Origin of the sequence: Moorena sp. SIO3H5 (genome assembly GCF_010692395.1) — a bacterium.
Classification (GTDB): Bacteria; Cyanobacteriota; Cyanobacteriia; order Cyanobacteriales; family Coleofasciculaceae; genus Moorena.
Map to the genome: position 1 here is coordinate 1 of NZ_JAAHHS010000001.1, position 57,671 is coordinate 57,671.

Consider the following 57,671-nt stretch of genomic DNA (forward strand, 5'->3'; position numbering starts at 1 on the left):
ATGTCTCGTTATCATCCTGACTATAATGATGATTATCTCGACAGACTACAACAGCAACTCCAGTCTTTCTCTCCTAATCACTTACTGGCTCGGGAGGGGATGGTTTTGCCTGTTTGTTCAAGGGTATAGGTTATTAGATATGACTATAGTGCTGGAATTTTAGCGAAATCCACGAGAATTATATTGCTAACTATAAGGTTTTTGCATTAACAGCTGTTGGGAACACATGATCACATTGCTCCCAATACAAAGTAGGTAGTTTTGATATTCCCCAGAGTGTGTTCGTTCGTGTAGCGGCTCTTCGGTTAGTATCGGTTTATCCCACGGCGAAAGGCGATGAAGCGAACGCGCCCCGCGTGGCCAAAGGCCTCAGCTTCCGCGCTTATGCGATTAGCCCGAAGGGCGTTGGCTAGCGATGAAGCAAAGCTTCCGCGCTTATGCGATTAGCCCGAAGGGCTACGCCAAAGGCGATCGCACTCTGGGGAATCCTGTTGGTTATTACTCCCTTTCGGAGTACTGATACTGAACCCAATAGTTCACCCTGGTGGTTGTCGGTTACTGGAAATCCCTCTAATTAAGTTTTCGATTAGATTAGCCCAATCCTTTAATATATAGCGCTACATTTAAATAGTCGTCCTTTCAGGAAAATATATTTCGCAATACTTTAAAAAATACTTTTAAAGATGTCTATTTGATCAGCTTGATCAGCTGGCTTGGGGCAAGTGATTGGATAAAACGCTGCTGGTCTGAGGCAATCCCTATGCCCAAAAAAAAAGAGAGCCAGGTTTTTGACTCTCTCGATCATCAGGGTGCATCTACTAATTAAAATTTATCACAAATGGTGAGGGGTGTGACCCCTCATAGCAAAAAATAAGCCAAATGGCTGATACCAATGGGCTAAATACCTGTGCAATATTGCCTGTCCGATATAGATTATTTTGGCTTTTTGGCGTATTTTCGGCTCAATTCCACCGTATCAGGCCAAAACTGGTGTTCTAAGGGTCATCCTATAGGACAGAAATCTAGATTCGTAATAATTCAAGGGGATTTAGAGCAAATTGACAGAACCGATTGGCCGTAGGCCACGCCAAAGGCGATTAGCCCGAAGGGCTACGCGTTCGCTCCGGAAGCGTTGTGGCCAAAGGCGTCAGCTTCCGCGCTTATGCGATTAGCCCGAAGGGCGTTGGCTAGCGAACGCGCGGGTGGCAGAGATGATCTCAAGCTTGTGCCAGTAGGAAGATAACCAAAAACTGAGGTCGATAGTGATCGCTCAGTAGGAGCGCACAACCGTGGATCTGTATAGTCGATCTGTATAGTCGTAAGTAGCAGGATACTCTGTTGACTGAAGTGATGCTCTAGAAAAGACTTTAAATCCTAGGTACTTGAGTTGTGGAATCGTTCATTCCCGAAGCGTGGCCCACGGCCAAGGTTTTGATGAAATTTCCTGAAACTCTAGATTTCCTTAAGTAGTGGGTATTAGACTTAACTTAAGTTACACCCTTGTCTGATGAAATTTGCTACTATTGCCCAAGCTAAGAGAATAATAATCTTTATACTAACGTTTTGCTTAAGCGGGTGTTTTCCTCAACTTGACCAAATATTCAGAAATCCATCTTGTAGGAAAGCTGAGGAAGTTGTCAAAACAGCCCAAAATAAATTCAATAGTATAGTTGTTAAGGTCACCCAAAAAAGTCCCGATCAAGAAACCATTGAAAAGCTATACTCACAATTGAAAACTCTTGAAGAATCAGAAGAACAAGCTTATAAAATCTGTCACAGAACCTAGCTATTTTTTAAATTTATATAGCTTGCTTTAAAGGGAACAGGAAACAGGTAACAGCGGATCTGGGAACAGAAAAAGGATAGCAGCAATGCATCGCTTTTTTGATCAATCATCTGTTTACATCTCAAATAAAAATGATCTATTTATTCTTTTCCGAAAACTAATCCTGATCAAGACCATAAGATTGCAACATTTTTTCTCGCCGTTTACGAGCAATTGCTTGTAGATCAATGTTTCGATCGGTCTCATCAACAATTTCACCGGTTAGCACTTCCAGTACATCTTCCAGGGTAACTACACCAGAAACACCCCCATATTCATCCAGTACAACCATCAGATGTTCACGGGTTTGCTGAAAGGTTTTCAGTAGCTTATCAGCCCGAACAGTTTCAGGGACAAAGCGGACTTGACGAATCAGAGAAGCAAGGGGTTGGTTATGTTTGTCTTCAATGATTGCTGTGAGTAACTCATCTTTGAGAGCAATTCCAATAACTTTATCAATAGATTCTTCAACCACAGGCATCCGGGTGTGAGGCGAAGCAATAATGCTTGGTTTAGCATCAGCCAAAGTGGTATTACCATGTAAATAGGTGGTTAGGATTCGCGGTGTCATTAAATCAGATGCAGTCAAATCATTTAACTGAAATACTCGTTGGATCATTTCTGCTTCATCATCTTCAATCACCCCTTCTTGATACCCAACCTTGGCTAAAAACCGGATTTCGGCCTCATTGGTGGTAGGAAGTTTTTGACCTTTAGTAAACGGAGCAGTAATTTTTTCCATCAACCACACCAGAGGCGTAAACACAACGGTTAAGAACCGAACTGGTAGAGCCACGAGTAGGGCGATGTTTTGGGCGTAGATCTGACCAAGGGTTTTCGGGACAATTTCCCCAAATACAATAATTAGAAAGGTAAATAGACCTGAAAAAACCCCCAACCAAGCTTCTCCTAAGACCCTAGCCGCAAGGGAACCAATTACGATGCTGCCAACAATGTTGAAGGTGTTGTTGAGAATAACAATGGTAGCTATGGGTCGGTTCATATTTTTGCGAATCGCCAGTAGTGCTAACGGTGTAGGCTTGTTTGACTGCGCTAACTGTCGGACTTTAACAGTAGGCACTGAAAACAAAGCCGTTTCTGCCATAGCACATATGGCTGAACCGAACAGAACGATAAGTACTGCGATAATGACTTGAAACATGGTAAATGTGACTAGGCGTAAAACCTTAGGCTGGTGCGCTACGCGCAATTGTTACCCGCCTAATCCCTGATTAACTCACCATTATTGATTTAACCGCTAATTAGAAACTTCTGCCAGTTCAATTACACGATCGTCCACATCCTTGACCAAAAAGTTAAGGGGCTTGAGGGTGCGCACTTTGTATTTCAGGCGTCTCATCTGCACCAGCATCAAAACTTGATCTAAGCACTCATGGTCAAAGCACACGTGACGTTGTTGGTTTTTATTGCCCAAGCTAGCTCCAGAAATTACGTGGAGCTGGGTATTCTTCTTTAACTGGTACCATAGACCATCAGCACCACTGAACTGGGTAGCTTGGGTGGTACCCAGATTGGTTGACATATATAGGGGATCAATGCTGGTACTCCCCATGGTCTGCTCGTAATTATAGTAGTAATGTAAGGGGACTTCTGCTGCGGATAACTCTAGCAAGCCTTCATAAAACTGTCGCGCTATTGCCAAATCAGACACCATGATGGTGTGAACTTTTGGAGCGCTGGTCAAAAACATCCACATGGCAAAGGCATAGGCGGCTAGGAGCATTACCATGATCCCTTGAGTGGAAAACAGGCTATCTAAAGGCAAAGAGGGTAAAAATGCGCCAACAGGCAGGGGCGAAGTTAGCCAGGAAATAATATCAATTGATAGAATCATAAACTTAAACAGAGTTAGCAACTGAATAAATTAGTTTAAAGCTCTTTATGAACTTTTTGTCCAATCGTAGGTAATATTATTACCATCAGACATTGAGGTGCGACCCTAGGGCGCGAGCAATCCCTCGCGCCCTAGGAGGCGCGCACCTTGGCGATGGCCTTTGGGCCACGCTACGCGAACGCTTTTTCTCGATTTTAGCTTCAACTGAAGGAGCATCGGAGCACCAAAGGTTGTAGACTTGGTATCGTCATCCATCTCCTTCATCTTGAGGTCTAGTGCAGACCTAGGATATTAGGTCTCGACATTGATCTACTCCAATGCCAGTTAACGATCGGCATTTCCCCTTTCTCAACATGAGGGGGTTGTGGTGAGATCAGGGTGCATCTAGTCTAATTCTCCTAATTACAGCTTTTATTGAAAGATTGTGCAAATTCCCAATTTTCCTGAATCTAAGCATCCACTTATTAAATCACTGTTTCATCATAGTGATCAGGAATTGCTGACTTTGTTTCAGCGTCATCGGTCTGAAGGGAAGTACTTTACAGCAATTTTCTGTCGCTACAGTCCTATTGTCTATACATTAGTGCGCCACTCAGCGCGATCGCCTGTACAGGCGGAATATCTATTTGCTCTGACTTGGCGTCACATCTATCACGAACTTGGTGGCATGGATTTGCGGGAGGATTATGGACTAGAGTCAACCTCCTTCCAAAACCAGATTATAAACCTAACGGCGGTTTGTATTAACCAGGCAGACTTGCCACCAGTTGAGTCTATTCACTATAACCTCAAGGTATCACCACCACCCTTGTGGTGTTATTTGGAAATGGCATTGGAACAGCTACCACCAGCGGTGCGGTTGATGGTAATCATGGCTGGGACCTTTCACTGGAGTGAAACGCGAATTGCGGCTTATCTGCAAGCGGAGGGAGAGATGATTACTCCAGCTCAGGTGAGAACTGAACTCCAAGAAGGCTATGAACTGTTGGAAGCTGCTTTACCCGAGGATATTCGGGTGGTCTATCTGGGGGTCGAAACCAAGAATCGAGAACAGTCTGATCTTTTTGCAGTACCGGTTTTGAGCGAATAAGAGGCGGTTAGTTTGCACCCTTGATCTGGGTACTTTGATTATAGGTTCAACAATAGCAGAAACGTTGATCAAACGGAGTCTTTTGGTATGGCGAATCGTAGCAGGTTGGTGACTAGTCTTTCCGGAATCATAGCGCTAGGCTTTACCCCATTGATAATGTTGGCTAGCCCGATGGCTTGGGGTCAGACTCGGAGCATCGACCAACAACTGGCAATCCCTTTAGACAATCGTAGTGACCGCAAAGCAAGAAATCGGGCAGATTTTTTCCTGGAGCAGTCAGAGCTGGCCAAACAGAGTGGTAACTTGAACGATGCGATCGCGTATTTGTCCCAAGCGGGAGAAATTTATCAGCAAATTGGTGACTTTGAGGGATTGGGTAAGACTTACAATTCCCTAGGTCAGACTTACGCCAAGTTGGGACGCTATCAAGATGCAGAGCGAGCCTTGCGCCGAGGCTTGGGTGCTGCCCGTTCTCAACAAAGTTTTCAGCCACAGATTTATAGTATAAATAATATTGGAATATTATTACTGCAAACGAGAAACCTTAAAGCGGCTCAAGAAGCTTTTACGGAAGCACTGACCATTGCCCGTACTATTAAGGATGATGACGGTGAAGGGTTGAGTCTGAATAATCTAGGCTTAGTGGCAGCTCAAGGGGGAAACTATCCCGAGGCGATTAAGTGGTATGAAGCTGCCCTAGTTTTACGGCGTCGCTCTCGGGATAAGTTAGGTGAGACGAATATTCGGAATAATTTGGGAGATGCGTATCTCGCCGCTAGACAGGAAGAAGATGCTTTGTATTCTTACCGCATTGCCCAGATACTGGCTGAAAAAGTTGACAATGTTTTCAATCAGATTCGTGCGGTGAAGGGTATAGCGTTAACCCATATTGCTACAGGTAAGAATCGGCAAGGGGTGAAAGCACTAAAAGAATATCTGGCTTTGGCACAAAAACAAAACAATCGCCGTGAAGAGCTTGTTGCTCTAAAGTTGTTTGCCCAGTTATACCAAGACACTGGTAATGTGTTAGAAGCTCGGGCTTTTTATAAAAAAGCGATCGCAGTGGCTCATGCTTTAGGAGATATTCAGGAAGAAACATTGTTGATGAGCGATTTAGCTCAAATTATTTATGTTACTCCTTAGTCATTAGTCCTTGGTCTTGAATCCAGTTTTTGAGACTAGTATACGTTGATTGGGCTATCTGTTTTACCTGGTTTTGAAGTTTCCATTTTTGGAAAGCTCTTTCGTAGTCATCGCCCTGTAATTGATAAGTATTCCAGGCTCTGAGTGCTATCCACAAACCCCAGAACAATAAAATATATAAAGACCAAGACAGGTAACCAACGTTAATTAGATTAATCGCCAACAAAAAACTATTAACGATTACAAACTTTCCAAAACTTTTTTTAAATTGGCTACGTCGGTAGCTATTGAATTCATGACGTTTTTGCTGTTCTTGTTGCTGGGCTAGCCATTCTCGTTCTGCTTCCAAGAGAGTGTGGGTTGAAATCCCTAATTCAGAAGCAATTTCCACCAACTGTTCACGGGAAAATTCTTCAACCATTTCCTGACGTGCCAGGGCTAGATTGAGAATTTGCTGGATGTCTTGTTGGTTGTAAGAGTGGGTAATTTTGGTTTCAAAGACGGACATCATTGAGTCAGTTTAACTAGTAGGAAGGGGGTAGTGCTTAAAGAAGATGTTGCTCTAAACACGCTTGAGCGTATAGCGGTGCTTAATTTTATTATGCCTATGGAAACAGAAAGGGGTCAAACCACCTGCATTCCTAAAACCGCACTAAGCGTGGACGGGTTTTACGGCATTTTAGCAATCGGCAAATCTTTTACATTTCGTTACGATAGAACCATGAAAGACGAAACTACTATTGAGTTGCTTGAAGGTAGGTTAATTGTTCATTGCTCTTGGTTGATTGTTGATTGGCAAAAGCGATAAACCCTTTACTGCCAAGGATAACTAGCCATGGTATCATTCTCTATTTTTCATGAAATATATTTCATGAAATGTTAACCATGAACCATAACCTATCTACTACCTTATAAGCCAACTTGGTATAAAAAAACGTCTTAGGAGAGTTCGAGGTAGTCTGCATGAACGGCAGTATTCGTGTTGGGAATTTATTTGGGATTCCCTTTTATGTGAATCCAAGCTGGTTTCTAGTCCTAGCTTTAGTCACCTTTGATTTCGGAGGTGACTTAACAAATTTTTCAGGATTGAGCGGTGTTTTGCCATGGTTTTTAGGATTTGTCACTGCAATTTTGTTATTTGCCTCTGTGTTAGCTCATGAACTAGGACACAGCTTTGTGGCGATCCAGCAGGGAATTGAGGTTAAATCTATCACTCTCTTCCTATTTGGTGGTCTAGCTAGCCTGGAGAAAGAATCAAAAAGTCCACTAGAGGCGTTCTTAGTTGCCATTGCTGGTCCAGCTGTTAGTTTGCTACTATTTGCTCTACTAACTGCCGTTCAGGCTAATGCTAATCTAGCTAGTTCATTGGCATCTATTGTTGGACTCCTCGCCTCCATCAACTTGGCTTTAGCATTGTTCAACTTAATTCCTGGCTTACCACTAGATGGGGGTAACATCCTGAAGGCACTGGTTTGGCAAGTTACGGACAACCCACACAAAGGTGTGTTATTCGCTAGCCGTGTTGGTCAGTTCTTTGGTTGGGGAGGAATTATTTATGGAGTGCTTCCAATCCTACTGTATGGTAGCTTTAATGGCATCTGGTTTGCCTTAATTGGTTTGTTCTTGCTCCAAAATGCTGGCATGTCGGCCCAATCTGCTATGGTTCAAAACCAGCTAGATGGGTTGACAGCAGAAGATGCGGTCATTCCCAACAGCCCAATTGTCTTCGCTGATTTGTCTCTAAGGGAGTTTGCCAACGAGTACATTATCGGTAAAAATCAGTGGCGCAAGTTTCTAGTAACTGATGAAGCGGGCCAACTGCTTGGAGAGGTCTTAGTCGATGATCTCAAAACTGTTCCTACCTCTAATTGGCCGGTGACTCCAGTAAGAGCACTGATGAATTCTGTTAAGACTTTTAAAACTGTTCAATCAGACCATTCCCTGTTAGAGGTTGTCAAAATTATGGAGAAAGAGCAGCTAGATCAGCTACCTGTGGTTAGTGACAACGGTGTACTGATGGGAATTCTGGATACAGCTTCCATTCGGAGTATCCTCGAAGAACGAAAAAAGGCTATTCAGGGTAAGAGGTAAGGAGTAATGGGTAACTGACTCAACAAGATTAGCCAACGAGAGTACCCAACTAGACTGGAGTCACCAAAGGATAGTCAAAAGACTGTGCCATCACTTTCTATCTGAATCGGGGAAGATCCTCCTGGTCTCAATTGAGCAGCAATTCTACGTCCTGCTGTCCAAGTTCCTCCTTGTAAGACTTTTACTAGTGGCAATTCAGTAGCACTCAGGTTTAATTGTTGACGAATAGTTGCTGCTATTTGATCTAGCAAACTAACGGTGAGTGCTCGCCACTCAATAATCACTTCCGAGCTGGGTAAGTGAGACTGTTGTAAAATAGCGCTATGCTTTACCTCTAGTAATCCTAGATCTAAACATAAGCCCCCATTGCGATATTCTGCTAAGCCGGTCAACTGATCAAGTTCAGTAATCTCTAAACCCAGTTCCTGCAATGGCTCTAATAGGGAGTAAGTTAACCACTCAGAGAGCTTGTGAAATGGTACATACTCGGAACCATAGTTATCCCCTTTGAGAGCAGAATGTTGCCACACATCCCCTAAATTTACCCCCGCTATGGATTCTCGTTTTGGCCAAATTTCCCCTAATCCCTCCAGGACGGTGCTGAATAGGTTAGTGGCACTCAGAAGGTTGGCAGGTTGACAGGTTGCAGGTTGTAGGTTGGCAGGTTGTAGGTTAGCTGATTGACAAGTTGCAGGTTGCTCCTGGGGAGGTTGTGAATCTTTAAGTGGCTTGACCAAGCTTTGGTTGTCTTGGCAACTTTCACGGTTCAAGTTGCTATCGTGCAATCCCTTGGTAACCTGCAACTTATCTAGCAATTGGTAATTTACCAAGTCATTTAACAAGTAATTTACTAAGTTGCCAGGACGAGGATTGACTTTGCCAAACATCAGTGGATCATCAACCAGTGCTTTACCTAAGCGCTTTAGTAAGGCTAGCCTACCTTCTATACCTATTAGTGGATTGGTTTGACTGACCTGGAATCCCTGGGCTAAGTGGTGGGCACTCAAGGATTGAAGTCCTTTGGCATCGACTTGCCAAGGTAGGTCTGGGTCGCTGGAGAAAGCTCCCTGACAGAACATGCGGAAACTAGCAACGGCTAATCCTTCGGAACGGCGAAACACTAGTCCGGTTTCTGGTTCATGATACTGCCAATTGCTGCCAGCCCCAGCATCGAGCAGGACGCTAATGATGACTAAGTCGAATTTGGTTTGGGCTTTTTGGAGTGGAGTGAATCCTGCCAATTTCTGGTCTAGTTCCTGAAAACGAGGGACATTTCCTACTTCAAAATGCCGCCAGCGACTATGAAATGGAATCTGAAAATCGGGGTAGTGCTGGTGCATTACCTCGATGACATAGTTAGCTACTTGCTCTAGCTTGGTTAAATTGCAGCGAAAGTACTGCAACTGGTCAACAGTAGCTAAGGTGAAAATGCGATCGCATCTCTCCCGAATTGCCAATGGGGTTCTTAAGTAAGCGATTAACTGCTGTTGTCCATTATCCACAGTTGACATAGGTAACAGTAAATTAGGGAATAGGCAACTCGGGGGTGAGTATTGACTATTGAGGATAAATACTAATCGGCTAAACCACGCCCTTGAATTTGATCTAATGCGATCGCATCTAGTTCAGTTGTATTTTCAGTGTAATAACCAGCAGCTTTTTTGGCAGCGATTTCTACCTGGGCATCAGCGGGAATCAAGTGTTCTGGAATGGGAATGCGCTGAATAATCTCAATACCGGATTGAACGATAGCGTTATATTTCATATCGCTCATGGAGACAAAACGGTCAATTCGTTTAATTCCCAGCCAATGGAGCACATCAGGCATTAGTTCTTGGAAGCGGATATCTTGAACCCCAGCCACACACTCTGTACGGTTGAAGTAGGCATTAGCGCTATCACCTCCTTCCTGACGTTTCCGGGCATTGTACACTAGAAACTTAGTTACTTCACCTAAGGCGCGACCTTCTTTACGGAAATAAACAATGACACCTGCACCTCCAGCTTGGGCTGTCTGGACACAGACTTCTAGACCATGGACTAGATAGGGACGACAGGTGCAGATGTCGGAACCGAAAACATCGGAACCATTACATTCATCATGAACTCGTACAGCCAGCAGTCGATTGGGTTCAGTAATGGCTGCCACATCACCAATTAAATAGACAGTGATGCCACCAATCGGGGGTAAGAATACCTTTAAATCGGGGCGGGTGATCAGTTCGGGGAACATGCCACCGGTTTGCTGGAATAGAGCACGGCGCAGGTAACTTTCCTGAATGTCCAATCGTTGGGCAATTCCGGGTAGATACCAAACCGGGTCAATTGCTACTTTAGTGACTACTAAACTACCATCGTTTTTAAGAATTTTGCCATCAATTGCTAAACGGTTTTTCTCTACAGCATCCTGTAGTTCTGGCATATTGATATGAGCTTTGGTGATGGCAATTGTGGGTCTAATGTCGTATCCCTGCTGATATAAATCGCTATAAACTTCACCTACCATCGCCCCAAAGGGGTCGAGAGAAACAATCAAATTAGGGTCAGTCCAACTGGGATGAGGACCAATGGGGACGATGGGAGCAGTGTTGGTGAGATCCGGGCGGTGATTGGGCTGGAGTGTACCACTGGCTACGGCTAAAGCTCGATACACTGAATAGGAGCCTGAGTGAGTACCAATAACATTGCGATGAGCTGAGTTAACTAAGGTTCCGACAATAGGTCCTCGTTTGAGGGGGTCACTTTCTCCCCAGTTAATTGCTGGAGAATTTAATCTAGAAGAGTTGGGATGGGAGGTTAAAACAATATGCTTGGGTTTGCTGATAGTTGTTAAATCTTCCATTAGAGTTACTCTGTAGAATGCACCAACAAGTGTCTAGGTCTTAGATGCTAAGACTTAGTTAATAGGGATAACCTACCCTAATAACAATTTACAACAGAAGTATAAGATTGATGTTGCTCTTGTGGTAAATAATTGCGGAACCAGTGCCTTGAGCTGTAATATGCAAAAAACCAAATTACGCCACCATGACTCCAAGCTCAATTGCTCACAAGCTAGTTATAGCAAGGAGTTTCGTATTTTGGTATTTCTCATATTTTTAGCGTCCGCGCCCTTACCTTAGCAGCATTCATATTATGTATGAATAAATTTCGCCTTCTCTGTTTTATCTTGTCGCTCTTCTTGGTCATCTTTGCTGTTGCCAGCATTTCTTCTGCCCAGATAACCGATCCCATTCCCGAGCCAATTAAAAAGTCAGAACTCTCTGTCGGATTGGAAGAAGTTGTTCAAATTCCCAATAGTGGAACTGGAAGAAATAAAGCTGCTCGCTTGAACCTGCTTACCTATGCAGGAGATGAGACCCGACGATTATTTGTTAACGATATGCATCGATTCTAAACTAGATTGATACCTATTTCATGACACGCCCTATAAAAAATTGACATTGTTAAAATTTTAGTATAGGATAAATTGCTTATTATTAAATCAGTCTTAGACAAATCCAGTACAAAATATGAGTAACGGCAAGGCACTGCAACCATCCCCCTATTCAAAAAGACAATACAATATTCACCAACCTGGTGACTTTGATGTTGCGGTTAATTATAGTCGTGTGTTGTTGGCAATTGCTGGTGCAGAGGGTGAGCTGGCAGAGGCAGAATTGGATTGGTACATTAATGAGCTGGTTTTGTTCGGATGTACTGAAGAGTATTTGCCAGAAATCAGTAAAGAGTATATTGCCACTGTCAAAAACCTTAATTGGAAAGATGTTAATCTCGAAGAGCTATTGGAGAAGATTAATTTTGATTTTCCCATGAATTCGCCAAAAGTTATTTTATATCAAGCGATCAAGATGTGCCGAGCTGATAGAGAATATCATCAAAAGGAGAAGGAAGCCATTCGGAAAGCTGCTCAAATTTTAGGTGTTTCACTTACAGATGTTATGGCGATTGAATCACTAGTAGAAATGGAAGAAGCAGCAGAAAAATTAAGATATACTGTGTTAGAAACAATAGGATAGTTGAGATAATTTGAACACACTCTTGTCCTGGCAAATTAAAGTGTGTTCAAATCATTCATTTTAATTTAGAAACTTCATCGACAATATTCTAAATTAGTTCAGTTGGGAGACTAACACTTGTCCAAAAAGTACATACATGGCTATTCACATCAAGAGCAACAACGCTTAGTTAAACAAGCTCAATATTGGCGGGACAAAGTGCTATTGCGCGATCTCAATTTGTTTCCGACCGAGAATTTGTTAGAAATCGGCTGTGGTACAGGTGCTGTCTTAGGAATAATTCTAGACAGTTTTCCAGATTTGAGAGTAGCTGGAATCGATCTCGAATCTACTCAAATAGAATGCGCTCAGCACTATTTACATACTCTTGGTTTTGAAAACAACATTGATCTGCGTGTAGGTGATGCCATTCAGCTTCCTTGGCCCGATGCCAGTTTTGATCATGTTTATGCCATCTGGTTCTTAGAACATGTCTCAAATCCTAAAGCAATTCTGGAGGAAGCGTACCGTGTCCTCAAGCCAGGCGGTCGAATTACCGTAACTGAAACTGATTACGAAACTCACCTGATTTGGCCTGACTCCCCTGATTATCAATATTTACTACAATCTTACCGTGAAATGTTCTTATATGCAGATGGTAATCCCTGTATCGGGCGAATTTTGGGACCACTTTTAACTTCAGTGGGTTTTCGGGAGGTCACTAATATACCATGGGCGTTTTATAACTTTGGTAATACTGAAGATCAAGATCTAGAGAAGTTGGTAGAGTATATGCACTCTTGTATACAACCAACTCTGATGGAAATGACACGAAAACTGGGAAAGGATTCTCAAAGGCTAGAAGCCGGTCTAGAATTTTTCCGAAATCTTACGAACCAGCCTGAGTGTGCCGTAGCATTGACAATATATCGGGCATCAGGGAAACGATAGTCAAGTTAAAGACTACAACACTCTTGAATTACTATAAACTACTATAATAAATAGTAGACTGATATTTTTGGGTAAATTTTTTAACAAGATATTTTTGTATGGTTACATTTAATTCGGTTTCTCAGAAAGAATCACCAGTGTCTCTGAGTTTTCCTGAGAATAACTCAACTACTCCAGATCGGAATTACCAAAGCCTAGAAGCAGTCATTGATTTTTACGAGCAAAAAGATATAAGAAATGACTACTTCCAGTGGTTGCATTCAAGGCCTATCGATCTTTCCAGCATTTGGTTGCTTCTCCATAATCTTCAGGGGATTACTGCAGAGTTTGTCCGCTGGCTCGCTAGTGCTGTGTCTAGAATCGACGATAATGTTATTCGTTGCTTACTTGTAAAACAGCTCTATGATGAACTTGGGAACGGAAATCCTGAACAGTGTCATACTTTACTATATAATCGCTTTTATCATGCCTTTCATCCCTGGCAACCAGAGTCAATTGCTACCGGGAAGATGGATGCTCTGAACATTAGCTCACCTGGGATAAAACTAAGACAACGACTAGAAGGCTATTTTAATGCTCCTGATCCGACTATTATCATCGCTGCATTTTTGGTAGAAGAAATTTACGCCAAGAAGTTCATTGAATGTCTCAATGAGCAAATCATGCGGACTCAGGAAATTTCTGAGCATGATTTAACTTGGCTCACCTTACATAGCGTGGTAGAAGCGGATCATGCTGGAGATTCTATCCATCTAGCCCGCCGTCTGGAAGAGATAGAAGTTTCCCGTAGCCTAGTTTATATGGTGACTGAAGAGGTATGGAATATTTTTATGCGGTTCCAGGATGAGATGTATGCACTCAATCTTGAACTATTTTCAGTAGATATCTCCAGAAAATAGACGAGGTTTAGACGCTTCTGTCATCGATCACTACTTGTGTACCACTACCATTAATCTGAATTATAAATTATATACTCCTACTAATTATCTGATTAATCCAGGATAATTGGTATGACTTTCTAGCGCATCCCTTTAATCTTAAGACGGATACGATAAAGACTGTTTCTAGCTGTAATGTAAAGGGTTTGGTAGTCGCTGTCGCCCCAGGCTAAATTAGCGGGCGCTTCTGGTGTTTCAATAATGCCCAGTAGGTTGCCGCTGGGATCAAAAATCCAAACTCCCCCAGGTCCAGTACTGTAAACATTTCCTTGGATGTCTACCTTCATACCATCTGCTGCCCCCTCTTTACTAGGAGGTTTCAGTTCGGCAAAAAGTTTTCCATTCTCTAACATCCCGTCTGGCTTGACATCAAAAACCCGAATATGACCTCTTTGTGAATCATTCACATATAATTTAGTTTCATCTGGGGAAAAGACAATACCATTAGGGCGGACAAAGTCATCAACAAGCAGGGTTAGTTTGCCATCTGGTGCTAGGCGATAAACACCATAAAAGCCTAATTCTTCTTGTTCGGATTTGATGCCATAGGGAGGATCGGTAAAATAGATGCTACCATCTGATTTGACTGCTAGATCGTTGGGACTATTCAGCCGCTTGCCTTGGTAGTGACTAGCTAGAGTTACAATTTTTCCATCTTTCTGTGTGAGGGATAGACGACGATTACTATGTTCGGCAGTAACTAAACGCCCTGAGCGGTCTAAGGTATTACCATTAGCATTGCCAGAAGGTTGACGAAAAATCTCGGTTTTTTGCTCTGGTTGCCATTTATAAATGGTATTAGCTGGAATATCACTAAATAGCAGAAAGCCATCGGGATGCCAAACAGGTCCTTCAGTAAACTTAAAACCTCCTGCTACTTTTTGAATTTGAGTATTGGGAGGAATAATTTCTCCTAGATTATTTTGTTTGGTGTAAAATTTATAAACCATTAGGTGTCGATAAGTTTCACCTGGATTCAAGATAATCGAAGGAAAGTTAGGCTGATTGACTGAGTCAGTAAAATATTGTGTATCATCATCTAGCTTACCGCTGTTTTCAGGCAAGTGTAATTCAGTAAGAGTCGCACCATAGTTGGTTATTTTCGCTACTAAACCATTGGTATTGGTTAAGCTATAGAGATCAACTTTCTGACCATCTTTAGTCTGGCCAAATTTAATTTTGGTTATACTTTTGTTTTCTTTGGTCTGGTAGTTATTTGCTGTGGGGTAAGATTGCTCAGGGCTAACTAGTTGGTAGGAATCTACGTTCACTAAAAGTAAACTCATTCCCATCGCAGTAAAGACTGTAATTATTTTTGTTAACATTAAGCCAGTCAGCATAGTTTCTTTGTTAGTAATTGTAATCTGTTAAAAGTATAATTTATATATTTTTTTTTAGGAAGATAATAGAAGGGCACTGATTCCTCCTGCTGGGATGAGAGGTCGCCATTGGTAAAAAGTTAAATACGAATACCTTGTGGTGAACGCTAATGGGTAATGGATAATCGGGAGCCAATTAACTATCACCAGCTAACTAGATGTAGAATTCCTGAAGCTATTTCAGATTAGCCGATAGTTTAGATATCAATAATCCAGGAAAACTCAGGGATTTGACCTAGGGCTGCTAGTAAATGATTGAGTCTGGACAACTAGAAACACGCTGATTTATTATTGGTTCTTATTACTTCTTATTCCTTTTAGGATTAGGCTGACTGGTTACAACCAGCGACCTTGATTGTACTGACCTTTATTAAAATGAGGAGAGTGCTAGGTTAAGCCTAATCTAATTCCAGTGGAATTATAGCAACTTTAATCCATATTAGGCATTGTTCTTAAAAATTATTTACATACTTTACATATGATACAAGCCTTATCACCAATTACGACTACTGACTTGGGGAAAAACTTGGCGAAACTAGGGATTGATTTAATTCGTAAAGCTGGGTGTGAGTATGGCGATATCCGTATTTGTACTTACCGTAATCAAAAATTAACCGCACAGGATCGCTCCCTTAGCCAACTTTGTGATGATGTTAGTTCTGGCTTTGGGGTAAGAGTTTTACTCAAGGGCGCTTGGGGCTTTGCGGCTAGTCCTTATAAAACTCCAGAGGAAGTGGAACGAATGGTGGCTTTAGCTGTAGAAATTGCTAAAGGTAGCCGCCTTTCTCAGCAAACACAGGTAAGATTAGCGCCAGTAGAAGCCTATCGCGATAGCTATATTACTCCAATCGAAATTGATCCGTTTACTATACCGATTACTGAGAAAGCTGATTTACTATTGCGTATTAATAATCAATTGCTTAGCTATAGCGATCGCGGAATTAAGAAGGCTTACTCTTTCCTACGTTTTACTCGTGAAGACAAGATTTTTGCCTCTACTGTTGATTCCCTAATTGAACAGACTATCTACCGCAGCTATCCAGGTCTGGGTTGTACAGCCGTTGCTAATGGGGATGCTCAAAGCCGTAGCTATGAGCGTCCACCTTTAAATATCGGTTATGAGCATATTCAACCTCCAGACCTTTTGAATCATGTAGAACGGGTAGCAGAAGAAGCGATAGAGAAGGTTCATGCTCCCAAAGGACCTTCTGGTATTCGCAGCACTCTGATTCTGAAGCCTAGTAATCTCTATCTAACAATTCATGAATCGGTGGGACACCCTACGGAACTAGATCGGGTGTACGGCTATGAGTCGAATTTTGCTGGTACTAGCTTTGCGACTACTGATAAATTGGGCAAGCTGCAATATGCTGCTCCTTGGGTGAATTTTAAATGCGATCGCACTCAATCGGGGGGACGTAGTACTTTAGCTTATGACGATGAAGGGGTACCTGCACAAGATTGGTATGTTGTCAAGGATGGCATTTTAGTAGACTACCTCACTGACCGGGAAACCGCTTATCGACTAGGTAATGCCAGTAGTAACGGTTGCGCTTACGCCGATAGTTGGTCAAGTGTACCGATGGTGCGGATTCCTAATTTAGGGTTAGAACCGGGACCAGAGGGAGGTAGTCACTCTGCCACACTCGCAGAAATGATTGCTGAGACTGAGGAAGGCATTTTAATTGATGGTACAGGTAGTTTCTCCATTGACCAGCAGCGACGTAATTTTCAGTTTGGTGGAGATGCTTTCTGGAAGGTGGAGAAAGGTAAAGTAGTGGGCATGCTCAAGGATGTCACCTATCATTCTATGAGTACTGATTTCTGGAATAGTATTGATGCCATTGGAGTGGCTTCGGAACGGGAGCAGTTTGGTACCAATATGTGTGGTAAAGGGGAACCGATACAAATTGCTCAAATGACCCATGCTTGTGTGCCGGTGCGGGTGCGCAATATTCAGATTGGGGGATCCTAAATCGTTAATTGTTAATAGTTTTTTTATGGTTAGTTGGGCACCTCGATTAATTAGTGTTAGGTAAAACAGAGGGGAATTTTACTATCCATTACTCAACTCACTATCTAAGATGGAGGAAAAGTATCGGCATTGCTCAATCAAGCAATGCCCTTCTTATTTATTATTTCAAATATCAAAAAATTACCTTTTCTGGTTAACAATTCCCAGATTAAACAACGCCAAAAAATCACGCCCACTCCGTTGGTTACCCCTTCGTAAACTCCCTCGGACTAGACTGCTCAACTCAAGCGGGCTCGGGTGCTATCGCTAATTAGTTTTAGGAAAACGAAACCGTAATAGCGATAGCACCCGAAAGCCCGCACAGTCACGAGCAGGCTAGTGATGCGTGGTTGAACTTATCGCAGGGACGGCGATCCACCGCCCAGATTGCAAGGCTGTTTACCAACTGATGGAATGGACGTGATTTATTGATACTGACGAGCGTGCTGCATTCGCAACGCCAGTATGTGTTCACAAGGACCTTTGTACAGCTTATTTTGCTGATACCAATTACAGGTACACTCTGCGGCTATTATACGTTCATCGGGATCAATTGTCAAAGCGGGATTATAGGTTTTGCTTTTATCTCTGACATTTCCCTGTAGCTGGAGTGTACCTTGAGTGTGGTTTACTGAGGTTACTTCTACGGCATTGTTACTTAAGAAGCGGGTTGCTGTTTCTTCTCGCTGATTGGCAAACCGTAACCGTTCCATGGGTAAGGGCTCTCGGGAGAGTTCCCGGACTCGATATACTTGCTTGTTTAAGTCGTAAATGGCTCGTCCGGCTTGGGTGTAAGCTCCTAAGGCACCTAGGACAGCAGTAGGACTTAAGTCTAAGCGCTGGGCGAGACTGTGGGGACTTTCGACCCAGTTTTCTCTGAGTGCGTCAAAAATGAGTTGTTGAGTCCACTGGTCTACATCTGCACGGGGTGCCATTAAGTCAAAGTTACCCGCTTGAGACCAATCGTTAGCTGTCCATCCTGATAAGCCGAGGGTAAAGGACATATCCCCTAGGTCAGCTACATAAAAGGATGGCATACCGGTTCCGAGTAGGTGAATGGTAAATTTGTTGGCAATGGGAATAAGACGTTCTAGGATGTGGAGGCGGCGGCGTCCCCAAACTCGGATGACCTGTTCTGATGAACCTTGATAAGGCGATCGCGAACAGACTATTTCGATGTTCCAAGGCTCAAATACTATTCGCACGGGTTCTCCTGGTTTGAGATGGTAACGCATTCCCCGTGGGCCAGTTTTTTCTTTGTGGCGACGCAACACAAAACAGATATTGTGAATATCCATGGGCTGCAAGTCAAAGGTGGTGGCGGGTAAGGCCATGGCTGAACTGACTTGTAGAAATCCTCTTACCCAACTGTCTGGTAGGTCAATTTTGACTTCTTTAAATGCTGCTTCATGGGTGGTTTTGACTTCAAAACCGGAGGGGTCAATTTCAAATTGGGTTGTCTTGTAACTGCGGATTTTTTGAAATTCGTTGTACAGGGCGGCGGAGTAGTCTATGTTTGTTGTACCGCAGGCGAATTCACTGATAGTTTTAAAGACTTCGTAGCTGGCTCCTAGTCGCCCATAACTGGATTCATCTTGGCTGAAACATTCAAAGAAGACTTCATCGGGATGAACGGTAATTACTGGATCGAGGACAAACCAGGCATCACGGTCTTTCTGATAGAGATAATTGTAGTACTGCTGTCTGGCTTTATAAAAGGAGGATAATCGTTGATATCGGTTCTGATTTAATTGAGTTAGTTCTGCTTGTAAGGGTTGAATTTTATTGGCTAGGTCTTGGCGTTGTGCGGCTATGATTTGCCAGTCTTGTTGGTCTTGGTTAGCACGCCATTCTTTATACTCGGTTCTGTCTTTGGGTTTGAAGCGTAAATCGGAAACTACTACGTCATGTAGGGCGCTGATGGCTTCTCGAAAGGCTACATTTTTCCCTAATTCACCAATGAAGTAAGTGGGAGGACGCTTGGTGTCTGGGGAGAAAGACATTTGGGTGCTGCTGCCGCGATCGCTAATGGCTGTACTATTTTTATAGGCGTAGTTAAATTCCATGGTTTTTAGGGGATTGAAGTATTTTTTAAATTGTTAACAAGGGAATCGGGAATCGGGAATTGGGAATTGGGAATCGGGAATCGGGAATCGGGAATCGGGAATCGGGAATTTAGAATTGGGAATTTAGAATTTAGAATCGGACAAATTATGAAATAGATAATAATAATTTTTGGTGTTATCCTCAATCAGGATTTTGTTTAATGAGCTATCAGGATATATAGCAGAAGTAATAAGTAAGAAGTAAGAAGTCAAACTGTTGCTAGAATTAGGTTTGAGACTTTTGTCATGTCCTAACTGCCCTGGCGACTGCTATATTTGAAAATGTTAGAGGGTTTCTCCTACTATCGGTAATCCCGACTCCCGACTACCAACTCCCGACTCCCGACTCCCGACTCCCGACTCCCGACTCCCTAAAATCTACAACTGATAAATCCCTAAACTCCTCTTACTTCAGATACTGGTTTAACGTTAATGGGAAGAGGAATAGTAGGATAATTTTGGTGAATTTTAAGCATAATCTGAATTGAACGGGCTTTATCACCAATAGCCATTGTGATGGATTGTCGTGTTAATATTTCTGCTACTATTTTAGCAGCTGCTTGGCTTTTTTGGGCTTCACCTTCTAGAAATGCGAAGACGCGCTGTTTAGCAATTCGTCCGCGATTAACCCGAGACAAAATACTGATAAAGTAAGGAATTAAGTCTTGCAAACGGTCGGGATTATCTACGGCATACTGTTCTAGATAGTTAGTAGCAAATAGCTGCATGTCTTGACTGGGATGTTCACTAAATTTGAGGAGATAATCTTGACCATAACTCTGCTGAAATGTACGTAGGACTAAATCCCTCCCAAATTGACGAACATCATCCCGAGTACTGTCACAAATACTGACCATGACTTCAGGTGTCCAGTCTTGTTCGGTAATTTGTTGGCTAAAGAGTTTAGTAGCAAATTCTCGGGAATCCTGCCATTTTACTTCTAGTAATCGCACTGCGGCTAACATGTCTTGAGAATTGCTACGGATACGGTTGAGGCTTTGCTCAATCATTGTCCAAGCGGCTTGACGGACAGATAGTATTTCATGATTGGCTAGTTTAACAATGTCAGGAATTTCTAATTCTAATGCCCAAGTGGTATAGTTAGCTTGGAGTACTAATCCTGCTAATTCTTGAGGGGCTGATGATTTGGCTTGGAGAAGTTCCATCGCTTTGTCTTTGGTAATGCTAGTCATCCAGCTGGGTAAGTCTTCTCGTAGCAGTTGGACTAAATCTTGGTGAACACCTTCATGTCTTTCTGGTAGCTGCAATAGGCTAATGATTTCTGTGGCTAGCTGAGTTACAAATTCTGGATATAATTGTCCTAAGCGCTGAATTACTGGACGAATACCTTGACGCAAGTGTGGTTGTTGATTGGTTGCGATCGCTAATACTAAGTCGTAGTCTTGTAGCAACCTTTGATCGGGAAGTTGACCGAAAATCTGAACCCCAATCCCTTGCACTGACTGATGGGAAGCGTTGAGGAGTGATTCAATTAATTTGGGGGGTAAGTCAGCAGCAGGAGTTTCGTGATTGAATAGGATTCTTGCTCCCAATTCCTGGATTTCTGGCATGGGGTGTTGGAGCAGATCTAGTACTACTCCCATACCCAATGTCCTGAGTTGGGGGGTAAAACCTAGAAGCAGGGTTTGAGCAGTGTCTTTGGCGATATCGGTTTGAGTTGGTTCTAGTTGGAGTACTGCTACAATAATTCGCCCGATTAATACTTTGGCTGTTGCTTCACTTACTATTGATTGAGTCAGTAACTGACGGGCAAAGGTACGGGTATCGGAGTGTTGACTGATCACTAAAGGGATGATCAGATGGCTGGCGGTAATCAAATGAGATGGTATTGCTTGTATCCACTGATGGGCTTGAGTACGAGCTGGTGGAAATTGGCAGTTAGCTAAGGCAAGTAATAAGTCTAGGTTAGGATTGTCAGGATTATCGGAATTATATTTTTGTGTTGCTAGTTCAAAGCCGAGTTGAGCGGTTACTTGGTAGGGTTTGTTAACTAGTCTGATTACAGTCTCTGTATCGATTTGATTACAGAATGACTGACATACCTTCAAGGCTTTGGCGGCAAACTGATGAACTTGATGACAGTGGCTTTGTAATAATAACTGTAGCAGTGCCTCTGGATGTTGCTCCCAAAGTTTAGGAAAGGCTTCTTCTCGGACATCTGGCTCTGGATCACCAGGTTTGTAGTTGTCTCGACAACGCCATGCCTGGCTGTTGGGCATTAATAGGTAACGGGGACTATTGGTATAGAGAATATGGTTAAAAGTTAAGTAACCAGCATAGCTGTCCCAGTTGCGAGTGTAGCTGCTGCGAGTCCAGTTGGAGTAGTTCCAGCGATACAAGGTTGATGTTCTGGCGGGCACCCCATCAGAATCAGAATATTGGAGTAATACTTCTAGGGCTAGATTGATGTAATTGCGTTCGGCTTTGCCGTGCCGAAGGCAATCGCATTCTTCACCCAATTTCCTGAGAGTCCGCCATACCCGCCGCCGTAGATAGTCACGAGTAACGTTGCTGTAAGCGCGTTTAGCATCAGGACTACCGAGGTAATTGGCACGGGGAATATATTTGCGACTATTTCTGTCCCAGTAATACTTATGCCAATAAGACTGACGAAACATTGGTCGCTCGGTGTCTAGGCGGTAGGCGATAATGCCAAATACTTCCGCATCTTGTCGATATTCGGCAATTTTAAATATGTGGCGAATGGCTTTGAAGTAGTTGGGGCGTAGGGGAGCAGTGCGTAATAGGTCTAGTAGTGCTGGACGCACTTGAGCATTATTAATTTGATATAGGGTATCGAGGACACCAAAACGAGTATAGTCGTTACTGTCTAGATAGGTAAGTAGGGCATTAGAGAAGTCAGCAGGATTATCGGTTTTGATATGGGATTGTAATTCGGCAGGCAATTGCTCTATCTGTTGAGAGCGCAACCGTTCTTGAGTTGATGGATCACAGAGTTTCATCCAGGCTTCCCAAGCAATCCCCTTGACAAAGTCTGGAGTTGAAGGGGTTTCATACAAGCGTTGGAGGTGAGGAATTACATGCTCATCACCACACCATCCTAAAGCCCAAGCAATGCAGTAGTCTTTTAAGGGTTGATCAGTGCCAATTAGGGGGATAATTAAGGGCGTAGCTTCAGGAATTTTAAGTTCTCCAGCCCGCCATATCGCTCGGGTTTGGGACCATTTACTAGACCCTTTACTACTATGTGGATTTGCGTTCGGCTCTGCCGTGCCAAAAGCGATCGGCTCTGCCGCGCCAAAGGCGATCGCGTTGAGAATGGCTTGATGGCGTGGGTCTTTGGTAACTAGGTTACTAGTAGTTAAGTTACTGCTATTTAAGTCATTAACCTCTTGTTGAGTCTGACTACTTGATGGCTCAGTTACATCTTGATAGCCTTTCTTGAGTTTTGAGCTAACTAACTGATCAAAGACTTGTTGTGCTTTAGCCAAAGCTACCGGCTGAGCAGTTTTTGAACTTTCTTTCAAGGTCTTGCCACGGCGTCCATAGCGGAAGTTAACGATATACTGCTCGTTACCGAGATCACACAGATCGACTTCGTAGATTTTATCTGAGTTATCAGCTTGATAATGGAGCGTAGTGCGTTTGATCAGTTTCATAGGACATCAGGGAAAACCCAGTTAGAAGTAGAAACGCCTGTCATTACCACCATATTAAAAAAATTATCTAGTCGCTCCCTTTCCCCAATCCTAAAGCTATCGTAAATAAAAGCAAGGTAAGCCCAGCCTAACCGAAAGGATTAAAACTTGCCCATTGCTGCCTAGCTTAATTGTGATGTAGCCGATAGATTAATGAGCAATTTTCCAGACTTATCCAGTCACCATTTCAAAGTGATCAGGGAATTGGGTCATAATCGCGCTGGTGGGAGAGTGACCTACCTAGCCCGAAACCAGGTCAATCACCAATTGGTAGTGATCAAGCAGTTTCAGTTTGCTCAACGCAACAGTAACTGGTCAGACTATGAGAGCATAGAAGGGGAAATTCAAGTGTTGCGGGGACTGAATCATCCCGGTATCCCCCGTTACTTAGGGTCATTTCAAACCACTAGGGGCTGTTGTTTGGTACAGGAATACAAACATGCTCCTTCCCTGGCTGTACTTCGTAGTTTTGACCCGGAGGAGATTAAGCAAATCGCGGTTGGGTTACTCAACATTCTGGTTTACCTACAACATCGGATTCCTCCGATCATTCATCGAGATATCAAACCCGAAAATATCTTAGTAGATGAGACGATCAATGTTTTTTTGGTAGACTTCGGCTTAGCTCGGATTGGTGATAGTGAACTAGCGGTGAGTAGTGTAGCCAAAGGCACTATTGGGTTTATGGCTCCGGAACAGTTATTTGATAAAGCCCTAAGTAAAGCGTCAGACTTATATGGGTTAGGAGCGACGTTGATTTGTTTACTCACTGGTACTCGATCGACTACCATTAATACTTTAATTGATGAAGACTATTGTCTCAATTTTCAGCATCGTCTACCTCAAGTAAGTTTGAGTTGGCTGCAGTGGCTGCAAAGAATGGTAGAGCTGAAACCTAAGGACCGTTTTCCTGATGCTGAAACGGCTTTAGAAGCTCTCAAGCCAATTTACGTTATCCGGATTCCAGAGGCAAAACTCTCCCAACCGTATCTAGAGTTGAGAGCTAAAAAATTAGGGGAAAAACTAACAAAAACTATTACGATTTGTAACACAGTTCCAGACACAGCCTTAGAAAGCCGCTGGCAAATTGCTCCCCATGTCAGTGACCAAGCCCACACTCCCTACTTCCATGACTGGATTCGATTGGACACAGCTGATGTTAATGGGAATGAAGGGTTGTGCCAAATTACGATAGATACCAGTAAGCTGATGGCAGACCAAACCTATGAGCGAGAGGTATTAATTCACACTAATGCTGAACAGTCAACTCAGGTTTTACCCCTGAAAATCCATACTGCTCCGGTACCAATTGCCACGAAAAAACTTCCCTATCTATCCCTAGCGCTATTGATTGGCTTAGCTACTACAGCTACGTGGGTAGAAACTACGGCTTGGGAGGGAATTGTGAGTAACAGTGGCACCATCGGGATTGCGATCGCTACTTTTGTCTCAGTCTTGGTGGCAATGCTAGGATTGACTGCGGCTGTGACATCTGGGGTGATTTCGAAACTGGTAGCAAGAGTCAGAGCCAGGTTTAGTATTCCGTTAAAGGCGATGGATACCGTAGCAGCAGTGTTTTTTGCTGGAGTAGCAGCCCTGTTGGTAGCTGGATTTGGTGCCAAGTTTCGCGCTACGGATAGCGCAATTGCTACCTTTGCAGCAGTGGATGCAGTAGTGTTTATGGCAGCCTTTGAAGGAGAAGGAGTCGCTCAAAGCTGCCGAAAGCGTGGGTTTAGTAAAATTTTAGCCCTAGGAGTGCCTGTGTTATCGGTAGCCTTGGGCATTAGTTTAGGTATCGGCTTGAAGCTGGGATTTTTAAATATCTTGGTACTGATCGCGATTTTAGTTACAGCAGTTCCCTTAGGTGTGATGATTCTCTATCCGCCATTAGAGCGTCTGCGGCAAGTCAAAACCTATCGGAAATTAGAGAGAAATTTGATCAAGCCTTAAAGGGTATTTATTTGCAGGAGCGATCGCGCTACTGCTTCCACTCAGTTTTTTGTGAACGCAACAAAATAATAGATTGGGACTATCTTTTATTTGTGAGACTATGCTTTTACGACAACGTTCAACAATGTGTAACAATTAACATTCAACCACGCAAGGTGTTTAATCCTTTGGCTTTGGAGTAACAGGTTTTATTAAAGTAGAAATCCCCTAGCAGCTGATCGGCCTTTGATGATTTAAAACATGCTGTATCAGCACGGTCTGCACTCAGGACTTATCGAATTTTTCACAGGCTGAGAATACACTGATTCATGATTACCATAGATCATTAATCGTTCTCATTTCTGCCTGGGTGTCATTTATTCAATTGAAAATCACTTACGTGCAACCAACTGTAAATAAATATACTAAACCCGGTAGACAGGAGAGCAATTGTTAGGACAAGATTATTTAGTTCAGAATATTGTCAAATGTCTGTTGTTTCTACGGTCAGGGTTATTGTGCCCGGTACTACCGCTAATCTAGGACCAGGTTTCGATTGCATAGGCGCAGCGTTAACTGTGTATAACCAGTTTAAAGTCACTCGCCTGGAATCGGTAAATTCTGGATCAGTCAAGCTTAAGATTGACGTTACTGGTGTGGAAGCCAACAAGGTTAGTAGAGATGAGAGTAATCTTGTCTATCGAGCCTTTGCAACATTATATGATCGTCTGGGGAAAACTCCGCCTGCGGTACACCTAGAGATTGATTTAGGGGTGCCTCTGGCACGAGGATTGGGGAGTTCGGCCACAGCGATTGTTGGAGGATTGATTGCTGCAAATCAGTTAGCGGGTAAACCTCTTTCTCAGCAGGAGGTAATGGAGTTAGCGATCGCAATTGAGGGGCATCCTGATAATGTGGTTCCAGCGCTTTTGGGGGGATGTCGTTTGACCGGTCGAGGTTTGGCTATAAAACCCCAAAGACCCCAAGGACAAGAAGCAAGAGAACAGGATTGGGTAGTTTGTGATGTTGGTTGGTCTTCTGATCTGGTCCCAGTGGTGGCAATTCCAGATTTCGAGCTTTCAACACAGGAGGCACGGCAGGTGTTGCCTGATAGCTACAGCCGTGCTGATGCAGTTTTGAATGTGGCCAGTTTGGGGTTGTTGTTGCGAGGTTTGGAGTCTGGTAAGGGGGATTGGATACGGGTCGGTTTGCAAGACCGGATACATCAGCCTTATCGCCAAAAGCTGATTCCTGGTTATGACGCTGTGGAGGCGGCAGCTTTGGATGCTGGAGCTTATGGCATGGTGATTAGTGGGGCTGGTCCTACTTTGTTGGCTTTGGTGAATGAGTCAAAAGCACCAGCAGTTCAGGAGGCAATGGCGGTAGCTTGGACCGATGCCGGGATTGAGGCTCAAGTGCGATCGCTTTCTTTAGATTCCCAAGGCACCAAGATTGCTCTGGAATTAAGTAGCTAATACCACATCCGATGGTATGACCCCCTGCTGGTTATAGTTGGTAATTGCTTCTGATTACCAAAAATCTACCATATAGCATATTGCTTCTGGGTTTGACCCAATTTAACCTATATTTTTAATAATTCTTTACTTTTTTTGGTAGCAATTGTTACCAAAAAATTTTTTTTGTGTTTTTTTGGCAAATACCCTTTGCAATTCTTAACTTTAGTTAATATACTGAAACTAGAAGCCAATAGGTATTTATTCTTAGCTATGGTCTCCGTAAATTTTCCTTGGATAACGACGATTATTCTGCTGCCCCTAGTGGCATCTCTGCTGATTCCGATCATTCCCAGCAAGTGGCTGAGCATGATTCGTTGGTATGCCCTAGGTGTAGCCGTTCTGGATTTGGTCCTAATCATCTATGGGTTTTGGCATCATTACGATTTCCGAAACTCCGATTTTCAGCTCAGGGAAAGTTATACGTGGATACCCCAGCTTGGCATTAGTTGGTCTGTAGCAGTCGATGGCTTATCGATGCCTCTGATTGTGTTAAGTGGCTTAGTCACTACCTTAGCTATAGTTGCGGCTTGGAAGATTAACCATAAACCGCGTTTGTTTTACTGCTTGATGCTGTTCATGTATAGCGCCCAGATCGGGGTGTTTGCAGCTCAAGATTTAGTGTTGTTTTTCCTAATGTGGGAATTAGAGTTGCTGCCAGTGTACTTGCTCATTTCTATATGGGGAGGAAAACAACGCTTCTACGCCGCAACCAAATTTATTCTTTACACAGCAGCAGGTTCAGTTTTTATCCTGGTCGCCGCGCTAATGATGGCGTTTGCTGGAGATACAGTGACCTTTGACATGCAAACCCTAGGGAATCGGAATTACCCGATAGCTTTGGAACTAGTAGCTTATGCGGGTTTCTTAATTGCCTATGGTGTCAAGTTGCCGATTTTTCCGCTACATACCTGGTTACCAGATGCACACAGCCAAGCTTCTGCTCCAGTCTCGATGATATTAGCTGGGGTCTTATTGAAAATGGGTGGGTATGGACTGATGCGCATGAATCTAGAAATGCTTCCTCATGCCCATACTTACTTCGCACCAGTGCTAGCAGTATTAGGTGTGGTCAATATTATCTACGGTGCTTTGCTTGCTTTTAGCCAAGACAATCTCAAACGACGACTAGCTTACTCGTCAATTTCCCACATGGGTTTTGTGTTGGTTGGCATTGCTTCGTTCACTGAATTAGGAATGAATGGAGCTATCTTACAAATGCTTTCCCATGGGTTAATCGCTGCTGCCTTATTCTTCCTATCTGGTGTCACCTATGAGCGTACTCATACCCTAGCGATGGCAAAAATGGGAGGAATGGCGAAAGAAATGCCCAAAGCATTTGCCCTCTTCACTGCTGGTTCCATGGCATCCCTAGCCTTACCAGGAATGAGTGGTTTTGTGGGTGAGTTGTCAGTCTTTCTTGGAGTCACCACTAGCAGTGTATACAGCTCGTCTTTCAAAGTCGTCATCGTTCTGTTAGCCGCAGTGGGATTAATCCTAACTCCGATTTATCTGCTTTCACTGCTGAGACAGGTATTTTTCGGTAAAAATAACTCTGGATTAGTTATTGAGAAATACTTAGGAGATGCCAAGCCTCGCGAAATTTTCGTTACCGCTTGTCTGTTAATCCCTATTATTGGCATCGGTCTTTATCCGAAGCTAGTCACTCAAACCTATGATGTGAAAACTGTAGCGGTTGCTGCTCAAATGCGCCAATCCTTACCAGTGATTGTTCAAGAGGAATCACCTCTATACTCTGGTACCTTCACAGCACCACAGTTAGCTAACACAAAGGCTCAACCTATTCTTGGGGTTACCCAGTATTGATTAGTTCCTGTTTCCAATTAGCGGGAGTTAAACAAAAAGAACGCCCCAAACAAAGTAGGAGCATCTCACTTTGGAAGAAAAATACCGCAAATAGCTTTATCATCGTGATTCTACCGCCAAAATAAAACGATATATTTGCCAAAATGAGATGCTCCCAACAAAATGGGAGCATCTTACTGTTTTAAGGCAAAGGGCGAGTGTGGGAAACCTCCTGTTCCGTTGCTGAATCAATAATGTTTTGGAAGAAGTTCTCTTAGAAAAGTATCATTCCCACACGGAAAAATGCGCGAGTTGTCGTGGGGCTTTAGGGAACTTGCAACGGTTAAGGCTGGGATTAGCTGTAGGGACTGGACTGGTTTGGGTATTGCTTCCGTTACTGGTATTGCTCCACCCTGGCGTATCTATTGTTACTGTTATTATTTTGACTGTAGCTGTTTTCATGAGTGGGGTAGTTTGGTTGCTTTTGGGTAAGTTAGAGCGGCAATTTTATCAAGGAAGGGAAATTCCACCCCGTAATTGGCCAGAGAAAGTTGACAAGGAGGCGAAGCCTAGATGAATGTGACTCTTACCATTAATGGTGAACAGCAAATGCTCACCATTGAACCCCGTGTAACACTCCTAGATGCTCTGCGTGAATATTTGGGATTAGTCGGGAGTAAAAAGGGGTGCGATCATGGACAATGTGGAGCCTGTACTGTTTTAATTGATGGTCAGCGAGTTTATTCCTGTCTCACTTTGGCAGTCATGCAAGAAGGTAAGGAAATTGTTACCGTTGAAGGTTTGGCAACAGGGGATACTCTCCATCCGGTGCAGGAGGCATTTATTGACAATGATGGCTTCCAATGCGGCTATTGTACCCCAGGGCAAATTTGCGCTTCTGTGGCTCTTTTGGAGGAAGTTAAACGGGGTTGTGTTAGCGCGGTAACACCAGATTTGCATAGTCCTCCACAACTAGCTGAACTCTCCGAGGCGGAAATTAAGGAACGACTGAGTGGGAATCTCTGCCGATGCAGTGCTTACAATGGTATTGTGGCAGCCGTACAGCAGGTAATTGGACAAAAACCACCATACCCTGTGGCAGCGGTGATGGTCAGTGAATCTGGAAATAACTAAGCATCATGAAGAACTTCACCTATACCCGTGCCACGTCCTTGTCAGATGCCGTAAACCAGGCAGTTGCTGACCAAAACTCCATGTTTATTGCTGGTGGAACTAATTTAGTTGACCGTCTGAAAGTATTCTTAGATCAGCCATCGCAACTGATTGATATCTCTCGGTTACAGATGCATAACATTGAACCGATGGCTGATGGTAGTCTGCGTCTGGGAGCGCTAGTTAGTAATACAGCAGTGGCAGACAATAGTGATATTCGCCGCAACTATCCCATGTTAGCTAGGGCAATTATATCTGGCGCATCTCAGCAAATTCGCAACATGGCTACAGTGGGGGGAAACCTGGTGCAACGTACCCGTTGTCCCTATTATTACGATACCGCCTTTCCTTGTAATAAACGGCAACCAGGGACAGGCTGCCCCGCAATCACGGGAATTAACCGTTCTCATGCCATCCTTGGTGCCAGCGAGCAGTGTGTAGCAGTCCACCCGTCAGATATGTGTGTTGCCCTAGCGGCATTGGATGCGGTGGTGGAAGTAGCAAGTGCCCAAGGGCAAAGGCAGATACCTTTTACAGATTTCCACCGTCTACCGGGAAATACACCCCAGCAAGACACCAATTTAGAACCAGGGGAGTTAATTACGGCTGTGATTCTGCCGACCTTATCCTTTGGGAAATCTGGGGTTTATTTGAAAATACGCGATCGCGCTTCCTATTCCTTTGCTTTAATTTCCGTGGCGGCGGCGGTAAACTTGCAAGGGGAGCAAATCCAAGCTGCACGTTTGGCAATGGGTGGGGTAGCACACAAGCCTTGGCGAGCAACAGCAGCAGAAGAGTTTTTGATTGGTAAGTCGGCGGATGTAGCAACATTTACCGAGGCTGCAGAAATTGCCTTGGACTTAGCCAAACCTTTAACTCACAACAGTTATAAAGTCGAACTGGCAAAACGGGCGATTCGTCGCGCCCTCATGGTTTCTGCTCAAGGAGGAGGGGTAGCATGAATCAAGTGATTGGCACTGGCATGAACCGCAAGGATGGACGAGCAAAGGTTACAGGGACAGCAACCTACGCTGCTGAACATCAAATTCCCGGTTTAGTTCATGGTTATCTGGTGACTGCTAATATTGCTCATGGGCAGATTAAAAGTATTGATACCCAAGCAGCAGCAACAGCACCAGGGGTAATTGCAGTTTTCACCCATAAAAACCCGCCGACTGTATCTAAACCAGCTAACGATTTTCTCACCTCGAAAATCTACGAGGCACGACTACCGTTATCAGATGACCAAATTTACTACGCAGGGCAAATTGTTGGTTTGGTAGTCGCAGATACCTTTGAACGGGCACGTCACGCTGCTCATTTAGTTAAGGTAGAATACGTCACCCAAGAACCAATTGTAGAAACCAGCAAAGCTACCTTTAAGGAAGCTCCACCCATGTTTGGGCAACAGATGACCTTTGAGAAGGGGAATGTTGCTGCTGGGGACAATGCCCGTGCCATGGCAGGTGTAGGAGCCGAGATTACAGCAACATACACAACTTCCACCGAACTACATGCATCGATGGAACCCCATGCTATCATTGCTCACTGGCAAGATCCAGACACCCTGACTGTCTACGAACCATCCCAGTGGGTAATGGGTAGTCAGCGTACCTATGCAGACCTGTTTGGACTTCCCCCAGAAAAAGTCCGTATTATCACACCTTTTATTGGTGGAGCCTTTGGTTCTAAAGGCTTTCCTTGGCCCCATGCCATTCTTGGTGCAGCAGCCGCCCGTCAACTGCAACGTCCCCTGAAAGTTGTTCTCAGCCGTCGGCAAATGACCGCCAACACCGGACACCGGTCTCAAACGGAACAAACGATTCGTTTAGGGGCAAATGCTGATGGTAGCTTGATGGCGATCGACCATGGGGTTAAATCCTGTACCTCACCAGTTGATATTTTTACTGAACCTTGTACAGGCATCACACCAGTTATGTACGCTGCACCCAATCTGCGAACCCGTCAGGAATTGGCGGTGATGAACGTTGGGACACCCGCATTCATGCGTGCCCCAGGGGAAAATCCGGGGTTATGGGCACTAGAATCAGCCATGGATGAATTGGCGTGGGAGTTAAAAATCGACCCAGTGGAACTGCGCTTAAAAAATGAAACTAAGGAACACCAGCGCCGGGGTTTACCTTTCTCTGCCAAGGATTTCGCAGAATGTTTGCGGCTGGGTGCGGAACAATTTGGGTGGCAAGATCGACCATCACAGGTGCGTTCCCTCACCCGTGATGGTAAGCTGATTGGTTGGGGCATGGCGGCATCAACCTTCCCCGCTTTACGGAGTTCAGCCACAGTCACAGTAAGGTTGTTAGCCGATGGTACTGCCCATATCCTCACTAGTGCTAATGACATGGGTACTGGTGCATATACCATTGTTGCAGGTACAGCAGCCGAGGTACTGGGGCTAGCTGTCGAAAAGGTACGGGTGGAGATGGGAGACTCCTTACTGCCAAATGGTGGGATGGCAGGTGGTTCCCAAATGACAGCAACCCTTGTACCAGCAGTGATGGCGGCTTGTGAGGCAGTTCTCAAGACGGCTCATGCCGCAACAGCCCAAGAAGCCTTTGCCACCCTGCATCAGTCCGGACAAGCTGCGTTTGAAGCGACAGCCTCTTCTGCAGCCGGTGAAGAGGGGAAGAAATGGGCATTCCAATCCTGGGGGGCACATTTTTGTGAAGTCAGCGTAGATGAAGACATTGCCCGCTTGCGCGTCAACCGTTGGGTGTCTGTGATGAATATTGGGCGAGTAATGAATGCCAAAACTGCAGCGTCTCAGATACGGGGTGGTGTAATTATGGGTATTGGGCACGCCTTGATGGAAGCCTGTGATTTTGACCCCAATATTGGCTATCCTGTGGTTTACGACCTGGCTACCTATCATTATCCCAGTCATGCAGATATTCCCCGGATTCAGGTGACATTTGTAGGGGAACCCGACTATAAATTTAATCCCGCAGGGGTGCGGGGTTTGGGTGAAATTGGGATTACAGGAGTATCGGCTGCGATCGCTAATGCTATTTACCATGCTACAGGTAAACGTATCCGTGATTTACCAATTACACCGGATAAGTTGTTGTGACACAGCATCAAAATTGGAAGGCGTTGCATTCAACGCCTCTTCTTTTATGTGATGATGTTTATGTGATGATGTTAATTTTCATATAAGTCAACCACGGGTAAACCTTTTTTGGTAATGCTGCTGATAAATCTTTACGGAATTCAGCCTAGTTTATAGCAGCAAATTCAACTCAATATTCCCAACATAGCTGGTATCCAAACTAGTCTTATCTTCAGATTAATTAGTATTAGTAACAAGACTAATATTGCCAATACTGCGGTAAAATTTAGAGAATAATCTTTGAGTTTATCTATCAACACTAGAGATTGCCGACAACTAGGGCAATAGTTTGTATGTCTGCGGAGAGCGATCATAGAATTGCTGATCACTTAATTCTTGGAAAGGTGCTTCTGTTAATCCCTGCCATACAGGTTTACCACTAAATGCTTACCTAAAATCTAAAATTTAAAATCTCATGACCACACCTGCCCATAATGTCATCCAGTCCATCTATGAAGCCATCAATCGTAGGGATGTTAACGCTGCGATGGAGTGGATAGACGACCAGTGTATTTACGAGGATCTCAACTTTTCCCAACCATTCAAAGGAAAGGAAGCTGTCAGACAACTTCTGGAAGAATCCTGTCAAGGTATCCCGGATGAGTTAAAATTTGTAATTGACGATATCACCACAGGCGATCCCCTGGCAGTAGGAATACTATGGCATGTTGAGTTAGACGGCATTCCCTTTCCCAACGGACGAGGTGTTAGCTTTTATCGTTGTTCTGAGGTAACTGGCAAGTTAGTTTTAGCCCGTGATCTGGTTGAACCCCCCATAAAACCAGGGAAGGCGGCATTCTTTATCATCCGACTAGTCTCTCCGCTGATACGGATACTGCTGAAAGATCGGCAAGATGAAAGTACCATGGAAATCTCTCCCTTAGGCCAAGGGATTCCAAAAAGTCAACGCTTTCTTCCTCTAGTATTTGGGTTAATAGCGATCGCCTATATTTACATTCTGTTGCTATCTCCACCAGGGCAACTTATTCCAGGGGAACCCGCTTGGGCCATTCAACCAGAAACTATAGAGGAAATAGTAAATGAATCTCTGAATTTTTTCTTTATTTTACCCCTTTTTAACCGAGTAGGCATTAATTATTTAGAAGCACCAGTGGTTCATCCTACCTTAGAAGCACTCTTCAACTTTGCCGAAGCTTGGATTTTCATGTTTTTACCTCTACTCCTCGTCGATAGAAGGACAACTCATCTCCCCAAGATTCTGATTTGGAGTCTGGCGATGTTCGGAACCAATGCTGTTCTTACCCCTTATATGGCACTGCGCTATAATACACCAATTCCTCCAGTAAAGGAGGAAACGAACAAGGGACTATTAGCTCGTGTATTTGGTTGGACAGGAATGATAGTGGGGATAATTGCCTTAGTTTGGGGGGTGATGGGACGACCAGAGTTTGGAGATTTGGTCGAGAGAATGAACTATTTTGGGGAGCAATTGATGACCAACCGACTTACATTAGCTTTCTGTGTAGATTTAGTACTTTTTTCCATTGTTCAGGCTTTACTTTTGGGGGCAGTTAACAGCAGGATTGGCTGGTTTCGATTTATTCCTTTCTGGGGACTTGCGCTATGGCTAATTGTATGAGTTGCTTGGAGGTTGGCTGAGCACGAGCGAACGCAATTTGCTGCCCAAAATGACTTTTATTATCAAATCATAACTATAGCGTTTATCCCACTTATGAGGTACAGTCTTATTTGACACTGATTCCCTGTATTGATGGAGTCGCTCATGGGGGAAACCCCCTGTTCCCTTGCTGCATCGCTTAAAACCCTCTTTACTATTGCCTATTGCCTATTGCCTATTGCCTATTGCCTATTGCCTATTGCCTTAAAAGGATAAGCTTTGTCCTCATGACTATGAGAATTGCTATAACTGTGCTACAGAGAATTTTTATTCAAAATTAAATCATGTTAGAACTATATTTAGACAGTGCCGATGTTGAACAAATAGCACGTTTTCACTCTTGCTTACCAATTAAAGGAATAACAACCAACCCCAGTATTCTAGCTCAAGCAAACATAGGTGTTAATCAACTACTTAAAGAAGTAAACTCTATACTAGGGAATGAGGCACGTTTCCACATTCAAGTTATTAGTCAATCTGTAGATGAAATTATCGTTGAAGCTGAGAAAATAATAGCTTTACCCTATGATATTGTGGTGAAAATTCCGGCCACGGAAATAGGTCTGGTGGCAATAAAACAGTTACATCAGAAGCAGATACCTCTATTAGCTACGGCAATTTATACAGTTCAACAAGGTTTTTTAGCTGCACTAGCAGGTGCAGATTATTTAGCTCCTTATGTAAATCGAATTGATGTTTTTGGGGGAAATGGTGTCACAGTTGTGGAGCAACTTCAACAACTTGTCCAACAACAACAGCTAAGTTGTTGTTTATTACCTGCTAGTTTTAAAAATTCCCGTCAAGTTTTAGAGGTATTACAAGCAGGGGTTGGTGCAATTACTTTGCCTGTAGGTATAATGGGACAAATGGTTTCACATCCGGCTATACCTTTGGCCGTTGAACAATTTAATACTGATTGGCAACAAGTCTTTGGTGATAAATTAGCTTTTGAAACTTAATCTGACCTGAGTTTTGGATAAAAAAACAGGCAGATATAGAAACCATACATAAACATACATATAGAGTTGATCGCAGTTATGAAGTACAGTCTTCTTTGACGTTGATTCCCTGTCTTGATCAGTAAAAATTATTGTAATTCACAAGTTTCAACAGTAAAGTCAATATTGCCAATCCTTCCAATATCAATAACACTTGAGTAGTCCTGTTACTTTTAGCAATAATCTCCGAGTAAGATAATTCGTGATTTTGAATCATTATGAAGGAATGGGGATTAAATAGAAAGCGTAGAAAGAAATTAAGACTCCACAATCGTTTTTGTAATGGGTCTTGATTATATTGCCAAGGATAACTAATTTGTCCTAAACGAATTAAGGCTTTAATATCTGGCTTGCGTAGGTTTTGATAGCGAGGAAGTGCTTCAGAAAGATTATCTTGAGTTTCGGCTAATATTTCCTGGAAAACATAGATATCTTCTAAAGCAGAATTAACGCCTTGCCCAATGTCAGGAGGAAAACAATCAGGGTAAACGCATATAGAAAAGAGAGAACAATGGTGTACAATCAAGGGTTTTGTCGTAACTGCTCACCCCGTGAGCGGGCAAATACACGAGCAAAGGTATCATGAGAAGGTATCGAGTTGGGTAAATCTAGAAATGTTTTCAGCTTATCCGCAGATGAATCCAAATCATTTGTTGACTATTTTTTTATTTATTGTTGGCACTACCTTATTAAGCCTAGAAGTGGGTTGGTTAGTTAAGAAAGCAGCATTACCACTCAAACCAGTGATGGCTTATAGTGAAATCCAATTACAGTTCATAAAAATTTGGGTAAATGTTGCTCTGTTAATTGGGGTAATCCTTCCTAGTGTCATGTTAATCGTTTTTTGGAGGCAACCAATTCCGAGTCAATTTTTTATATGCTATTTAATAGTTGTTTTTGTTCAACTAGCTAGTGAAATAGTTTTTAGCCGTTGGTTGTGTAAAAGTGTTGTTGTAATTATTGGAACGCTTTATACAGGGTTTCGGATTTGGCAATTGTGGTCAGGTCTTCATGCTACAACTTACTCTCAACCTTGGTTAAGTTTATTATGGTTAGTTTTGATATTTTGGGTAATGAACATTATTATGTTGTTAACAATGGCTTTTCCTAGCATCTTTCCAGAATCGTAAAAAAAACTTTAAAGCAATTCCAAGTGTATAATGCGTCTATTTGATTTAATGCTGATCAAAGCTATGAAAATATTACTTGTTGACTGTGATGGAAGCATTGTAAGACCTCAGTTAAGAGCAAAATTTATTAACAAACCCACTGACTCGCCAACCTAACAGGGCAAACGCATCTGCCACACCAGGGATCCAACATTTTTTTTAGGAGGTTCTTGATCAAATCCTTTAGGATTACCTAAAATATATGTATATTTGCTCTGGATATCTGGAGGTAGATCCGGGTCTAAAGAAAAAGAATTACCTCCAAACATCAAATTTTCAAAATTTTTTATGGCAAATTATTATAAATCCGATGCAGTAAGCTGTTGATTTTTGACAAAAATAACATCATGTTCCCATAGAGATTGTTTTAATTGATGTCTTTGTGAATCTGTCAGATTAAGCAAGTTAAATCCTGGAAGGACTTCTAATCTTAGTCTGGAGTGATATTCTGTTTATTTTAATTAATTTTTGATAATCATAAAAGTTCCTCTTTCTAAAGACTAGATTAATTATCATAGAATTCAACCTCAGGTTTATAGTTAAAAACCCAATCTTCAAATTCTTCACGACTCATCTGTGACTGCTCCTGCATTTGCTGATTAGCAGCCTCTGTGTCCGTTGTGTTGTCACCCATTTTAGCCAAAGCACTACGGGTTTGCATCAGTTTGGTACGGGGTATACGACGCTGTTCGTAGCGAGCCAGAGCTTCTTCAATGCTGGATGCTTGGGAACAGCACAAGGCTAGTTCATATGCGTCTTCAAAGGTGCTATTGGCCCCCTGTCCCAAAGCAGGTGACATGGGATGAGCTGCATCACCCAACAAAGTAACTCTGCCTTGACTCCAAGATTTGAGAGGTAAGCGATCGCAAATTGGTGATTCAAAAATTCGCTCTGCTGGTGTTGCTTCCACAAGAGATCGCAATGATTCTCCCCAGTCTGCTAATTGATCGAGAACCCGAGATTTGACCTCAGCCGCATCTTGAGAAACAACATAATCTGATGATAATTTACGATATCCCCAATAAATATAATCATCACCGAGATTGAGGAGGTACATAAATTCTTGATTACCTTTCACAAACCCGAGTTCACCGGGATTAAGTAATTCTTGGTGACACTTAATTACAGTACGCCAAGACATACTTCCTAAATAGCGGGGTTTGCCGTCTCCAATTAAAGCTTCTCTAATGGCAGAATTTATACCATCGGCTCCAATTAGAAAATCTGCACTAACCTTTTCCCCATTATCAAAATATATTGACACAGAATTCTCATCTTGTTCAAAACCGATGCAGCGATGGTTAAGATGAATACTATCAGAAGGCAGTCTAGATGCTAGAATTTGTTGCAAATGCCACCACCAAACAGTTATCAATTGCTGACCGTATTTATCCTCAAATCTGCTTCGTGGGTTAGTGCGAATTGTTTCACCTTGAGTATTCTTTAAAACGTTTTTCCTAACCTCACAACCTGAATTTTTGATAGTTTCTACTATCCCCGGTTCAATAGCATCAAGGAAATTTAAACCATTTGGTAGCAACCCCAGACCACCACCAACGGGGCGAAAATCTTGTGCTTTTTCATAAACTTGGACATCATACCCGTATTTACGGAGTGCTATAGCAACAGCCAAACCTCCAAGTCCAGCACCAATAATTGCAACTTTTTCCATAAATAATCGGTATATCTTTTAAACTTGATTTTTTGATTGTGCGCTTGGGTGTAGTTTCATAATTCTATTCATCAAATATCTCCACAAAAGCCACAAAAAATTTTACTTTACATCATTGAGCCCAAATTGTTAAGCTTGGCTATAACAGGAGTGTCCAGTAGTCAAGATGAAAGAGCTAAATTCTATTCTAGCAGCATTCGGAGATAGTCAACACAACGATCAACAAGTATTTCTTGCTACTGTTGTCAATTCTCAAGGCTCTACCTATCGCCAACCTGGTGCGCGGATGCTGATCACATCAACTGGTAAAATGGTAGGAACCATTAGCGGTGGTTGTTTGGAAAATGATGTATTTGAGCATACTCGCGTCTCAATGCCAGACGGAAAACCCATAGTCGTCACTTATGATACCACTGCTGATGAAGACATTATCTGGGGATTTGGCCTGGGTTGTAACGGTGTGGTAAACGTCTTGATTGAGCCTGTAAATCAAGATAATCCCCTTAATCCATTAGCTTTTATTAATCAATGTTTCCACAACCAGCAACCAGGTATTATTGCCACTGTTATGGCTGTAGAAGGTAAGGTTAATGTTCAGGTTGGGGCGCGTTTAATCCTGCAATCAAATAATACTGTCAATACTGATATTAAAGACGAATATTTGACTGCTGCTTTGCTCAAAGATGCTCAAGCTGCTCTGGAAAATCAACATTCAAGTTTCCATCAATACCAATTAGCAGTCGGTAAAGTAGATATTTTTATCGAGTTTATTAAACCCCCGCCACACCTAATAATTTTTGGTGCAGGTCGTGATAGTCTACCTGTAGCAGAGTTTGCTAAAGCCTTAGGTTGGCGAGTCACTATAGTTGATTGTCGAGGGAGTGAGGTAACTCAAGAGCGTTTTGTCATGGCTGATCAGGTGATTCTCACCCGCAGGGAAATTCTACACAAGCAAATATCTATTGATGATGACACCATTGCTGTGGTCATGACTCATAACTACCTTGATGATTTAGAAATTTTGAAAGTGCTAATCCCTGCTGAGATCAGCTATTTGGGTTGTTTGGGCTCCAAGCAACGCACTGCCAGGTTACTGCAAGATTTACGTACAGCAGGAGTAGAATGTACACCCACACAGCTAGAAAAGTTATATACTCCTGTTGGTATTGATATTGGTGCAGATACACCAGAAGCGATCGCATTATCCATCATTGCTGAAATTCAAGCCGTGTTAGCAAACCGTGGTGGTGGCTTTTTAAAACACCGCATGGAACCAATTCACGAACGAAATCAAGTCAAGGAAATCCCAATTGATAAACTATAAAAGTTTTTGAAGCGCATCTCGTTATTCTTTGAATTATGAAATGAAAATCACCAATTCACAGCTAAAATCAACTGAATCAACTATTGCTATTATTATCCTAGCAGCAGGTGCATCAACCCGCATGGGTAAACCTAAACAACTTTTACCCTATCAGGGATCCAGCTTACTTCGCCATACCATAGAGACTGCAATGGCTTCAGTGTGCAAGCCTGTAGTGGTGGTTTTAGGAGCAAATGCCCAACAGATATATTCTGAAGTTAAGCAACCTTCTGTAACGGTAGTTGAAAACCCAGATTGGAATTTGGGAATGGGTTCCTCAATTCGTAGGGGAATTCTATCCCTTGGAACTTGTTTGGAAACCATAGACGCAGCAGTTCTTACTGTTTGTGATCAGCCGTTTATTTCTACTGAAATTATTAATTCTTTAGTGGCAGCCTATCATGCTACGGTAAAACCCATTGTTGCTTGTGAATATGCAGATACATTAGGTGTACCTGTTTTGTTTAAACATATATTTTTCTCTGAACTAGCAACCTTAGATGAGACCGTGGGAGCAAAAAAATTAATCAATAAATACTACAACGACGTATGTAGTATTCCTTTTCCATTAGGTGTAATTGATATTGATACACCAAGAGATTACCAACAGCTACAGAAAAACCAAGGGGGGAAAGAGATCCTCAGTTTTATTTGACAATAAAAACAGACCATAGAGGTTTACATCTCAAATACAAACGCTATAGTATAGTGCGTTATTAACGCAGCTTACTGGTATAGTGATGGCGTAAGTCCTGTTAGTGACAAGCTCCATCCCCTTGTGGATAGGGCTGTTGACTGTTCAATATAACAAGAGTATAAAACTCATAGCTAAAGGCAAAAATGGAGCAAATACACTCAGAAATTGACGCAATTCGCCAGAGCATTGCCGCACTGCGTGCTGAACGTGATACCCTAACCCGCCAGGAAATTATCTTAGAAGACCAGTCTCCAGAAGCGATCGCTCAAGCCTACCGTCGTCAAGCTAGTGAAAACGCCCAACGGTCGGTAGAGATACTAGGAATCGATAATGCGATCGCAGCCTTAGAAGCCCAGTTGCAACAAAAACAGCAGCAGCTACAGCCAGCACTTACTATCAGTGAACCCCTAACCCTAGAAAACCAAATAGAACAAGCCACACAACAAGCTTATGACCACGCTGAACGGATTAATGAACTGGCAGCGGAACTAGCAGAAGAACTCAAAGCCCTAAAAGCGATCGCTCATGACCTGAGTCCCATTTATTGGAAGTTGTATCATCGACCCTTTGTTACTGGATTCAGAAGTACCTCAGTTCCCTATCTTCGTTCCGATCATGATGTTTTAAGGATTACGAAACTAGTCATTTAAATCTAGTCATTAAAATTAGTAATTAAAACGGATAACCTAATCTTAGGTTATCCGTTTATCCGTGTTTAAACATCCAGATTTATTTTATCTTTTACCATTAACCACCACTAACTTTCGCTTTGTAGCCCAGTTTAATCATAATTTGTACTAGTTTATCAGTATGATTACCTTGAATTTCAATAGTATTATCTTTAACTGTACCACCACTACCACATTGGCCTTTCAGCTGTTTAAGTAACTTGGTTAAGGTTTCTGGTGATGATTGAAATCCACTAATTACTGTAACGGTTTTTCCCTTACGTCCTTTGCGTGATGCCTGTACCCGCAAATCTTGCTGATTTGGGGGAAGTTCCTGAATCGCTCGTTCAACTGCAGCGTCATTGCTAGTGCCAAATTCCTGGTAGGCAATTCGATTGCCAGGGGTTTTGGAGTCAGAAGCATTGCGTTTTGATTTTGATGAAGCCATTGCTTTAATTTAGTATCAATCTATTTATAATTCCGGTGAATCACTTACCAAATAGTGGCTGGATTTTTTGGTCAGGGTAATCGGTAATCATAAACTAGCAATTACCAACTACCCATTACCCATTACCCATTACTAATTACCCATTACCCATTATCCTATCCCAGAAAGGAACGGTTCTGGATGTCCATGTTCAGGAATACAATCGATTTCGATCTGGAATGTCCCTTCAAATCCAGTGTCTTGCACCACGAAGAAGCAGTCCAGGACATTATTGAAGTGGAGGAAGAAGGGGAAATGGAACCCGATCCCCACATTTGGCATGACGTTGAAAACGGCATCCGCATGGTAGAGGAAATCGAGCAAACCCTGATTAAAATCGACCCCGACAATGCCGATAGCTACACCAGCAATGCTGATGCTCTCACCAGTAAGTTGGAGCGGTTGGACACCTGGATTCCCAAACAAATTGCCACCATTCCACAGAATAAGCGCCGTCTGATAACTACCCACGATGCCATGAGCTATTACGCCAGAGCCTATGGCCTGACGGTGGAAGATACCCTGTTGGGAGTCTCAACGGAGCAACAACCCACAGCAGCCAAGGTTAAATCCCTATCCGAGAGGATTCAGGCGATCGGTGTTCCAATCTTGTTTGCGGAGCTGACCGCCAACGACAAGGTGCTGCGAACCGTGGCAAATGAGGCGGGCGTCAATATTTCAGAGGATGTGCTGATTGCCGACGGCATCGGGGAAAAGGGCACTCCCGCAGGCAGCTATCAGGGCATGCTGGTTTACAACACCTGCACCATTGTGACCGGCTTGGGGGGCACCTGTTCCGAGTTTAAGTAAGCCCGATGCTTCAGCGGCCTTGCGGCCCATAACTCCTTAGAGTCAGCCCAGAAATGATATTAGACTTCTTGCAGAAGTCGGGAACAGGGAACAGGGAACAGGGAACAGTGGAGAATAATTGACGCAAACACTATCAGAAAAATACTTTTGCAAGAGGTCTATTACTTTGTTCTCCTTAAATAAGAAAAGTAGAATTAAATTTACAATTGTGTTGGGTTGGGAGCATCACCATACACTGTTTTCGGGTCAAAGGTTTTCTCCGTTTCGGTAAATATTAACTGAATTGGTTCCTGGGAATCAATAGCACTTTTTCCCGTAGGAATACGGCGATAAAAACAAGAACGATAACCCACGTGACAACTAGCTCCCGAACCAGCTACTTTAACCTGCATCCACAGACAATCTTGGTCGTCATCAATAGCTAGCTGCTGTACTTTTTGCACCAGTCCACTAGATTGACCTTTATGCCATAGTTGCTGACGACTGCGACTGTAATAGTGAGCTTCACCAGTTTCAATAGTTTTAACTAACGCCTCTTCGTTCATATAGGCGTGCATCAGCACTTCACCCGTGTTGACATCTGTGGTAACTACTGGAATCAAACCATTGGCATCAAATTTGGGGGCAAGTGACAAACCTTCTTCTACTTGTTCTACGGAAGTGCGGGCGGTAAATAGGGCATTCATATTAGCTAAATTTTGTAATTTTGATAATCATTATTACATATACAGGACTTAGGCACCAGACCACACTATTATAGAGTGCAACAACTATAGCGCTATAGTTGTTGCACTCTACAGATAGTACCTTTGCATAAGTCCTGGAATTATATCGTTATTATTTGATTAAGTCAATACTCTTTCTCGGTAGATTTGTAGGGTGGGCAAGCCTAGGTCGGAAAATTCTCAATTCTTTCATTAGACCTTGCCCACCCTACGCAGCTTGGGAGCGGGAGTTGTTAGTAGGAGAAAGTCGGGAAAAGCCGGAAAGGGCGTTGTTGGAAAAGACGACTGGACGGAAATTTTTGGCTCAGCAGTTATTGAGCCAAAGTCAGTCGAGACGAGTAGTGATAGGGAGTATGTAAAATTAATAGAACAAATGTACTAAAAGAACTCATGACTGCTACTGAAGCCCCGAAAACACTGTAGTTCAAGGGTTTGTAGTTCAAGTGTTCTTACAAAATTGACCTGCTCCCCAAATATTCGGCGCTTTGTGACATGCTCCCTGAGTTTTTCGTGAGATAAGCAGATGCACAAAATTAATTACATACACATTTTCAAATATTCCTCAGGGGGTGACAAGCGCTCTTTAAAATCTTACAGGGGTTAGGTTTTAGGGGTTAGGTGAAGCGGGAAGAATGTCCGTGCGGGTATGGATTGATTAAAACTATCATTGACGTTGTATGGTAAAAATTGCTTCAATAGAGAGCAATACAAATCACTCCGATGCGCTCATTTTACCCAAAACCTAAAACCATTAACCTAACACCTATCTAGGTTTGAGCTTTGTTGTCACCCCGTGAGCAAATACTCAAAGCCTTTCAGGTTAAGGGTGACAGAGATTGGCAGTAGAAAATTAATTCTGTGTAGGTGCTTATGAGTTTTTCTATGAGTTTTACTCGGATCACAGATATATAACAGGGCTACTATTAAATTGTTCTCACAAATTGATGGGGAGCAAGTCTATGTTCCAGAACATCTGAAGACACCATTATGCACCAAGGAAGCTGATTATAGTGGCTTTTTATAGGTGGTCATTTCGTGATTATTCATACCCATTGCCAAACTGGGATGCTCCCGTCAGAAAGCATCTCAAAAATATCTATGTTTTATCAGAAGGGCAAAACCAATTTCATTTTTTATGGCTTCCAGAACAGCAAATACAAAACGAAACTTAATAGATAATGCTGCAACAGAGAACGATCGCTCCGATCTAATCTCTCAGTTTTGGCAGCAATGGCAAGAAAGTCGAGGCCAGCTTTATCGCTGCTGTCTCAAGATGATGAATTTTAACCGAATGGATGCCGAGGATGCTCTGAGTCAGGCAATGGTAAAAGCTTGGGAAAAGGTGCAAAAGTTCGGGGAAAAAATTACTAATTTAAAGGCTTGGTTGTATCAGGTAACTCGTAATTTTTGCATCGATATTATCCGCAAACGTTCTTGTGCTGCTGTGGGTATTGAAAGTATTGAATGGGTGGGTAATACTGAAGAAGTTATTACTACAGGAACGGTTGAATGTCCAGAGTCTGTTCTGGAGAGAGAGGAGAGGTCCGAACGGATACGAGGGGCGATCGCTGAGTTACCGGAAAAGTTGCGGGAGACCTTTATTTTGCATTTTTATCGGGAGCTTTCCCATCAAGAAATTGCCGATCGGCAAGGGATATCTTATGATAATGTCTGCAAGCGGATATCTTTGGCACGGAAACGGCTTAAAGAGAGGTTGAGTGCCTATTTTCGAGGAACTGATGGGGAAGTCAGGGAAACAAGGGAGATTAAGAAAGAAGGGGAAACACCTGAGTTTGTGGAGGGTTCTGTTGAACTAACAGAACTCGCGAACCAGACTGTTGAAGAAACAGGGATAGTATCAGCAAAAGAGTATTTTGAGGAAGTAAAGGCAGAAATACCTGAATTTGTAGATAGTTCTATAGAGTCAAGGGAACTTGTGAGTCAGACTGTTACTAAAGTTGCTAATCACTGTAGGGAGTTATTAAGATATGGTTACGTCTGGCGATGGCCTTTGATGTGGCGCAGCGAAATATTTAGGCTGCCTGTTTTATTGCTGAGTTGGATACAGAATCATACTACATCTGGGTTCATAAATCCTTTTATTGAAAACATAAAATTATCGTCTATTGCCCATTGCCCATCAAAGTATATTGGGGGAATTTGGGACCGGACATTGGCCGATACGGGAGGGGCGATCGCTATTTTTTTTAGACAATTTATTTTTTTTGGAAAAAACAGTCAGAAAATCATACCGAGTAACGTCTAGTATTTAGAAAGCAAAAAAACAGTGGCCACCTAAAGTCTAGCAAAAAAACCATTGTAATCTATGGGTGTATGAGGACTTTTTTTGCCTTCAACTGATACTGCTTTTGACCCAGATATACTAAAGGCGAATCCCTTTCTTGAATGGAACTCGGTGTTAGTCTTTTATCACTATTGCTAAGGAAAGTTATGACCAACGATACTCGCAACTCTCTCACCGACTTCGATATGTGCCTTGCTCTGACTCAGCAAGCAATCAACAGCCAAATGGAAGTAGCATGGGATATTTGGATTGCTAACTCTGATTTTTTCGATAAATTTACTAGAATGGAAAAGAAAAAGTTTGCTTCCTTGTACATCCCTGACACGGAATCTGAAGGATCTGGCATGAAGTTCGAACTCGACCCAATAAAGCTGAATTTGAATGTAACGGGCACAAAACTCGCACAGGTTGAAGTTACACTACCAATAAAATCGATCACTGTTTACGAAGAAAAAGACTTGACTCGTAAAGAGAGACGTGACATGGAAAAAGCAGTGGAAAATTGTATGAGGGAAAAACAAGAAAATCTTGATGATGAAGATGTTTTTAATAAATATGCTCAACAATATAAGAAAGACAATCGTGATCAATATTTCAATGAATTCTATTTAACTCCTTTCACTATTTCATTTCTGTCAACAATAGACCAAAAGAAACCTTCTTCCGAATCACTTAAAAAGATGAGCTTTGAAGACCTAGATGCAGTTAAAAAATATAAAGGAGAAGTCAATAAAGCTAGTAAATATGAATTTCCTGATTCTGTTTTCTCCATCGAATATTTATGTATGAAGTTTACAGATGTTGATCTGGTTTCCAATGTATCAAATGATATTCCTCAAGATATTCCAGACAAACATTCATTGAAAATAAGGGATTCCATAAGTAAGTTATTCAACAAAAATAAGACTGATTTTGTGTTTGGAAAAGTTGTATTTTGCCAAACACAAGAATATGTTCCAACTTTTGGGCTAACTGATTTTTCGTTTCATGTCAAAGGAAATGATGATTACAAAAAAGCCAGTACTCTTAGTTATTTGGGTGTGTTTGGGGAACAAGAGCTTCCGAAGAAAAAAAAATTAGATGAAGCTCGCAACAAGCTTGCAGATAATTGGATTGATTCCAAAAAAATAACTGGTGTAGACTCTTCTGTGTCTGGACTAATGGCTATTAGTAAATTCGTATTTTTTGAAAAGCATATTCTACCCGGATGTACCAAAGAGTTGAAGGTACAACCTATAAAAGAAGAGAAGGGCTGGAAATATGAACTTATACCTTATGAAGATTGCAAATCTAGAAATGATATAGTTAACGCTAAATATTTAATTAAAGTTACTGCCTGGTTGAAAATTAAACCTAAGCCTCAAACAAATGAGATTGAAATCGAAGGAAAAATTGAGACTACGGCCAATTATGATTCATGGGTTATTGGGCTTAAATCACTTGGTAGAGAATCTTGGATTAGGCTTGCTGGATTTCAAACTTTTAATGCTACTATTAGATTGAAGGATTCTGGTGGAACTGAAAAATTTCAAATTAATACGGAAACTTCAAAAGATATTAAATTTAGCGAAGTTACTGTAGAAAAAGAAGAAGTCCAAGGGTTGGCAAAATTAACTAAAAATAAGGATAGTTTTGCTTCAGAAGCGTTTAAAATTCTTATGGCTCAAAAAACAGCCAATGAAACTATTGCTGATTTACAGAAAAAAAATCGAGAAATGATGAAGACAGCTATTAAAAATAACTTAAAAACAATCGACATGAGTCTAGCCGAGAAATCATTTATCCCGCCAGGTCGTGGAGTATTTACTTTCCAAACACCAAGCTTCTCATATGCTGGTGATTTGCTCTTTGATGTGATTTATAAAACGCCTTAAGCTTCAAAAGTAAGCCATCACAATTTAATTTTCATGGAATTTTCCTACATACAAGTAATTAAAAACTATTCACTAGGGTGAACATAATGCAAAATCATAGTCCTAAACTTGTCAATCCTAACGTAATCAGTTTTTCCACCAAGGATACAACTGACAAAAAAGCTCGGTTTACAGTTGGTACAGATATCATTGACTATATGGAATCTTCCCGCACATTTGGTCGGGAAGACCTAGCAGATCCTAATGCTCATGGACGTTTTCAACGTCGTATGGTTGCTATTCCCGACAAAAAAGGGAACGTTGTAACACCAATGGTGTTAACTATTAGCAATCAAAACCAACTTTATCTCGTGCGTAAGGATGATGAATCCAAGAGTGGGGATGGTTGGAAGCTAATCGATCTGAGCCAAGCATTTAAGGGGATTGATGGTAAACCGCTGCCAGTCCATGCTCATAGTGCTGCTTGGACAGAGGACGATAAGATTACTATTGCTGTCGCAGTAGATGATGACTCTTCCGATGGTAGCCGAGTTTTTGTTGCCTATGATCTGAGTAGTTGTGAAAGCGATTGGGAAAATATTGAATGGAAAGACTGTGGTACTCGACAAGGTACTCTAAAAGGTGTTCGAGTAGTAGGAATTCGGGTGTTAGATGAAGGAGATGGTGTTTGGACAGTTGTTTTGGCTGGAGATAGCGGTTCAGATGAGGTTTTTTACTTGCTTCGTAGTAATAATATTGAACAGCAATTTGATCTTGCTCTAATTTTTAATACAGCACTCACTCTCAAAGAAATCTTAGACTTTGAAGTGGCAGTTTTACCTTTATTGGGTTGTGGTATTGCTGTATTGGGTAACCATAACGGAACAATAGACTTGTCTTTCCGTCTCTTCCCAAGATATAAAGATGGTCGTTTTGATTCTAGTCCCCCTGTCCAACCTCTTCCTTGTCCAGATGGAGCAAATGTATTAGAAACAGGACTAACTAAAAAAGTTGCAGATATTCGGAGATTGGGACCGATTTATGGCAGCGATATTTATGTTGGCGGTCAAGGTGTTCACCAGATTAAAGCTCGTGACATTTATCAAGTAAAAGCTAGTAAAAAAGGAGAAATTGTTACTACCGTAGTAACACCACCAGATCTTGCCCCTAATGTCCGGGATTTGATTGTGGGGGATGCACCTGATGGTAGTGCTTCTGTTTGGTCTTTGTTACAAAATGGCGATCTGAATGTTGTTAAGAAGGCTGCTGATCAAGACTGGGGGGAACCTTTGCGTTTGCGCGTAGGGGTGCAAGCGATCGCTCCCGTGCATGGAGACAAACATATGACAACATCTTTGCTTGTGGTGTATGGAAATGGTCAAGCTGGTTTCCTTTGCCGAGAAGAAAGTCAAGGTATTTGGCAAGAACGACCGCTAACGGTTGCCGATCCAGAAGAAGTTACGCCAATTACTTGCTATGGTACAAATCTACGGGTGTTGAGTGATAGTAGTCTGCCTAAACCCAATGTCAAGGTTACGGTAACTGCTTCTGTTCTCTCCAGTGTTGTTATCAACGGTAAAGCGGTATTTATCGGGCCTGAATTGCCGCCCATTAAAACCGAGACAGATTTTAATGGCAGCGTTATGTTGTACGATCGCGTGCGCTCTTTTACTCCAGCCATTTATCGCTTTCAGATTGAGGGATTTGATCAATGTATTGATGTTAATCCTGCTAGTGGAGTACACGAACGATTTAAAACTATAAAAGCTGATGAACTGCGAAAGGCGACTATCTCCACAAAAGAGGGTGAAGAACCTGAACCTTTACTCCCCGAAAGTTTCCGTACAGGAGCAGACAAAAACAAAGTGGATATGTTGGCAGGCTCTCTTAATCAGATGTCTTCCTTAGCCAATTCTGCTAATGGTGTTGTTGCTGGGATTTCCCTAGTAAACTGCGATCAGCCTTTTAGTTCCACGTTACGTACTGATACTGTACCTGATGATTATCGTTGGGGTATTCAGGCTGATGAGCATGGGGTAAAAACCATCGTCGGTAATGCTATAAATTCGGTTATTAATGCTGTTGAGAATGTTGGCAAGTTTTTCAAAAATGTAGGTGAAGGGATTGTTGACTTTTTCGAGGGATTAATTAATGGGGTTCGAGAAGATGGGATTAAAGGTGGGATAACTTTTGTCATCCACAAAACAAAAGAAGCTGCCAAAAGCGTTTTTAAGTTTGTTTGTAAAATTGGCGATAAAATCAAAAGTTTTGTTCTGAATACTCTGGAACAAGTGGGTGGTGCAATTAAATGGTTATGGAAGCAGTGTAAAACAGGTCTGGAAAAAGTTTGGAATTTTCTCAAGTTTCTTTTTAATTGGGATGATATCCTGCGCGTTCGCGATGTATTGGTTCGAGCAACTGATGTGGCGATCGACCGGATTAAAGATTCTATTGAGCCAATGAAGAAAGGTGTAGAAAGCACTTTTGATGAGCTTATTGAGACAGTTGAGAACTGGAAATCGCCAGAAAATCGGCGACCAAAAGAGGATGAATCCAGTAGCTTGTCGTCTGTGGTGAAAAAGAATACAGACGATGATACGCAAAAGAAAATGGATTTGGTGAATGGCAATAGTGCTATTTCTTGGATTTTTGAGAAATTTCAAAATATCGCCAACGAAGTCATTGAAATCAAGACTCCAGATCCGGATATAACTCTTCAAAATGCCCTCGCGGAATTTCTTGAAGGTACGTTTAAAACTGCCTGGGATGAACTATCACAGAGCTTTAAGCAGATGGAAGTTATTTTTTCCAATGCCTTTAAAGACGATTTACCAGATGTTGAAGATATTAGTATTGGCTGGATATTTGGTAAAATCAATTCCCTGATTGAAGAGGTAGGCTCGGAGGCTCTTGGGACAGCTCTTCGGATAATCAAGGGCGTGATTTTGAAACTTTTCGATCTCATCCAAGACTTAATCAGCTTTGGGCGAAATCTGATGTTCGCAGAGATCGGGTTTCCCTTTATCGAAAAACTGCTCAAGTGGATTACAGGTAAATCTGTTAGCACTTCGTTTAAATTGATTGATGCCGTAGCTTTGCTTGTTGCTGTTCCAACAACGATTACCTACAAAATCCTTTTTGGAGAAGCTCCAATAAAAGAGGGTGAACTTCCAGCAATTCCTCACAATAAAGTAGTCAGGGTACAGTCTTTTATAATGCCAGATATCTGGTGGTGGAGGATTTTCTCTGTCGTCTCTGCATTTGCTTGGGTTTTAGTGTTCCCTCTGCTGGTGGGAATTTTGGGACTAGAGAGCATAATCCTTCCTAGAGCAGAAACAGATATGGGCGGTTACATGACAAGAAAGCTAATTTCTGTTAGGTCAGTTGCTGTTGGCTTGATTCTCATGAGTATCATTGGAGTAATTATCCTGAAAGATCCTAATGATATAGCTATCGAAAAGATCCTTGATGCAGAAAATAATGGAGCTTTCGCTTCATCATGTGTGATGGTTGTCATGTTGATAGAGATATTTGTAATGTGTTTTGCTAATATTCCCTACACCAATAAAGGCACAAGTGGTTGTATATTTGCAATTGCTGCTTTCGCTTTAGTAAAAGAGATTTGGTTTAAGCTTTATAAGCGAGTGACAGATGAAGAACCTACAGGCAAATATAAGAACAGATATAAGTTTACTTTTGCAACATATTTTGTGAATGCAAGCAGGATATGTGCTAGTTTGGCTGCTTTTGATCCAGAACCCAGCAGTAAGGCCCTTTTGTTGGGGTTTGCAGGGATTTTCCGTGTACCTGCTTTTGGGTTCGGCTTGGCAGGAGCTATTAAAGGTAAGCCTATTTCATTATAACTGCAATATTTGACCAATATCCAAACACGGGAAAGTATTATGGTAAAAAAAATTGGTTTATGTAATACAAACATTGTTGACTCTTTAATAGAGTTGCAAGCGCAAGATTTACTTCCATCAGTGTTATCAGCTCAAGTAAAGCCGCAATCTTTCCAACAACAATAGCAGCAGCACCACTGGTATTCCCCAACTCACCCGAAGTTGAAAACACAGTAGTCTGACATCCCGTACCCAACGATGAATGCAGTCGTTGGGTACGTTCCGTTAACCGCATGCCATCCTCCCGTTCCTCCACTTCTCCCACACTAATTACCTCTCGAATAATCGCAGGCCAAGCCATTCCTTGAGGTAACTTCTTCCGAAACTCCCGATACCAATTTCCTGCGGGAGCAACTGTCAGCACATTCAGTTCCCGTAAAGTGGCAATCCGTTGCTGCAAACGACTCCCTCGATACTCTGCATCTGAGGTAGAATGACTAAAATCGGCAAACGTAGCACAGACAATATTAATTCCCAGAGATTCCCGGTTTTCCAGAATCCACTCAAACGCCTCATCAACCTTTTCTCGCTCATGGAGACAACCATAACGATCCATCAGTCGAATCGGAACTAACCTGGTATGAGGAGCAATAGAAAGAATAGTTCTGGCAACTTCTGTACCATGCTTACCACTATCCGTCGTATCATCAATATCACCTTCTCCACTCAGGTTAATACCGGGAAGCATAATAGGGTTTTCCAAGCGTTCTGGTGATATGCCAGTATCAATGACGGCAACAGTCACCTGATTTGTCTCAGTTCTTCCTTGAGTTGTCGTTGAAAAAACACAAGATTCTGAAAAAGGTACTTCCATATATCCCACATTCTACAATTCACCCATACTAGATTATACCCCTAAAAAATTCAGTTATTTAATCATATAACTATTAGCCAATATTTATATGATTAAGCATTAGCTCGATTTTTTGGATTTTGAAATTTGAATTTTGAATTCAAAAATGGTCAACCAAAACCAAAAATAAAAAGCAATGGCAAAACAGTCTGATAATTGAGACTAAAAATCTACTTTAATTAGGGTTTAAATAACAAATTTATCGATATCTCAGTTCTGAAAGATTGTTGGAAGTTGTTCATCTTGCCCAGCACTAACTGCTGGCTGGAATTCATCCCAAGTTTTACAGACTTGCTCGTAGCATTGAGGTGGTGTAATGGGTCAGTTTTTCAACTAAAAGAACGTCACTTGATCGCTCATACTCCAGCAACAATACAACCTCTGTGGTTGGAGAATAATTATCGACAACTTCCTTGATGTGAGCTATCATAAAGTGATGGGGCCCGCATTACAGTGTCAGGAGCCGCTAAGCAGGCATTCAGGAACGGCGCAAGGCGAGACCGTCCGACAAAATGGGTTTTGAATGATTCTCCGCTAACCCCCAATGTGGTCGAATTTGTGCTACAAACTATCGCACCGCGCAACTGAGTGAGATGACCAAAAAGATGGGTTTCAAGCCCCGTCCTTGGCCTTTGGCCACGCTACGCGAACGTTGGCCTTTGGCCACGCTACGCGAACGACGGCTTTCAAGTAATGTGCTAGAATATGCATAGTGGCCTAACACAGACAGGATTCGTCGGTACTGTCATAATTTCACGAGGGTTTTGCGATGTTAGCAGTTACGATAAATTTATTGCTTGATGTCTTTAACAAAGCCGGATTTCGTTAAAATCCCATGGGATGGACTGAACAGGAACGCCAGCAGAAAAAGCCCAAAAGCTACTAGAACGATGGCAGACCCCGAAGGAATATCCAGGTAGTAGCTCAAATACATCCCGGCAATACTGGCAAATGCCCCCAGACAGCTGCCCAAAATCATCATGTGGTGCAGCTCTTTGACCAGCATATAAGCCGTCATTCCAGGTGCGACCAGCATGCCCATCAACAGTAAAACTCCTACGGTTTGCAGACTGGCAACCACCGTCAGGCTAATGGCAGTGACTATGCCGAGGTAATACCAGCGCACCCTCATGCCACTGGCCTGAGACCCAATGGGGTCAAAGGTGTAAAACAAAAGTTCTTTGTAAAACAGCCAGACGCCAAGCACAATGATTAACGTGATGCCGAAGGTCAGCTTCAGATCGCTCTGGTTGACCCCCAGGATATTGCCAAACAAAATGTGAATCACATCGATACGGTCGGCTCCTGGCAGCACCGTTACCAGTGTTGTGCCAGTCGCTAAAAACAATGAAAAGATCAATGCCATTACGGCATCCAGCTTGAGCCGGGATTGGGACTCAATGCCCGACAGCACGACGGCACTCAGCACCCCCGCCACCAGCGCCCCCACCGACAGGGGCAACTTCAGAAACACGGCCAGCGGCAAACCGGCCATGACAGAGTGAGCAATCATGTCCGCCATCATGCTCATCTGCTGCACGATCATGTAGCTGCCCACGACAGCGCACAAAATGCCCAGAAAAATTCCCATAATCATAGCATTGCGCATGAATTCAAAGTTGAGCGGTTCAAGTAGTACGTTCAAGAAATTCTCCTTTTGATTTATCAATTCCGATGGTGTAAAGGTTAGGCGGTGACGAATAGTACGGGTCCTTCATAGGCAGTCACCAGGTTATCTTCTGTCATGACTTCGTGGCGCGGGCCTTGGGCGACAACGTGCTTGTTCAGCAATAACAGCTGATCGTAATTATCCAGGGTTTCGCTGAGATCATGGCTGATGATAAGCAAGATTTTGGCGTGGGCTTTCAGCTCGTTAAAAATGTCGAACATAATGGATTCCGTTTTCTTATCCACTCCATTGAAGGGTTCATCCAGAATCAGGAGTTCGGCTTCTTTAGCCAGGGCGCGGGCTAAAAAGACCCGCTGCTGCTGCCCGCCGGATAGGTCGCTGATGCTGCGATCGCGGTACTCATACATCCCCACCCGCTGTAGCGCCGCCTTCACTAGCTCGCGAGATTGCCTACTAGGCCGACGAAACAGCCCAGTTTGCAGGGTACGGCCCATCATGGCAACATTCCAGACAGTGACGGGATAGTCCCAATCAATTTGCGATCGTTGGGGCACGTAGGCAACCTGGGAAAGCTGCTGTGTCAGAGGTTTCCCTTTCAGCAGGGCGGTACCCGTAGCCGACTGAATCAGCCCCAGCATGGCCTTGACCATGGTGCTTTTACCCGCCCCGTTTGGGCCAAGAATGGCCACTAACTCGCCAGTGTCAAAGGTACAACTCACATTGTTGAGCGCCGTGAAACTGCGATACCTCACGGACAAATCTTGAACGATCAGCATAGTCTGCCTCCAGAAAAAAGTGAATAGAAAATGAAAAAAAAATGAAAAAAATGATATATGTATAATAGTTATGATAATAGTATAATGTTGCAAATATATCTCAAAATTATACACTTCCCCCTCAACTGGGGAATTGAGAGTTGTCGAATGGCTGCATGATGCTGCTAGATAAGACTTCCGGAGGGTTGCCAAGGGGAGCGACTGAATTTTTCAGTCTGCTCAGTTGCGACAACCTGCTGTTACCGATGCAGACAGGGTTTGTTTGCCACGGTCAGGTTCTGGGCTTAATGAGATTTTTTCTGGACTATATACTATCTAATACTCTATATACTTATTCAGGAGACTTTAATGGGTTTTTTATTTCAGTCAAAGGCTCGTTTTGCAGGCACTTTTGCGGCAATAGCCGTTGTAGTTGGCTTGGCGGCTGGTGGCGGCACTGCCGAGACGATCACCACCCAGAGGGAAGGGAGAAATGCCGATGAAATCGCCAATGCCGATGGCGGTACTCCGAAGGTCGTCGCCTCCTACAGCGTTCTCTGCAGCATGGTGGAGCAAATTGCGAAGGGGGTGTTGGAACCCAACTGTCTGATCGACTATGAACAAGACCCGCACACATATCAAGCTAGGCCGTCTGACCGACGGGCGATCGAGGTGGCGGATGCCGTGTTCTACGCGGGGATGAACTTTGAGCCGTCGATTATTGAGATGGCGGAAGCTAGCACCACCGCAGCCCCCAAACTGGCGGTACACGAAGAAGCAGTCCAGGACATTATTGAAGTGGAGGAAGAAGGGGAAATGGAACCCGATCCCCACATTTGGCATGACGTTGAAAACGGCATCCGCATGGTAGAGGAAATCGAGCAAACCCTGATTATCGCTGTTTGAGGTAGCACCGGCTGGTTCATTAACTGCTCAACAACGGGCTGATTACGCCAGTGATACCCTCAAGCAAATCATCGAGACAGCACCAACAACCATAGACGTAGAAATCGCTGGCACTGACAATTTACCAGTGATCAAGGTAAATGGTAGCTACTTGCTATCAGTAACCACCAATGATACTGTAACCGGAAGAAGTCCCAAGGAACAAGCCCAATTTTGGCAAAGACTGCTACAGAATGCCATGAAACGGGCTTTTCTCGAACGTACCCAGGACTATATCCTGCAAGCGGTATTCTTATCCGTTGGATGTAGCTTATGGGGAATCATGTCTAGTTGGGGAGTAGGCTCGCTGTGGGATCACCGGATTAAATGGCTGTTTCACAAAAAGCTAACTAAGTCAACCCATCGACACCGTCGCCAACCTGCCTTACGTGCTGAAATTGCAGGCGGGACTCTCATACTCCTTTTCCGGCTCACTATCCTAGTATTTACCCTGATTTATACTAGTAACCTATTTCCCCAAACTCGCCAGTTGAGCCGCCAACTTAACGACACATTTGTTCAAAGCTTAACGTGGGAAATCATTTGGGTGGGAGATAAACCCTATTCTGTCTTAGGCTTATTAAGCTTGATTGGGTTATTTGCTGCTCTGATACTCCTAGCCAAGGCAGTAAAAAAAGTTTTGCGATCGCGGATTCTTCGCCTCACCAATCTCAGCCGCCCTGCGCAGGAGACTATTGCCCTGATTATCCATTATGCCATACTCTTTATCGGTGTTATTGTCCTATTGCAGTTGTGGGGAATCGACTTTAGTTCTCTAGCTGTATTTGTCGGAGTCTTGGGTGTGGGCATTGGCTTGGGAATCCAGGGAATTGCTAAAGAATGTGTCAGCGGTTTGGTACTCATTTTTGAGCGTCCGATCCAAGTAGGGGACTTTGTGAATGTTGGGGAACTGATGGGAACAGTAGAAAATATCGGTATTCGGAGTACAGAAATCCTGACGTTGGATCAAGTCTCAATCATTATCCCCAATTCTCGCTTTCTTGAAGCTGAAGTGGTCAACTGGACTCACAATAATCCAGTATCCCGATTAAAATTACCCGTAGGCGTGGCCTATGGTTCAGATCCAATTAAAGTACGTAGTGCTCTGATTGAGGCAGCTTCTCAACATCCAGAAATCTTAGATCAACCTGCCCCTAATGTATTTTTTACTGGATTTGGAGAAAATGCCCTCAAGTTTGAGTTGTTGGTTTGGATTGAAGACCCTCCCAAGCAGTTCCAAATCAAAAGTGAGCTTTACTTTCTGATTGAAGAAATACTACGTCATTACCATGTTGATATTCCCTTTCCTAAGCTAGATTTGCACGTCCGTTCTGGTAATTTTCCTGTAGACGTTTCACACCAGTTAATTGAGTCCCTAACTCAGCTATCTCAGGAATTGACTCAGTGGATGGCCAGACAATCCCATGGTACTAGTCACAATGGTACTAGTCACAATGGTACTAGTCACAATGGTACTAGTCACAGGAATGTTCAAATCAACAATACTTCAGATAATAATTGATAGTTAAGGGAATAGGGAACTTGATATCAGGCCAAGGACTAATAGTGACAAACAACTTATCGGGTAATTTTCAAGTTAATAACTGATACCAAATCCGGTTTATAAAAGCTTATAAAAGTTAGTCATAAGTTAACCATTGTCAGCTAAATAATCTTTTTTGGGCATTTGACATTATGATTTTGTATTGAGTATATTATAACCGAATTTGGGATTAATCAGGGTTTAAAGGATTCTTAGAGCAGCTCAAGTGGTATTACCGTACGTTTTCGTCCCGAAACTACCGATCGCCCATTACTTATTACTTGATTAATAATCCTCCCCAAGCAAGTAATAGAGAAAAAAATATCGCAGTGATCGCCTGTCTACTTAACAGCAATAAAGCAAATCGAAGAGACTGTTCTCGCGTAATAGTTAACAGAGTAACTAAACAAGGTAGCAATACTCCTGCTAGATACACCCCAGTCAAAACCTGCAATGGAGTTAACATAGCCAAGGTTTCTGGTTCGGCAAATAATAGCAGTCCATCTTTGCGAATAGAAGCTAAAATAATAGGCAATGAGGCTTCAGTGGGTAAATTAAACAATCCCATCAAAGGGTTAATAATATTAGCTAAAGCTGCGATAGTTCCTAACCAATTCAACAAAGAAGCAATAACGGTAATAACTAAAAATATGGGAATTGCATTGAACAAAAATTGATTAATAGTTGACTTAGCTTCGCGCCAAATTACTGACGAATCAGGAAATTCTAAAAATGCTCTTCCTTCGATTACTAGGGGATTCTGATTCGATTTAGCTGTAGGGGAAGAAATGATGTAGGTATATATCAAGGTGGTTGCGGTTAGATACAGCAGGTAAGGAATTATCAAGTAAGGTAACTTAGCAGCACTAAAGACCCCTAAAGTTGCGCCAAACTGATAAGAACAAGCCGAACCAAAAGCGATCGCGGAAATACAAGTTCCCCTAGAACAACTAGAACAGGCACGGGTGCTAATCACCGCAGGAACATTACACCCCATACCCATAATTACTCGTACTAAATCCCGTCCCGATAACCCAAA

The 57,671-nt window shown here is 42.8% G+C and carries 47 protein-coding genes (1 of these 47 running past the window's edge); 30 read left to right on the forward strand and 17 right to left on the reverse strand.

Features of this window, described 5'->3' with window-relative positions:
* Positions 1-1,943 precede the first annotated feature (1,943 nt).
* Both F6K52_RS00005 and F6K52_RS00010 read right to left on the reverse strand, forming a co-directional pair.
* A complete protein-coding gene (locus F6K52_RS00005; protein ID WP_293072379.1) occupies positions 1,944-2,987 on the reverse strand; it encodes a hemolysin family protein in 1,044 nt (347 codons plus the stop codon).
* A gap of 96 nt (positions 2,988-3,083) precedes the next feature.
* Positions 3,084-3,680: a glyoxalase-like domain protein gene (locus F6K52_RS00010; RefSeq protein WP_293072381.1), complete on the reverse strand. Its 597-nt coding sequence runs from the start codon at positions 3,678-3,680 to the stop codon at positions 3,084-3,086.
* A gap of 424 nt (positions 3,681-4,104) precedes the next feature.
* Here F6K52_RS00010 and F6K52_RS00015 point away from each other — a divergent pair, with 424 nt between their 5' ends.
* Together F6K52_RS00015 and F6K52_RS00020 are read left to right on the forward strand one after the other, a co-directional pair.
* Positions 4,105-4,770 (forward strand): sigma-70 family RNA polymerase sigma factor, encoded by a 666-nt coding sequence (locus F6K52_RS00015; protein WP_293072383.1) that lies wholly within the window; start codon positions 4,105-4,107, stop codon positions 4,768-4,770.
* A gap of 87 nt (positions 4,771-4,857) precedes the next feature.
* Positions 4,858-5,913: a tetratricopeptide repeat protein gene (locus F6K52_RS00020; protein ID WP_293072385.1), complete on the forward strand. Its 1,056-nt coding sequence runs from the start codon at positions 4,858-4,860 to the stop codon at positions 5,911-5,913.
* Here F6K52_RS00020 and F6K52_RS00025 read toward each other — a convergent pair.
* A complete protein-coding gene (locus tag F6K52_RS00025; RefSeq protein WP_364415304.1) occupies positions 5,903-6,424 on the reverse strand; it encodes a 2TM domain-containing protein in 522 nt (173 codons plus the stop codon). The two genes, F6K52_RS00020 and F6K52_RS00025, sit on opposite strands and share 11 nt — an antisense overlap.
* Positions 6,425-6,454: 30 nt before the next feature.
* Between F6K52_RS00025 and F6K52_RS00030 the strand changes: the two genes are divergently transcribed.
* Both F6K52_RS00030 and F6K52_RS00035 read left to right on the forward strand, forming a co-directional pair.
* On the forward strand, positions 6,455-6,721 hold the full coding sequence (locus F6K52_RS00030) for a hypothetical protein (protein ID WP_293072387.1): 267 nt from the start codon (positions 6,455-6,457) through the stop codon (positions 6,719-6,721).
* A 155-nt stretch (positions 6,722-6,876) separates the two neighbouring features.
* Positions 6,877-8,004, forward strand: a complete 1,128-nt coding sequence (locus F6K52_RS00035) for a site-2 protease family protein (RefSeq protein WP_293072388.1) — start codon at positions 6,877-6,879, stop codon at positions 8,002-8,004.
* Positions 8,005-8,078: 74 nt separating this feature from the next.
* On the opposite strand, the gene F6K52_RS00040 is transcribed toward F6K52_RS00035, so the two are convergent.
* Both F6K52_RS00040 and F6K52_RS00045 read right to left on the reverse strand, forming a co-directional pair.
* The gene (locus tag F6K52_RS00040; RefSeq protein ID WP_293072390.1) at positions 8,079-9,515 is read right to left on the reverse strand and encodes a URC4/urg3 family protein; all 1,437 of its coding nucleotides are present in this window, start codon (positions 9,513-9,515) and stop codon (positions 8,079-8,081) included.
* Between the two features lie 62 nt (positions 9,516-9,577).
* Positions 9,578-10,846 (reverse strand): GTP cyclohydrolase II, encoded by a 1,269-nt coding sequence (locus F6K52_RS00045; RefSeq protein WP_293072392.1) that lies wholly within the window; start codon positions 10,844-10,846, stop codon positions 9,578-9,580.
* A gap of 339 nt (positions 10,847-11,185) precedes the next feature.
* On the opposite strand from F6K52_RS00045, the gene F6K52_RS00050 reads away from it, so the two are divergent.
* The 4 genes from F6K52_RS00050 to F6K52_RS00065 all read left to right on the forward strand — a co-directional run bounded on the left by F6K52_RS00050 (position 11,186) and on the right by F6K52_RS00065 (position 13,852).
* Entirely contained in the window at positions 11,186-11,401 is a 216-nt protein-coding gene (locus F6K52_RS00050; RefSeq protein ID WP_293072394.1) for a hypothetical protein, read from the forward strand.
* A 115-nt stretch (positions 11,402-11,516) separates the two neighbouring features.
* Positions 11,517-12,023, forward strand: a complete 507-nt coding sequence (locus F6K52_RS00055; RefSeq protein WP_293072396.1) for a TerB family tellurite resistance protein — start codon at positions 11,517-11,519, stop codon at positions 12,021-12,023.
* Positions 12,024-12,140: 117 nt separating this feature from the next.
* Complete coding sequence (locus F6K52_RS00060; RefSeq protein WP_293072398.1) at positions 12,141-12,953, forward strand: methyltransferase domain-containing protein; 813 nt, start codon at positions 12,141-12,143, stop codon at positions 12,951-12,953.
* Positions 12,954-13,051: 98 nt separating this feature from the next.
* A complete protein-coding gene (locus F6K52_RS00065) occupies positions 13,052-13,852 on the forward strand; it encodes an iron-containing redox enzyme family protein (protein ID WP_293072400.1) in 801 nt (266 codons plus the stop codon).
* Positions 13,853-13,971: 119 nt separating this feature from the next.
* Here the strand turns inward: F6K52_RS00065 and F6K52_RS00070 are convergent, their stop codons facing one another.
* On the reverse strand, positions 13,972-15,216 hold the full coding sequence (locus tag F6K52_RS00070) for an SMP-30/gluconolactonase/LRE family protein (RefSeq protein ID WP_364415313.1): 1,245 nt from the start codon (positions 15,214-15,216) through the stop codon (positions 13,972-13,974).
* Between the two features lie 532 nt (positions 15,217-15,748).
* Here F6K52_RS00070 and F6K52_RS00080 point away from each other — a divergent pair.
* Entirely contained in the window at positions 15,749-17,245 is a 1,497-nt protein-coding gene (locus F6K52_RS00080) for a TldD/PmbA family protein (RefSeq protein ID WP_293072402.1), read from the forward strand.
* A 464-nt stretch (positions 17,246-17,709) separates the two neighbouring features.
* Here F6K52_RS00080 and F6K52_RS00085 read toward each other — a convergent pair whose 3' ends face one another.
* The 3 genes from F6K52_RS00085 to F6K52_RS00095 all read right to left on the reverse strand — a co-directional run bounded on the left by F6K52_RS00085 (position 17,710) and on the right by F6K52_RS00095 (position 23,030).
* Positions 17,710-19,350 carry an SWIM zinc finger family protein gene (locus tag F6K52_RS00085; protein WP_293072404.1) on the reverse strand — a complete coding sequence of 547 codons (1,641 nt, stop codon included), beginning with the start codon at positions 19,348-19,350 and terminating at the stop codon, positions 17,710-17,712.
* Between the two features lie 5 nt (positions 19,351-19,355).
* Positions 19,356-19,535 (reverse strand): hypothetical protein, encoded by a 180-nt coding sequence (locus F6K52_RS00090; RefSeq protein WP_293072405.1) that lies wholly within the window; start codon positions 19,533-19,535, stop codon positions 19,356-19,358.
* 249 nt (positions 19,536-19,784) lie between these two features.
* Positions 19,785-23,030, reverse strand: coding sequence for a WGR domain-containing protein (locus tag F6K52_RS00095; RefSeq protein WP_293072407.1), 3,246 nt, complete (start codon positions 23,028-23,030; stop codon positions 19,785-19,787).
* Between the two features lie 192 nt (positions 23,031-23,222).
* Between F6K52_RS00095 and F6K52_RS00100 the strand changes: the two genes are divergently transcribed.
* From F6K52_RS00100 to F6K52_RS00145, 10 genes are all read left to right on the forward strand, one after another.
* Positions 23,223-25,019, forward strand: a complete 1,797-nt coding sequence (locus F6K52_RS00100; protein ID WP_293072409.1) for a serine/threonine-protein kinase — start codon at positions 23,223-23,225, stop codon at positions 25,017-25,019.
* Positions 25,020-25,486: 467 nt separating this feature from the next.
* Positions 25,487-26,473 carry a homoserine kinase gene (gene thrB / locus F6K52_RS00105; protein ID WP_293072411.1) on the forward strand — a complete coding sequence of 329 codons (987 nt, stop codon included), beginning with the start codon at positions 25,487-25,489 and terminating at the stop codon, positions 26,471-26,473.
* Between the two features lie 252 nt (positions 26,474-26,725).
* Positions 26,726-28,339, forward strand: coding sequence for an NAD(P)H-quinone oxidoreductase subunit 4 (locus F6K52_RS00110; RefSeq protein WP_293072413.1), 1,614 nt, complete (start codon positions 26,726-26,728; stop codon positions 28,337-28,339).
* A 238-nt stretch (positions 28,340-28,577) separates the two neighbouring features.
* Positions 28,578-28,895, forward strand: a complete 318-nt coding sequence (locus F6K52_RS00115; RefSeq protein WP_293072415.1) for a hypothetical protein — start codon at positions 28,578-28,580, stop codon at positions 28,893-28,895.
* A complete protein-coding gene (locus F6K52_RS00120; RefSeq protein WP_293072417.1) occupies positions 28,892-29,452 on the forward strand; it encodes a 2Fe-2S iron-sulfur cluster-binding protein in 561 nt (186 codons plus the stop codon). The genes F6K52_RS00115 and F6K52_RS00120 overlap by 4 nt, the downstream gene beginning before the upstream one ends.
* Positions 29,453-29,457: 5 nt before the next feature.
* Positions 29,458-30,453 carry a xanthine dehydrogenase family protein subunit M gene (locus F6K52_RS00125; protein ID WP_293072419.1) on the forward strand — a complete coding sequence of 332 codons (996 nt, stop codon included), beginning with the start codon at positions 29,458-29,460 and terminating at the stop codon, positions 30,451-30,453.
* Positions 30,450-32,579, forward strand: a complete 2,130-nt coding sequence (locus F6K52_RS00130; RefSeq protein ID WP_293072420.1) for a xanthine dehydrogenase family protein molybdopterin-binding subunit — start codon at positions 30,450-30,452, stop codon at positions 32,577-32,579. The genes F6K52_RS00125 and F6K52_RS00130 overlap by 4 nt, the downstream gene beginning before the upstream one ends.
* Before the next feature lie 454 nt (positions 32,580-33,033).
* Complete coding sequence (locus F6K52_RS00135; protein WP_293072422.1) at positions 33,034-34,218, forward strand: nuclear transport factor 2 family protein; 1,185 nt, start codon at positions 33,034-33,036, stop codon at positions 34,216-34,218.
* 132 nt (positions 34,219-34,350) lie between these two features.
* A complete protein-coding gene (locus tag F6K52_RS00140; protein ID WP_293072424.1) occupies positions 34,351-34,473 on the forward strand; it encodes a hypothetical protein in 123 nt (40 codons plus the stop codon).
* Positions 34,474-34,541: 68 nt separating this feature from the next.
* Positions 34,542-35,216 (forward strand): transaldolase family protein, encoded by a 675-nt coding sequence (locus F6K52_RS00145; RefSeq protein ID WP_293072426.1) that lies wholly within the window; start codon positions 34,542-34,544, stop codon positions 35,214-35,216.
* A 118-nt stretch (positions 35,217-35,334) separates the two neighbouring features.
* On the opposite strand, the gene F6K52_RS00150 is transcribed toward F6K52_RS00145, so the two are convergent.
* Positions 35,335-35,781: a hypothetical protein gene (locus tag F6K52_RS00150; protein WP_293072428.1), complete on the reverse strand. Its 447-nt coding sequence runs from the start codon at positions 35,779-35,781 to the stop codon at positions 35,335-35,337.
* A gap of 127 nt (positions 35,782-35,908) precedes the next feature.
* Here F6K52_RS00150 and F6K52_RS00155 point away from each other — a divergent pair, with 127 nt between their 5' ends.
* Positions 35,909-36,385, forward strand: a complete 477-nt coding sequence (locus tag F6K52_RS00155; protein ID WP_293072430.1) for a hypothetical protein — start codon at positions 35,909-35,911, stop codon at positions 36,383-36,385.
* Positions 36,386-36,929: 544 nt separating this feature from the next.
* Here the strand turns inward: F6K52_RS00155 and F6K52_RS00160 are convergent.
* Positions 36,930-38,096: an NAD(P)/FAD-dependent oxidoreductase gene (locus F6K52_RS00160; RefSeq protein WP_293072433.1), complete on the reverse strand. Its 1,167-nt coding sequence runs from the start codon at positions 38,094-38,096 to the stop codon at positions 36,930-36,932.
* Between the two features lie 166 nt (positions 38,097-38,262).
* Here F6K52_RS00160 and F6K52_RS00165 point away from each other — a divergent pair, with 166 nt between their 5' ends.
* The 3 genes from F6K52_RS00165 to F6K52_RS00175 all read left to right on the forward strand — a co-directional run bounded on the left by F6K52_RS00165 (position 38,263) and on the right by F6K52_RS00175 (position 40,806).
* Entirely contained in the window at positions 38,263-39,420 is a 1,158-nt protein-coding gene (locus tag F6K52_RS00165; protein WP_293072435.1) for an XdhC/CoxI family protein, read from the forward strand.
* 40 nt (positions 39,421-39,460) lie between these two features.
* Positions 39,461-40,114, forward strand: coding sequence for a nucleotidyltransferase family protein (locus F6K52_RS00170; RefSeq protein ID WP_293072437.1), 654 nt, complete (start codon positions 39,461-39,463; stop codon positions 40,112-40,114).
* Between the two features lie 185 nt (positions 40,115-40,299).
* Complete coding sequence (locus F6K52_RS00175; protein WP_293072439.1) at positions 40,300-40,806, forward strand: hypothetical protein; 507 nt, start codon at positions 40,300-40,302, stop codon at positions 40,804-40,806.
* Between the two features lie 97 nt (positions 40,807-40,903).
* Here F6K52_RS00175 and F6K52_RS00180 read toward each other — a convergent pair whose 3' ends face one another.
* Positions 40,904-41,272 (reverse strand): translation initiation factor, encoded by a 369-nt coding sequence (locus tag F6K52_RS00180; RefSeq protein WP_293072440.1) that lies wholly within the window; start codon positions 41,270-41,272, stop codon positions 40,904-40,906.
* A 180-nt stretch (positions 41,273-41,452) separates the two neighbouring features.
* On the opposite strand from F6K52_RS00180, the gene F6K52_RS00185 reads away from it, so the two are divergent.
* Complete coding sequence (locus tag F6K52_RS00185) at positions 41,453-42,121, forward strand: zinc ABC transporter substrate-binding protein (RefSeq protein ID WP_293072442.1); 669 nt, start codon at positions 41,453-41,455, stop codon at positions 42,119-42,121.
* A 200-nt stretch (positions 42,122-42,321) separates the two neighbouring features.
* Here F6K52_RS00185 and hisI read toward each other — a convergent pair whose 3' ends face one another.
* Complete coding sequence (gene hisI / locus F6K52_RS00190; RefSeq protein WP_293072444.1) at positions 42,322-42,807, reverse strand: phosphoribosyl-AMP cyclohydrolase; 486 nt, start codon at positions 42,805-42,807, stop codon at positions 42,322-42,324.
* A gap of 155 nt (positions 42,808-42,962) precedes the next feature.
* Here hisI and F6K52_RS00195 point away from each other — a divergent pair, with 155 nt between their 5' ends.
* The 4 genes from F6K52_RS00195 (at position 42,963) to F6K52_RS00210 (ending at position 50,867) form a co-directional block, all read left to right on the forward strand.
* Positions 42,963-43,205, forward strand: coding sequence for a hypothetical protein (locus F6K52_RS00195; protein WP_293072446.1), 243 nt, complete (start codon positions 42,963-42,965; stop codon positions 43,203-43,205).
* A 776-nt stretch (positions 43,206-43,981) separates the two neighbouring features.
* Positions 43,982-45,112, forward strand: coding sequence for a sigma-70 family RNA polymerase sigma factor (locus F6K52_RS00200; protein ID WP_293072448.1), 1,131 nt, complete (start codon positions 43,982-43,984; stop codon positions 45,110-45,112).
* A 140-nt stretch (positions 45,113-45,252) separates the two neighbouring features.
* Positions 45,253-47,025: a hypothetical protein gene (locus tag F6K52_RS00205; protein WP_293072450.1), complete on the forward strand. Its 1,773-nt coding sequence runs from the start codon at positions 45,253-45,255 to the stop codon at positions 47,023-47,025.
* A 269-nt stretch (positions 47,026-47,294) separates the two neighbouring features.
* Positions 47,295-50,867 (forward strand): hypothetical protein, encoded by a 3,573-nt coding sequence (locus tag F6K52_RS00210; protein ID WP_293072452.1) that lies wholly within the window; start codon positions 47,295-47,297, stop codon positions 50,865-50,867.
* Positions 50,868-50,904: 37 nt separating this feature from the next.
* Here the strand turns inward: F6K52_RS00210 and F6K52_RS00215 are convergent, their stop codons facing one another.
* The 3 genes from F6K52_RS00215 to F6K52_RS00225 all read right to left on the reverse strand — a co-directional run bounded on the left by F6K52_RS00215 (position 50,905) and on the right by F6K52_RS00225 (position 54,165).
* Positions 50,905-51,651: a S8/S53 family peptidase gene (locus F6K52_RS00215; RefSeq protein WP_293072454.1), complete on the reverse strand. Its 747-nt coding sequence runs from the start codon at positions 51,649-51,651 to the stop codon at positions 50,905-50,907.
* A gap of 898 nt (positions 51,652-52,549) precedes the next feature.
* A complete protein-coding gene (locus F6K52_RS00220) occupies positions 52,550-53,404 on the reverse strand; it encodes a metal ABC transporter permease (protein ID WP_293072456.1) in 855 nt (284 codons plus the stop codon).
* Between the two features lie 41 nt (positions 53,405-53,445).
* Positions 53,446-54,165 (reverse strand): metal ABC transporter ATP-binding protein, encoded by a 720-nt coding sequence (locus tag F6K52_RS00225; RefSeq protein WP_293072458.1) that lies wholly within the window; start codon positions 54,163-54,165, stop codon positions 53,446-53,448.
* A gap of 348 nt (positions 54,166-54,513) precedes the next feature.
* On the opposite strand from F6K52_RS00225, the gene F6K52_RS00230 reads away from it, so the two are divergent.
* Positions 54,514-55,050: a zinc ABC transporter substrate-binding protein gene (locus tag F6K52_RS00230; protein WP_293072460.1), complete on the forward strand. Its 537-nt coding sequence runs from the start codon at positions 54,514-54,516 to the stop codon at positions 55,048-55,050.
* Positions 55,051-55,177: 127 nt separating this feature from the next.
* Positions 55,178-56,611 (forward strand): mechanosensitive ion channel domain-containing protein, encoded by a 1,434-nt coding sequence (locus F6K52_RS00235; RefSeq protein WP_293072462.1) that lies wholly within the window; start codon positions 55,178-55,180, stop codon positions 56,609-56,611.
* Between the two features lie 298 nt (positions 56,612-56,909).
* Here F6K52_RS00235 and F6K52_RS00240 read toward each other — a convergent pair whose 3' ends face one another.
* Positions 56,910-57,671, reverse strand: partial view of a nucleoside recognition domain-containing protein gene (locus tag F6K52_RS00240; RefSeq protein ID WP_293072464.1) — the final stretch only. It continues 933 nt past the right edge of the window; the window shows 762 of its 1,695 coding nt (coding positions 934-1,695); the start codon falls outside the window, past its right edge; the stop codon is at positions 56,910-56,912.

Excerpts from the sequence above, each read along its gene's own strand:
- F6K52_RS00005 (WP_293072379.1), bottom strand. The coding sequence starts at position 2,987 with ATGTTTCAAGTCATTATCGCAGTACTTATCGTTCTGTTCGGTTCAGCC.
- F6K52_RS00010 (WP_293072381.1), bottom strand. The coding sequence starts at position 3,680 with ATGATTCTATCAATTGATATTATTTCCTGGCTAACTTCGCCCCTGCCT.
- F6K52_RS00020 (WP_293072385.1), top strand. The coding sequence starts at position 4,858 with ATGGCGAATCGTAGCAGGTTGGTGACTAGTCTTTCCGGAATCATAGCG.
- F6K52_RS00025 (WP_364415304.1), bottom strand. The coding sequence starts at position 6,424 with ATGATGTCCGTCTTTGAAACCAAAATTACCCACTCTTACAACCAACAA.
- F6K52_RS00035 (WP_293072388.1), top strand. The coding sequence starts at position 6,877 with ATGAACGGCAGTATTCGTGTTGGGAATTTATTTGGGATTCCCTTTTAT.
- F6K52_RS00040 (WP_293072390.1), bottom strand. The coding sequence starts at position 9,515 with ATGTCAACTGTGGATAATGGACAACAGCAGTTAATCGCTTACTTAAGA.
- F6K52_RS00045 (WP_293072392.1), bottom strand. The coding sequence starts at position 10,846 with ATGGAAGATTTAACAACTATCAGCAAACCCAAGCATATTGTTTTAACC.
- F6K52_RS00055 (WP_293072396.1), top strand. The coding sequence starts at position 11,517 with ATGAGTAACGGCAAGGCACTGCAACCATCCCCCTATTCAAAAAGACAA.
- F6K52_RS00065 (WP_293072400.1), top strand. The coding sequence starts at position 13,052 with ATGGTTACATTTAATTCGGTTTCTCAGAAAGAATCACCAGTGTCTCTG.
- F6K52_RS00070 (WP_364415313.1), bottom strand. The coding sequence starts at position 15,216 with ATGTTAACAAAAATAATTACAGTCTTTACTGCGATGGGAATGAGTTTA.
- F6K52_RS00080 (WP_293072402.1), top strand. The coding sequence starts at position 15,749 with ATGATACAAGCCTTATCACCAATTACGACTACTGACTTGGGGAAAAAC.
- F6K52_RS00085 (WP_293072404.1), bottom strand. The coding sequence starts at position 19,350 with ATGGAATTTAACTACGCCTATAAAAATAGTACAGCCATTAGCGATCGC.
- F6K52_RS00095 (WP_293072407.1), bottom strand. The coding sequence starts at position 23,030 with ATGAAACTGATCAAACGCACTACGCTCCATTATCAAGCTGATAACTCA.
- F6K52_RS00100 (WP_293072409.1), top strand. The coding sequence starts at position 23,223 with ATGAGCAATTTTCCAGACTTATCCAGTCACCATTTCAAAGTGATCAGG.
- thrB (WP_293072411.1), top strand. The coding sequence starts at position 25,487 with ATGTCTGTTGTTTCTACGGTCAGGGTTATTGTGCCCGGTACTACCGCT.
- F6K52_RS00110 (WP_293072413.1), top strand. The coding sequence starts at position 26,726 with ATGGTCTCCGTAAATTTTCCTTGGATAACGACGATTATTCTGCTGCCC.
- F6K52_RS00120 (WP_293072417.1), top strand. The coding sequence starts at position 28,892 with ATGAATGTGACTCTTACCATTAATGGTGAACAGCAAATGCTCACCATT.
- F6K52_RS00125 (WP_293072419.1), top strand. The coding sequence starts at position 29,458 with ATGAAGAACTTCACCTATACCCGTGCCACGTCCTTGTCAGATGCCGTA.
- F6K52_RS00130 (WP_293072420.1), top strand. The coding sequence starts at position 30,450 with ATGAATCAAGTGATTGGCACTGGCATGAACCGCAAGGATGGACGAGCA.
- F6K52_RS00135 (WP_293072422.1), top strand. The coding sequence starts at position 33,034 with ATGACCACACCTGCCCATAATGTCATCCAGTCCATCTATGAAGCCATC.
- F6K52_RS00140 (WP_293072424.1), top strand. The coding sequence starts at position 34,351 with ATGGAGTCGCTCATGGGGGAAACCCCCTGTTCCCTTGCTGCATCGCTT.
- F6K52_RS00145 (WP_293072426.1), top strand. The coding sequence starts at position 34,542 with ATGTTAGAACTATATTTAGACAGTGCCGATGTTGAACAAATAGCACGT.
- F6K52_RS00160 (WP_293072433.1), bottom strand. The coding sequence starts at position 38,096 with ATGGAAAAAGTTGCAATTATTGGTGCTGGACTTGGAGGTTTGGCTGTT.
- F6K52_RS00165 (WP_293072435.1), top strand. The coding sequence starts at position 38,263 with ATGAAAGAGCTAAATTCTATTCTAGCAGCATTCGGAGATAGTCAACAC.
- F6K52_RS00170 (WP_293072437.1), top strand. The coding sequence starts at position 39,461 with ATGAAAATCACCAATTCACAGCTAAAATCAACTGAATCAACTATTGCT.
- F6K52_RS00175 (WP_293072439.1), top strand. The coding sequence starts at position 40,300 with ATGGAGCAAATACACTCAGAAATTGACGCAATTCGCCAGAGCATTGCC.
- F6K52_RS00180 (WP_293072440.1), bottom strand. The coding sequence starts at position 41,272 with ATGGCTTCATCAAAATCAAAACGCAATGCTTCTGACTCCAAAACCCCT.
- F6K52_RS00185 (WP_293072442.1), top strand. The coding sequence starts at position 41,453 with ATGTCCATGTTCAGGAATACAATCGATTTCGATCTGGAATGTCCCTTC.
- hisI (WP_293072444.1), bottom strand. The coding sequence starts at position 42,807 with ATGAATGCCCTATTTACCGCCCGCACTTCCGTAGAACAAGTAGAAGAA.
- F6K52_RS00200 (WP_293072448.1), top strand. The coding sequence starts at position 43,982 with ATGGCTTCCAGAACAGCAAATACAAAACGAAACTTAATAGATAATGCT.
- F6K52_RS00205 (WP_293072450.1), top strand. The coding sequence starts at position 45,253 with ATGGAACTCGGTGTTAGTCTTTTATCACTATTGCTAAGGAAAGTTATG.
- F6K52_RS00210 (WP_293072452.1), top strand. The coding sequence starts at position 47,295 with ATGGTTGCTATTCCCGACAAAAAAGGGAACGTTGTAACACCAATGGTG.
- F6K52_RS00225 (WP_293072458.1), bottom strand. The coding sequence starts at position 54,165 with ATGCTGATCGTTCAAGATTTGTCCGTGAGGTATCGCAGTTTCACGGCG.
- F6K52_RS00230 (WP_293072460.1), top strand. The coding sequence starts at position 54,514 with ATGGGTTTTTTATTTCAGTCAAAGGCTCGTTTTGCAGGCACTTTTGCG.